This is a genomic window from Nonomuraea pusilla, assembly GCF_900109355.1.
GTDB classification, from domain to species: domain Bacteria; phylum Actinomycetota; class Actinomycetes; order Streptosporangiales; family Streptosporangiaceae; genus Nonomuraea; species Nonomuraea pusilla.
Genome location: NZ_FOBF01000001.1, coordinates 538,383 through 596,053, shown reverse-complemented (window position 1 = coordinate 596,053; position 57,671 = coordinate 538,383). Strand labels below are relative to the sequence as shown.

Here is a 57,671-nt window from a genome sequence, read left to right as displayed (position 1 = left end):
CCCGTACGACGTCACGGGCTTCACCTTCTCCGGCGTCCCCGGCGTGATCATCGGGCACACCGACAAGATCGCCTGGGGTTTCACCAACCTGGGCCCCGACGTCGCCGACCTCTTCCTGGAGAAGGTGACGGGCGACACCTACCTGTACAAGGGCGAGCAGGTCAAGCTGGAGACCCGGCAGGAGCAGATCAAGGTCGCCGGGGGCAAGACCGTGACCATCAAGGTCCGCGGCACCAGGCACGGGCCCCTCATCAACGAGGTGATGGAGAACGCCAGGCCGAGCGGCGAGGCGAACGCCGTGGCGCTGCAGTGGACCGCCCTCATGCCCGGCAGGACCGCCGACGCGATCTTCGCGCTGAACCGGGCGGGCGACTGGGACGAGTTCCGCGCCGCCGCCGCGCTCTTCGAGGTCCCCGCGCAGAACCTCGTCTACGCCGACACCAGCGGCAGGATCGGCTACCAGGCCCCCGGCCGCGTCCCGGTGCGCGAGGGCGGCGACGGCACCTGGCCGGTGCCCGGCTGGACCGGCGAGTACGACTGGAAGGCCGCCCCCATCCCGTACGACCAGCTCCCCTCCGTGGAGAACCCGGCCGACGGGTTCATCGTCACCGCGAACAACGCCGTCATCGACCCCGACCGCTACCAGCCGCTGCTCACCAAGGACTGGGCGTACGGCTACCGGTCGCAGCGCATCCGCGAACGTATCGAGGCCGCCGTCAAGAACGGCAAGATCGACGCGGGCACGATGGCCGACATCCAGCGGGACGACCGCAACGAGTTCGCCGACACGCTGATCCCCGCCCTGATGAGGGTGGGGCTGGCCGGGCCGAGCGTCCGCGCCAGGGACCTGCTCAAGGACTGGGACCGCCGCCAGGGCCTCGGCTCCGCGCCGGCCGCGTACTTCAACGCCGTCTGGCGGCACCTGCTCAAGCTGACGTTCGACGACGACCTGCCCGAGGCGGCCCACCCGGCGGGCGGCGACCGCTGGTACGAGGTCGTCCGGCGGCTCCTCGACGCCCCTGACGACCCGTACTGGGACGACACCGCCACCGCGAACGTCACCGAGACCCGCGACGACATCCTGCGCCAGGCCATGGCCTCCGCCTACCAGGAGCTCGCCGAGACGCTGGGCGAGGACGTGAAGGCGTGGCGCTGGGGCGACCTGCACACGCTGGAGCTCACCAACGGCTCGCTCGGCACGTCGGGCATCGCGCCGGTGGAGGCGCTGTTCAACCGCGGCCCGCTCGCGGTGCCCGGCGGCAAGGACGCGGTCAACGCCACCGGCTGGAACGTCCAGAACGGGTACGAGATCACGGCGGTGCCGTCGATGCGGATGGTCGTGGACCTGTCGGACCTGGACAGGTCCCAGTGGATCAACCTGACGGGCGCCTCCGGGCACGCCTTCCACCAGAACTACTGGGACCAGGCCGAGCTGTGGGCCAAGGGCGAGCTGCTGCCGATGCTCTCCAAACCGGAGTCGGTCAGGAAGGCGGCGGCGCACACGCTCAGGCTGACCCCCTGACCGCGGTCGTCCCGCCGGAGGCTCCCGAGGCCCGGATCCGTACCACCTGAAGGACGCTCATGCCGAACATCAGGACGCCCAGGGGGACGTGCACGGCCTTGACATGCGCGATCCCCAGGGCGATCTGCGCCGACGCGACCGCCAGGAACGCGACCGCGTACAGGATGGGCCTCGGCGAGCCGCCGCCGGGCCGCCACACCCCGATCGTGACGGCCAGGTGCAGCAGCGCCACCACGAACAGCGTGTACGCACCGGCGCTGTGCAGCGCCCCGCCACTCGGTGCGGACAGCAGCAGCCCCGCCGTGATGGCCTGGACGAAGACCGTCACGGCCTGCAGAGTGAGCACGGCACGCAGGAGCGTGAGGTGGCCTTGTTTCGTCGTCGTGCGTGTGGGCATGGCGAGGTCTTCCCTTCTCGATCCCGTCCGAGGCGCGCGGCCCGCGTCCGCGGCGGCTCGCGGCCTGGTGTCTCACCGGTCTGACGGCACAGCCGCCGCGGATGTGAGGCGGCGCGCCGGCCTCACACGCCGGCGCGCTGTCTCGTCGGTCCGGTGAGGACGGATACGACCGAGGGAGCCGGCGACGCCATGACCACACCATCCGAGCCGGGACACGGCCGGCCCGACCCGGGCCTGAGCGCGATCATGAGCGAGCGGCGTCAGCTGGTCAATCTCGCGTACCGGCTCCTCGGCTCCCTGGCCGAGGCCGAGGACGTCGTCCAGGAGACCTACGCGCGCTGGTACGCCATGACCCGGGCGCAGCAGGAGGCCATCGAGTCCCCCGGCGCCTGGCTGACGAAGGTGGCCGGTCGCATCTGCCTGGACCTGCTCCGCTCGGCGCGGGTCCGGCGCGAGAGCTACGTGGGCGAATGGGTCCCGGAGCCGCTGCCCGACGGCACGGAGTGGATCAGCGGGCGGCCGGGCGGCACGGTGGACCCGGCCGACCGGGTCACGCTCGACGAGTCGATCAGCATGGCCTTCCTGGTCGTGCTGGAGCAGATGACTCCGGCCGAGCGGGTCGCCTTCGTCCTGCACGACGTCTTCCGGTATCCCTTCGCCGAGGTGGCCGAGATCGTCGGCCGTACGCCGGCGGCCTGCCGCCAGCTCGCCTCGTCGGCCCGCCGGCGCATCCGCGACTCACAGGCTCCGGCGGCTCCCGCGGCCCGGCAGTCCGGCCTCGTCCGCGATTTCAGGCAGGCGTGGGAGGCCAAGGACATCCGGGCCCTCGTCGGCCTCCTCGACCCCGGCGCCACGATGATCGCCGACGGCGGCGGCCTGGTCGGCGCCGCCCTCCGCCCGATCGAGGGCGGCGAGCGGATCGCCCGCTACCTCGTCGCCCTCGCCGACAAGGCGCCCGGCCTGACGATCCTGGAGCGCACGGTCAACGGCCAGCCCGGTCTGGTGGCCCAGCAGGGCGGCGTCACCGTCACGGTGGCGGCGTTCGACGTCCCGGGCGACCGGATCAGGCGCATCTGGGCGGTACGCAACCCCGAGAAGCTCTGGCCCTGGACGCCCGGCGCCTCTGGTCAGCGGGAGGAGCGGCGTCTGCGCCACCACAGGGCGGCGCGCGGGTAGCCGCCGTCGTCCAGTCCGGCCAGCCGTTCGAACACGTTGTACGACGCCTGGTGCCCGCACACCAGCACCGAGGCCAGCATCGCCAGCAGGTAGAGCGGGAGCATGGGGAGCCCCGCGCACCACGCCCACTGGGTGGCGTGGCGGGCCTCGTGCCTGACGAGGCGCTCGTTCAGCGCGGGCGCCCTGGTCAGCACGACGTTGCCGACGGTGAAGGCGCCCGCGACGGGGAAGCGGTAGCGGTAGCCGTACGCGAGGATGAGGCCGTCGGGGCCGGGTCGCCGCGCCGCCCCGCCGACGGCCGCGATCAGCAGGCCGAGGGGGGTGGCGAGGTTGACGTAGTTCACCGCCCGCCGGACGCGGAAGCGTCTGTCCATACGACTCAGCCTTGACCAATCTTGACAACTCGGAATAATGGTCCGAGTCCTGAAATCTCCCCCAAGAGCAGGATTATGAGACTCAGCATCCTGGGCACGCTGCTCGCCACCGCCGCACTGGCAGGAGCCGGAGGAGTCGCGATCACCCAGACCTCCGCATCCGACCCCCTGCGTTCCACCGAGCCGCCACGCGGCGCGCAGGTGGCGTCACCCACCTCGTCCACACCCACACCGACCCCCACCACCGGGAAATACACCGCGAAGACCAAGGTGGTCAAGAAGAAGGGCGTCTCCTACCTGGACGTCTCGGTCACCTACGACAAGGCGGCCCGCTTCACCGTGAAGCAGAAGGTGTGCAAGGGCGGTTCCTGCCGCACCGCCAGCACCCAGCTGCCCGTCACCACCGGAGCGGGCAAGGTCACCAAGAAGCTCGGCAAGGGGACGTACAAGGCGAAGGGCAAGCCGTCGGTCAGCGTGAAGCACCTGCCGTGGCCGACGGCCACGGTTACGGCCTCCCCCACGGCCAAGGTGACCGTGACCGCAACCCCGTCCGCCACGGCCACCGTCACGCAGCAGGCGACGGCGACGGTCACGCAGGCCGGCCCCACGGTGACCCAGGCGGGGCCCACAGTGACCGCCACAGTGACCGCCACTGCGACCGCCACTGCGACCGCCACGGTGACGGCGACGGTGACGTTCACCTGCCAGCCGGCCCCGCCGACGGGCGAGCCTGCCCCTCCGACCACCTCGCCCACCCTCACGCCCACAGCAACGGGCACAGGGACGGGGACAGGCACGCAGACGGGCGACCAGGCGGCCGTCCCGCAGACGGTCACGCCGCCGCCCGTCCCCGTCACCCCTCCCCCCGCGCAGCCGCTCACCCCCGAGCAGGCCGCGCCGACGCCGGGCCTCGTCCCGCAGGAGGTGCCGACCTGCGGCGCCACCCCGGCGCCGCCGGTCACGCCGACCGAGACCCCCACCGGCACCCCCACCGGCACCCCGACCGGCACCCCGACCGACACGACGAGCCCCACTTCCACCGGGTGACGCGGGGCTCCGCGGCCTTGACCTGATCGGCGGCCGTCCCCGCCCTCCGCGGCGGGACGGCCGCCGCTCCGTGCCGGGAGCCGGGTCAGAGGGTGCCGTAGCCGCCGTCGTAGTACAGGAGCGGCGCGTCGTCGGACGGGGCGGCCAGGGCGGTCACCGCGCCGACGACGATCGAGTGGTCGCCGCCGTCGTGGACGTCCTTCGTCGAGCACTCCAGCGTGGCGAGCGCCCCGTCGAAGAGCGCCACGCCCGACGCCCCGCGGTGGTGGCGCCACCGGGCGAGCTGGCCGTCCAGCGGACGTCCGCGGTGGGCGAAGAAGCGTGAGGCGTCCTCCATCGACGCCGGCAGCACCGAGACGCCCCACACGCCCGCCTCCAGCACCGCCGCGTGGAACCGCGCCACCTTCTCGGCGCAGAACAGCACCAGCAGCGGGTCGAGGGAGACGGAGGTGAACGAGTTCACGGTCATGGCGTGATCGACGTCGCCGACCCGGGTGGTGACGACCGCCACACCGGTGGCGAAGCGGCCGACGACTTTGCGATAGGTACGGGAGTCCACCGGCCGCTCTAGAAAACGCACGAACGTTACTTTATGCCGCGTAGGGCTCCAAACAGAATGTTCTTAGGTGTGAGGAAGCGGACCTTCCGCCGCGCACCGCCCTGTCAGGAGTCCTTCGGGACGTAGCCATGCAGGAGCCACGAGCCGCCGCGGTGCGACGACGGGGACATGAGGAACGCCGCCACCAGGGCCACCAACCCCCCGTACAGGTAGACGTAACCCGCGGCCCCCTGGGCGATCACCAGGTCGCCCGAGCCGAGCTGCAGCGTGAACGGCATCGTGACGAGCAGCCACCCGAGCGCCGGGGCGACCACGCCCAGCCGGGTGCGCATGAGCCTGCCCGCGCCGAGACAGACCCCGAACAGCGCCAGCACCCAGCAGACGGCGGCCACCGGCACCGGCCCGGCCTGCCCCACCGGGTGGGTGAAGCCGCCCACGACCCCCATGACGACGCCCAGCACGAAGAGCATGCCGTACGCCGCCCCGCCCAAGGCCGACTCGGCGTGGCTGCGATGTTCCATGTGGACCGAGGTTAGCCGATGCCCGCGAACAGATCGTTCTCGCGGTTGTGGGGCTCGCCGAGCCCGCCCGCCTCGACCGCCGGGCCGGGCACGGCCCGGCCCGGGACCCCGACGGCCAGCACGTAGTGCTCGACGCCCAGCACCTCCTGGCCGACGTTGTTCGACAGCGCGAACCACGGGTCGGCGACGGTGATCTGCGTGGCGTGCGCCCGCATGGCCTCCATCTTGTTCCCGATCCAGGGCCTGGCGTCGATCTCGGTGGTGATGTCCTCGTCCGGGGTGCCGAACGGCAGGTCGTCCACGTCCTCGACGACGAAGCCGTGGTCGGCCTCGCGCAGCGCCTCGACGGTGCGCCGCAGCACCGACCGCGGGTGCGCCGTGTGGTAGAGCTTGGCGACCTGCCACGCCCGGCCCTCGCCGAAGCCGGGCTCGGCGGCCAGCTCGAACGCCCGGTGCGCCACCCGGTGCGCCTGGATGTGGTCGGGGTGGCCGTAGAAGCCGTTGCCGTCGTAGGTGACGAGCACCTGCGGGCGCACCTCGCGGATGATCTTGACGAGCTCGCCCGCCGCCTCGTCCAGGTCGGCCCGCCAGAACGCCTGGGGCCGCTCGTTCGTGGCCGCGCCCATCATGCCGGAGTCGCGCCAGCGCCCCTGCCCGCCGAGGAAGCGGTGGTCCTCGACGCCCAGCGCGGCGCAGGCGGCCGCCAGCTCGCCCACGCGGTACGGGCCGAGCGCGTCGTCACGGTCGGACGCCAGGTGCGCGAGGTCGCCGGGGATGACCTCCCCCTCCTCGCCGAGGGTGCACGTCACCAGCGTGACGTGGGCCCCTTCCGCGACGTACTTGGCCATCGTGGCGCCGGTGCCAATCGACTCGTCGTCCGGGTGGGCGTGCACGAGCAGGAGCCGTCGGTCAGTCATGGCCATGAGCGTAACAATGGCGCGTTCCTGGCAGGATTGGCCCCATGAGTGAGAGCTTCCCGCGTCTGTCTGCCAGGACCCGCCGGTTCACCCTCGGGGTGCCCAGGGGCTTCACCATCTCCCCGGACGGCGGCCGGGTGGTCTTCCTGCGCACGAAGTCCGGCACCGACCCGGTGACGTGCCTGTGGGAGCTCGACACCGAGACCCACGTCGAACGCCTCGTGATCGACCCGCGCACGCTCAGCCAGGACGAGGAGAACCTCCCGCCCGAGGAGCGGGCCAGGCGCGAGCGCAGCCGCGAGCAGGCGGGCGGCGTCGTCGCCTACAGCACCGACAAGGACGTGACCACGGCCGTCTTCGCGCTGTCCGGCGCGCTGCACGTCGCCGACCTGGCGAGCGGCGAGGTGCGCGGGCTCGACACGCCGGGCCCGGTCATCGACCCCCGGCTCTCCCCCGACGGCCGCCACGTCGCCTACGTCACCGGCGGCGCGCTGCGCGTGCAGGACCTCGCCACGGGCGCCGACCTCGCGCTCGCCACGCCCGAGTCGCCCACGGTGACGTACGGGCTGGCGGAGTTCATCGCGGCCGAGGAGATGGACCGCATGCGCGGCCACTGGTGGTCGCCGTCGAGCGACGCGCTGCTGGTCGAGCGGGCCGACGAGGCGCCCGTGCGCACCTGGTACATCGCCGACCCGGCCAACCCCGCACGCCCCGCCACCGAGCAGCGCTACCCGGCGGCGGGCACGCCCAACGCCGACGTCCAGCTCTTCGTGTTCGGCCTCGACGGGTCGCGCGTCGCGGTGCCGTTCGAGGAGGAGTACCTCGCGGCGGCGTCGTGGGACTCCCACGCGCTGTCGATCGTGACGCTCACCCGCGACCAGAAGACGATGCGGCTGTTCGACGTCGATCCGGCGACCGGCGCGTCCACGCTGGTGCGCGAGGACACCGACCCGGCCTGGGTGGACATCGTCTCCGGCGTCCCCGCCCACCTCGACGACGGCTCGCTGGTGTGGGTGGCGGCGTCGGAGGGCGGCCACCGGCTGTTCGTCGGCGACCGCGCGGTCACGCCGCCGACGCTCCAGGTGCGGGCCGTGCTCGACGTCGACCACGACAGCGTGCTGTTCAGCGCCAGCGGCGGCGACCCCGCCGACATCCACCTGTGGACGTGGGACGGCCACTCGCTGCTGCCCGTCTCCACCCGTTCCGGGGTGTTCTCCGGCCGGATGGCCGGGGGCGTCGGCGTGCTGTCGGAGCAGACGCTCGACGCCGAAGGCGTCTCCACGACCGTCGTCCGCCGCGACGGCACGGGCATCCCCGTCCCGTCGTACGCCGAGCGGCCGGGGCTCGACCTGCGCGTCTCGCTGGGCCGCTCCGGCCGCCGCGAGCTGTCCACCGCCGTGGTGCTGCCGTCCTGGCACGAGCAGGGGTCGGCCAGGCTGCCGGTGCTCATGGACCCGTACGGCGGCCCGCACGCGCAGCGCGTGCTGAACCGGCGCGGCGCGTACCTGGAGAGCCAGTGGTTCGCCGAGCAGGGCTTCGCCGTGATCGTGGCCGACGGCCGCGGCACCCCCGGCAGGGGCCCCGACTTCGAGCGGGCGGTGCTGAACGACCTCGCCACCCCCGTCCTGGACGACCAGATCGACGCGCTGCAGGGCGTCGCCGAGCAGTACCCCGACGACATCGACCTGAGCCGGGTCGCCATCCGCGGCTGGTCGTTCGGCGGCTTCCTCGCGGCGCTCGCGGTGCTGCGCAGGCCCGACGTCTTCCACGCCGCCGTCGCGGGCGCGCCCGTCACCGACTGGCGGCTGTACGACACCTGCTACACCGAGCGCTACCTGGGCGACCCCGAGGAGCAGCCCGAGGTGTACGACAAGTCGTCGCTGTTCGCCGACGCCGCCAAGCTGGAGCGCCCGCTCCTGCTGATCCACGGCCTGGCCGACGACAACGTGGTGGCGGCGCACACGCTGCGCCTGTCGTCGGCGCTGCTCGCGGCGGGACGCCCGCACAGCGTGCTGCCGCTGTCGGGCGTCACCCACATGACGCCGCAGGAGGTCGTCGCGGAGAACCTGCTGCTCCTCCAGGTCGACTTCCTCAAGAAGTCCCTGGGCTGAGGCCCACCCGGCCGGGCGCCCGCCGTGGGGCGCCCGGCCAGGTGCCGGTGGAGCCGGCCAGGTGGCGCCTCTGCGCGGGTGGAGCCTGTGCGCGGGTGGAGCCTCTGCGCGGGTGGCGCCGGTTCAGTCAGGTGCGGGTGGAGCTCGCCTTGCCGTGCCAGCTCTCCCACAGCGCCGCGTACGAGCCGCCCCGCGCCACCAGGTCCTCGTGCGACCCCAGCTCGCTGACGCGGCCGTCCTCGACGACCGCCACCCGGTCGGCGTCGTGCGCCGTGTGGAGCCGGTGCGCGATCGCGATCACCGTACGGCCCTCCAGCACCGCGGCCAGCGACCGCTCCAGGCGGCGGGCGGCCCGCGGGTCGATCAGCGAGGTGGCCTCGTCCAGCACGAGCGTGTGCGGGTCGGCCAGCACCAGCCGGGCCAGCGCGAGCTGCTGCGCCTGGGCGGGCGAGACGGCCAGGCCGCCCGAGCCCACCTGGGTGTCGAGCCCCTCCGGCAGGGCGAGCACCCAGTCCAGGGAGTCGACCGCGGCGAGCGCCGACCGCACCTCCTCGTCGCCGGCGTCGGGCCTGGCGATCAGCAGGTTGTCGCGGACGCTGCCCTTGAACACGTGGTGCTCCTGGGTGACCAGGGCGACGTGCCCGCGCAGCTCGTCCAGGGGCAGGTCCACGAGGGGCACCCCGCCCACCGTCACCGCGCCCGTACGCGGGCCGTGGATGCCCGCGAGCAGCCGCCCCAGCGTGGACTTGCCCGCGCCCGACGGCCCCACCATCGCCAGCCGCTCCCCCGGTTTCAGCGTCAGCGACACGCCGTGCAGCACGTCGCGGCCCTCGCGGTAGGCGTAGCGGACGTCGCTCGCCTCCAGCAGCTCGCCCTGCGGCCTGGCGGACGTCGCCACCCGGTCGTCGGGCACGTTCGCCACGCCGAGCAGCCGCGCCATCGCGGCGCCGCCCACCTGCAGCTCGTCGATCCACATGAGGAAACGGTCGAGCGGGTCGATGAGCTGCTGCGCGTACAGGGTGGCGACGGTGACCTGTTCGAGCGACACCCAGCCGCGGATGTAGCACAGGCCGCCCACCAGCAGCGTCGCCACGACCGGGATCACGTAGCCCAGCTCGACCGTGGGGAACCACACGGTGCGCAGGCCCAGCGTGTACCGCTCCGCCGCGAACGAGCGGCGGATGTCGGCGTCGGTGCGCTCCCGCCTGCGGCCCTGGAGCCCCAGCGCCTCCACCGCGCGGGCGCCCTCGACGGTCTCGGCCAGGCCCTCGGTCATGTCGGCGTACGCGGCGTTCTCGCGCAGGTAGCCGTCGCGGGCCCGCTTCAGGTACCAGCGGGTGGACAGCCAGATGAGCGGCGTCGCGATGAGCATGGGCAGCATGAGGAGCGGGCTGACCAGCACCAGCGCGCCCACCGTGATGACGAACGTGACCAGCGCGATCAGCGTCTCCGGCACCGCGTGGCGCACCGTGCGCGACAGCGAGTCGACGTCGCGGGACGTCCTCGTGATCAAATCTCCCGCACCGGCCCGCTCCACCGTGGACAGCGGCAGCGCCAGCACCTGGTCGACGAACTCCTCGCGCAGCTCGGCCAGCACCTGCTCGCCCAGCCGCGCGGAGGCGTACACCGCGTACCTGACGAGCGCGCCCTGCAGCAGCAGGAAGCCGCCGATGGCGAGGGCGACGAGCGCGACGTCGACGGGCGTGCCGTCCTTGACGTCCTGCACCAGGCCGCCGAGCTGCCACGGCACCGCCAGCCCGGCGACGGCCGCGAGGCCGTGCAGGGCGAGGGCGAGCGTGAGCTGACGCGGGTACTTCAGGGTCAGCCGCCTGGCGTAGGCGCGTACCTGCCTGCGGTCGGCGACCGGCAGGATCTCGCGAGCCATCCTCAGTCCTCCCCTCTCGTCACGGTCGCGGCGTAGCGCGGCGAGGAGTCGAGCAGTTCGCGGTGCGCGCCCTCGGCGAGCACCCTGCCGTCCTCGACGTAGATCACGTGGTCGGCCCGGTCGAGCACCAGCGGGCTGGTGGTGCAGACCAGGGTGGTCCTGCCGGCGCGGGCCGCGGCCAGGCGCTCGGCGATGCGCGCCTCGCTGTGGGCGTCGACGGCGCTGGTCGGCTCGACCAGGATGAGCACCTCGGGGTCGGCGAGCAGCGCCCTGGCCAGCCGCAGCCGCTGCTGCTGCCCGCCGGAGAACTCGCGCCCGGCCTCCGCCACGGGCGCGTCGAGCCCGTCGGGCAGGGCCTCGACGATGTCCTCGGCGCAGGCGGCCCGCAGCGCCCGCCACACGCGCTCGTCGTCGCCCGCTTGCGCGCGGTCGTCGGCGCGGACGTCCAGTTCGGCGCGGAGCGCGCCGGTGAACAGGCGGGCCCCGTTGTCGGCGACCAGGATGCGGGAGCGGACCTCGGGCAGCGGCAGCTCGGCCAGGTCGGTCCGGCCGAAGGTGACGTCGCCAGGCGCGTACCGGCCGAGGCGGTCGGCGATGGCGATGGCGTCCTCGGGCGCGCTCGCCGCCAGCGCCGTGAACCAGCCCGGCTGGAGCGTCACCCCGCTGTACGAGTCGCGCAGCACGCCGCCCTCGCTGCGGCCCGTGCCGCCGGTCACCTCGGGCTCCATCTCCAGGATGCGGACGACCCGCCTGGCCGCCACATGGCCCTTGGTGAGCTTGTCGGCCATCTCCGTCAGGGTCCGCAGCGGGCCGATGAGGAAGACGGCGTAGGTGTAGAAGGAGACGAGCTGGCCGACGCTGATCTCGTCGGCGACGGCGAACGACGCGCCGACCGCGGTGACCGCGGCGATCAGCAGGCCGGGCAGCACGATCTGCGCCCCTTCGAGCAGCGACTCGACCCGGGCGACGCGCACCCCGGCGTGCCGCACCCGCTGCGACTCCTCGCGGTAGCGGCCGGCGAACACCTGCTCGCCGCCGATGCCGCGCAGCACGCGCAGGCCCGACACGATGTCGGCGGCCCTGGTGGACAGGTCGCCGGTGATGTCGCGCTGCTCCTTCTGCCGCCGGTGCAGCGGCCTGAGCAGCGGGCCCACCGCCACGGCCATGAGCGGCACTCCGAACAGCACCAGCAGCCCGAGCGGCAGCGACGTCGAGATGAGGTACACGGTGACGACGACGATCGCCACGATCGAGCCGGAGCCGCGCAGCAGGATGTCCATGCTGCTGCCGATGTGGGCGATGTCGGAGTTGCCGACGCTGACCACCTCGCCGGTGGACAGCCGCTTCGGCAGCGTCGCGCCGAGCCGCGCCGCGTGCCGCGCCGTGAGCTGCACCGTGCGGTACGCCGCCGCGAGCCAGTTGTAGACGGCCAGCCGGTGGCGCATGACGCCGGTGGCGGCCTGCACCAGGCCCAGGGCGAACAGGATGCCCGACCAGGTCAGCAGCGCTGCCGCGTCCTTGTCGGTGACGGCGTCGACGCCCTTGCCGAGCACCGCCGGGACGAGCGCCTGCACCAGCCACCAGACCGTCGCGAAGCACATGCCCAGCAGGAGCGCGCCGCGCTGCCGCCCGGCGTTCCACCACAGGTAGCGGAGCGGGCTGCGGATGTCGGGCACGCCGGGATCGGCGTCGGGAAGGGAGCGCATAGCCTCACCAGGGTGGCAAGGCGTGAGCTGACCAGGCAAATGATTTTCGCCCGGCTAACGATCACCTCGGGGCCGGTGCCGCCCGCCCCGGTTCAGTCCCGCTGCGGGAGCTTCGAGAAGGCGCGGTAGGTGTAGAGGAGCGCGGCCAGCGCGGTCAGCGCCAGCAGGCCGTACCCGATCGCGTACGCGCCCGTGGCCGCGTACACGGCGCCCATGACGAGGGGCGGGAAGTAGCCGCCGAGGCCGCCCGCCGCGCCCACCAGCCCCGTCACCGTGCCCACCCGCGAAGGCTCGACGAGCCTGGCCACGAGGGCGAACACGCCGCCGGTGCCGAGGCCCAGGAAGAAGGCCATGAGCACGAAGCTGACCCCGGCCGGCAGCTCGGCGGGCGGCTCGAACGCCAGCACGAGCGCCATGAGCGCGGTGCCCGCGAACGACAGCAGCAGCACCCTGACCGGGCCGACGCGGTCGGACAGGGTCCCGCCGAGCGGCCTGGAGACGACCGCCGCGATCGAGAACCCCGCCGTGCGCAGCCCCGCGTCGGTCTGGGCGAAGTGGTAGACGGCCTGCAGCAGCGTCGGCAGGTACGTGGAGAAGGCGACGAAGCCGCCGAAGGCCACCGCGTACAGGAAGGCGCACTGCCACGTCGCCCTGATCCGCATGGCCTCGCGCATGCGGGGCAGCGCGGGGGTGGTCGCGGGCGTCCACGACGGCGAGTCGCGGCTGGCCAGCAGCATGATCACGCCCATGACGGCGAGCGCCACCGCCATGATGACGTGCGTGACGGGCCGCCCGAACGCCTCGGCCAGGCGCGGCGTGAAGAACGCCGACAGCGCCGTGCCGCCCATGCCCGCGCCGAAGACGCCGGTGGCGAAACCCCTGCGTTCCGGCGTGTACCAGGCGTTGACGAACGGGATGCCGACCGCGAACGACGTGCCGGGGATGCCGAGCAGGAATCCCCACAGCAGCAGCCACCCGTACGAGTCGGAGAACCCGACGAACAGGACGGGCACGATCGACACGAAGCAGATGACGGCGAACATCCTGCGCCCGCCCAGCCGGTCGGCGAGGATCCCGACGGGGATGCGTCCGAGCGCGCCGACCAGCACCGGGATCGCGACCAGCAGCGACGTCTCCGTCGGCGACAGCCCGAGCCGTCTGCTGTAGCTGCCGGACAGCGGGCCGATGAGGTTCCAGGCCCAGAACGTCAGGGCGAAGGCCGCCGTGGCGAGCGCGAGGTTGCGCGCCTGGCCGTTGCGGAGCACCAGCACTCCTCCTGGTCGCGGACGTCAGAGGTCACGACGTCGCGGACGGCGGGCACCGCGGGCCTCCGTCAGATCCGCTCCTGACGTCCCACCATCACCACGTCGCTCTGCTATGTGCCCCGTGACGCATGAGATGCACCTCATGGTGGCTTTACACCATGCATCCCGTGGCCGCCCCGGGGACGGTCGCGGTTGCCCCGTTCACCCCGGACGAGGCGGAGGTTTCGCGGTGAATGCCCCGTTTGCCCAGCTCTTACAGGATGTATCGGACCTGCGGCCGATGGCGCGCCGCCGTGCCGTCCGGGCCGCCCCGTGCGCCAGAATCGATCCCTGTGGAGCACGGGTACACCAACAGCACGGTCGGCGACGGCGCCCTGGTGGTCAAGTGTTACCAGGGCCCCGAGGCCGCGTTCAGGCTGGGCACGGAGAGCAGGTACCTGCGCCGCCTGCGCGGCCGGCTCCCGGTGCCCCGCGTCCACCAGATCACCTCGACCAGCCTGACCACCGCGTACGTCTCCGGCACCCACGGCCAGGACCTCCTGGACGACGGCCGCGCCGTCGAGGTGCTCACCGAGTGCGGCCGGCTCCTCGCCCGCATCCACCGGCTCGGCATCGTGCACGGCGACTACGGCCCGCAGAACCTCCTGCTCGACCCCGACACGTACGAGACCGCCGCCATCCTCGACTGGGAGTGGGCGCACCCCGGCCACCCCGTCGAGGACCTCGCCTGGTGCGAATGGATCGTGCGCAGCCACCACCCCGAGCACGCGCCGCTGCTCGGCCACTTCTTCCGCGCGTACGGCGAGGCGTACGGCGAGCCCCTGCCCGCCTGGCCCGAACGCCACGCCGCCATGCTCGCCCGCTGCCGCGACCTGCTCGACTTCTGCGGCCGGTGGGAGCCGGGCGGCCAGGGCGAGAAGCTGTGGCGCGACCGGCTCGACACCACCGCCTCCTGGGCCGCCGCTACGCCGTGAGGTCGGCGCGCCAGTCGTTGCACCGCATGAAGTGCCCCGGAGGGTACTCGAACTCGACCTCGCCCAGCAGCGTGAAGCCCGCCCTGCGGCACACGGCGTTGGACGGCTCGTTGCCCGCCGACGGGTAGGCGTGCAGGTGCGCGTGCCTGCCCTCGGCCCTCGCCAGCCCCACCACCGCGCGGGCCGCCGCGCCCGCCAGGCCCCTGCCCTGGAACTCCGGCAGGATGCCCCAGCCCGTCTCGTACACCGTCTCGCCGCGCCACTCCCGCTGCCAGTAGCCGACAGAGCCCACGGCCACGCCGTCGTGCGCCACCCGGAACATCCCGCCCGAACCCGCCTCACCGGGCTTCAGATAGCGGGCGTGCCTCGCCTCCACCTGCTCGTCGGTCTCGGGGCCGCCCAGGTGCCCGGTCATCTCCGGCGCGTTCAGCCGCCGCAAGAGGTCGAGGTCGTCAGGCGACCACGGCTCAAGACGTACAGAAGGAGTCTCCATGCGCCGGAGCGTAGCCACCCGGACCGACAGAACCGCCTCAGGCGGGGAGGGAGGCGAGCCAGGCGGTCAGGAGGCGGTTGGTCTCCTCTGGGCGTTCCTGCTGCAGGAAGTGGCCGCAGCCGTCGAGGACGCGCGACACCGTCAGCCCCGGCAACGTCACGGGGTAGGCCGCGATCGCCTCGGACAGCCACGTCGTGGAGGCGTCCAGCGCCCCTCCGAGGAACAGCGACGGCTGGGTGATGGGCGCGCCCTCCCACGCGGCCAGGTCCTCCCAGTCCCTGTCCATGTTCCGGTAGCGGTTCAGCGCCCCGGTCATGCCCGTACGCTCGAACTCCGCCGCGTACACGTCGAGCTCCTGCTCGCTGAGCCAGTCCGGCAGCCGCCCCGACGGGAACCGGTCGCGCAGCCTGCCCCCGGGGCTGACGAAGTGCGGGTCGGGGGCGCCCGGCGGGGGCATCGTGCCGGCCGACAGCGCGGCGTAGAAACCGGCGAGCCAGCCGCGCACGTCGGGCTCGATCTCCGCCTCGGCCCGCCCCGGCTCCTGGAAGTACGACACGTAGAACTCCTCCGCGCCGCCCATGCGGGCGAAGACCTCGCTGGGCCTGGGACCCCCGGGCGGGGTGTACGGCACGCTGAGCAGCCCGACCGCGCGGAACACGTCCGGCCTGACCAGCGCGGACGTGGCGGCGATGGTCGCGCCCCAGTCGTGCCCGACGATCACCGCGGACCGCTCGCCCAGCGCCTCCACCACCGCGACGTTGTCCTCCACCAGGTCGAGCATCCGGTACGCCTCCACCGCCGCCGGCTTGGAGGAACGCCCGTAACCCCGGACGTCCACGGCGACGGCCCGGAAGCCCTGCGCGGCCAGCGCCGGCAACTGGTGACGCCACGAGTACCAGGACTCGGGGAACCCGTGCACCAGCAGGACGAGCGGTCCGCTCCCCTGCTCCACGAGATGGATCCGCCCGGCCGGCGCGGACACCGACCGATGAATGGGCGCGTTTCCCAACGTCTCCGCCATGAGTCCTCCCGAGCAGGCGTGTGCTTACGGTGCCGATCGTGGCGTTCCCGGCCCGTCCCCCACGACTCCTGTTGCCGTTCCGGCAAACCCGCGAACGCGACCGTCCATGCCCACGACGTCGCCGCGGCCGAGTCGCCGAACCACGGAATGCGCCGCATGAGATAAATAAGTGGGATCTCCTTCCTGATCAGGTCACACTGATCACCGACCAGTGAGGAGATTCCAGTCATGCCGCACCAGCCCGCACCGAACCTGCTGTCGTGGGCCAGCGAGATCGACGAAGGCACGATCACGCAGGCCGCGCGTACCGCCCGCCTGCCAGTCGTGGCCGGCCACGTCGCTCTCATGCCGGACGCGCACGTCGGCATCGGCGCGACGGTCGGCTCGGTGATCCCCACCGAGAACGCGATCATCCCGGCCGCCGTGGGCGTGGACATCGGCTGCGGCATGGTGGCCACCGAGACCACGCTGACCGCCGCCGACCTGCCCGACACCCTCGCCGCGCTCATGCCGATGGTGGAGCACCGCATCCCGGCGGGCGTCGGCAAGGGACACAGCGACCCGTCCATCGACAGCGCGCTGGGCGACCTCGGCCTGCCCCACACCGCCCTCGACACGGGGCAGGAGAGGAAGGTCTCGCAGCAGTTCGGGACGCTCGGTTCCGGCAACCACTTCGTCGAGGTCTGCCTGGACGAGCGCGACCGGGTCTGGACGGTCCTGCACTCGGGCTCGCGCGGCATCGGCAACCAGCTCGCCCAGCTGCACATCACGGGCGCCAAGAACCTGATGAAGCAGCAGGACGCGAGCCTGGAGGACCCCGACCTCGCCTACCTGGTGCAGAACACGCCGGAGTTCACGGCGTACGTCGAGGACATGCTCTGGGCGCAGCGTTACGCCATGGCCTCACGCGCCCGCATGGACAGGGTCCTGGTCGACGCCCTGTTCACGGTCGTGGGCAGGGGCGAGCGGGTCCGGACGATCAACTGCCACCACAACTTCACGCAGCGGGAGACGCACTTCGGCAGGTCCCTCTGGATCACCCGCAAGGGCGCGATCAAGGCCGACACGGGCGACGAAGGCGTCATCCCCGGTTCGATGGGCACCCGCTCGTACATCGTGCGCGGCCGGGGGAACCCGGAGTCGTACCACTCCTGCTCCCACGGCGCGGGCCGCCGCATGTCGCGGACGAAGGCCAAGCGGGCGCTGTCGGCGGCCTCCCTGGCCGAGGCGATGCGCGGCCGCACCTGGAACGCGGACCGGGCCGCCGCCCTCGTGGACGAGCACCCGGAGGCGTACAAGCCGATCGACCAGGTCATGGCCGACCAGAGGGACCTGGTGGAGGTGCAGCACACCCTGCACCAGATCTTCAACTACAAGGGCTGAGGAGTTCCGCGTCAGGACGGGCGGCGGGCGGTGAAGGACGCATGGAAGTTCTCCTTCCCGTCCGCCTTGAGCAGCGTCTCGACGACCTCGCCCCTGAGGTCCACGACGCCCACGCCGTCCTTGGTAGAGGCGAGGAGGCGGTTCTCGTCGTACCAGCCGAGCACGGTCCCCCACTTCTCGTTGAAGGCGAGCCTGATCCGGGTCACCGCCTTGCCCGTCGCGGTGTCCCAGACGCACGCCGCCTGCTCCAGTGCGGTGCACGCGGTGACGAACCGGCGTCCGGACGGGGTGAACGTCCCCAGGCCCTGACCGGCGGGCCTGCCGCGGACGTGCCAGGTCCGCCTGACCTGGCCGTCCAGGTCGTACAGGCGGACGGACGAGCTGCCGTTCCTGCCCCACCGGACGACGACGCCCTCGCCGTCGCGCGTCCACTGGAAGCCGCCGACGGTGATCAGCGCCTTCTCGATACGGACGAAGCGCGGTTCGAGCGAGGGCACGTCGATGAGGACGACGCCCTCGGAGCGGGGCTCGGACCCGGGCGCGAAGACGTTCACCAGCAGCCGGCGGCCGTCGGGGGACCAGGTGGGCCACAGCGTGTCGAGGTACTGGTCGCCGTGCTCGGTGTGCTCGACCGGGACGGGCAGCTCGACGTCGGAGGTCCTGCCCGTCTTCCTGTCGCGGAAGCGGACGACGGACGCGGCCCTGGTGTCGCGCCGCAGGATCGCCTCCCAGCGCTCGTCAGGCGAGACGGTGACAGGGTCCTCGCCCCGGACGAAGGCCCGCCTGGCGGGGGCCCAGTTCCACGCGCTGAGGCCGCGGTCGCCCAGCGTGCTGTAAGACGTGAGCTGGACGGGCCGGCCGGCCAGGTTCGCGACGACGCTCGCGGAGGCGCCCGGCAGACGGCCCGGCCGCGGCTGCGGCACGTCGGCGGCGCCCCCGGTAAGGGGCACGGTCAGGGGCACGGTGAGGGTCATGGTCAGTGTCGCGGTCAGCGCGACGGTGAGATGTGCGAGCATGCGGCCTCCTTGATCCCCGGGACCAGCGGATCGTACAAGATCGCGTGGAACCGTGCGGGTGGAACCGCCCGGCCCGTCAGAGCGTGACGTGGTGGCGGTAGAGCCAGCCCAGTGACTTCTGGTCGGCGGCACGCCTCAGGAACGCCGGCATCACGAGGTCGCGGAACACGCGCCCCACCGGCCCTGGCGCCTTGCTGTTGCTGATCCGCCGCGAGTACGCCACCACGCGCTCGGCCCTGCCGCGCCGCTCGGCTTCGTAGCGGGCGAACGCCTGCTGGTGGCCGGGCTCGTCGCGCAGGCACCTGGCGAGCACGACGGCGTCCTCGACGGCGAGTGACGCGCCCTGGCCCGCGCTGGGCGAGGTGGCGTGGGCGGCGTCGCCGATCAGCACGACCCGGCCGCGGTGCCAGCCGGCGAGCGGCGGCAGGTCGTAGACGGGCAGGCCGGATCCGAGGTCGGCGGTGCGGAGCAGGTCGGCCGTGGCGTTGTGGTCGCCGGCGAACGCCTCGACCAGCGCGGGCCTCCAGTCGGCGGGCTCGTCGCCGAGGCGGCGGGGCAGGTTGGCGAACCACCAGGTCTCGCCGGACGCCGCCACCGTGTAGCCGAAGAACGCCTTCTTGCCGAAGATCATGTGGTACGTCCCCGGCTCGCCCGGCAGGCCGGGCACCTTCGTGATGCCGCCGAACCCGTACAGGCCGCTGTAGCGGGGCCGTGGCCCGCGTGGGTCGAGCAGCGCGCGGGTGCGCGAGTGCACCCCTTCCGCGCAGATGAGGACGTCGCCCTCGGCCCACGTCCCGTCCTCGAACCCGGCGACCACGCGGTCGCCGGTCTCCTCGAAGGTGACCAGCCGCTTGCCGTACGAGATGGTGATGCCGCGCGCCACGGCCTCGTCCCGGACGACCCGGTAGAGGTCGGAGCGGAGGATCGTGTGGCTGACGGTGCCGTCGTCCAGGGCGAGGCCGTTGGCCACCTCGCCGAGCCGCTTGCCGGTGCCGCTCCACATGACCATGCGCGGGGTGGGGATGCCGGCGGCCATGACCGTCCGGTGCGCCCCGAGCACGCGTAGCGCGTCGAGCCCGTTGGAGGCGAGGTTGAGGAAGGCGCCGACTCCTTCGGCCCCCTTGCCGTACGCCTCGAAGATCTCCGCCTCGATGCCCGCCTCCCGCAGGGCCATGGCCATGGCCGGGCCCGCGATGCCACATCCTGTGATCAGTGCCTTCATCGCGCTAACCTTTCGTTCGGTCGAACGAAATAATAACCACGGAAGGAGAGGGATGTCCATGGATATTTCGGAGCATCGAAAGAATCTGCTCGAAGCGCTCGTCTGGGCGGGTCGCGAGACCAGCAACGCCGCGGTCATGTACCACACGGCGATGAGCGGGCTGCTCGGCCTCGGCCCCAGCGAATGGAAGACCCTCGACCTCCTGCAGCGGCACGGCCCCCTCACCGCGGGCGAGCTGGCCCAGCACACCGGGCTCGCGCCGGCCTCCGTCAGCGGGCTCGTCGACCGGCTCGAAGCCAAGGAGCTCGTCCGCCGCGTCCGCGACACCAAGGACCGGCGCCGGACCATCGTCGAGTTCGTCCCGGACACGTTCGCCGGGTCCGCCCACGTCTTCGAGCCCCTGCTGAACGGCCTCGCGGAACTCCACGCCGAGTACACCGACGAGCAGCTCGAACTGATCCTCGGCTACCTGACCCGGGCCGCGGCGATCCAGCGCGCCGCCACCGCCGAGCTGGAGAGACTCCGCTGACCCCCCGCACCACCGAGCCCGAAGGACGCCCGCCGAGCTCTCGCACCACCGAGCCCGAAGGACGCCCACCGAGGCACAGCACCGCCGAGCCCGAAGGACGCCCGCCGAGCTCTCGCACCACCGAGCCGGAAGGACGCCCACCGAGGCGCAGCACCGCCGCGACCGCGGTTTCTGTCGGCGGCCTCGGGTTCAATGTCCCGCATGGACACCACGTCGGGTTCAACGTCCCGCATGGACACCACGTCGGGTTCAACGTCCCGCATGGACACCACGCACGCCGACCGGCGCGGACCGTTCTGGGACGTCCTCGCCGGGCGCGCCGCCCCGCCGCCCGCCGCGCAGCTCCTCGGCTGGGAACTCGTCCACGTCGATCCCGCCCAGGGCGCCATCGAGGTGGCGTTCCAGGCCGGTGAGCAGTTCCTCAACCCCGCCGGCGTCGTCCAGGGCGGCTTCCTCGCCGCCATGCTCGACGACACCCTCGGCCCCGCGCTCGTCGCGACCCTGCGCGAAGACCAGTTCGCGCCCACCCTCGATCTGCACGTGCAGTTCCTCCGCCCCGCGCGCCCGGGACGCCTCACCGGCCGGGGCCGCGTCGTCAAACGCGGCAAGGAGATCTGCTTCCTGTCCGGCGAACTCCACAGCGCCGACGACACACTCCTCGCCGTCGCCACGGCGACGGCACGCGTCCAGACCATCAGGTGAACGGCGTCGCGGCCGCCACTGCGCGCGGAAGGCCACCTCGCGGGCGTCCGGCGAGGGGCCGTCGGGCAGCGGCCGCTTCTCGCCCTTCAGGCGCAGGTCGAAGAGGGCTCCCACGGACGTGCGGGTGATCTCCAGCGAGCGCCTCGGGGCAGGCCGCCGGAGTCCGGCAGCACGCGGGGTCCGTGAAGCAAGTTCCCTCCGTACGCGCCACCGTCAGCCAGCGCTTCCAGCCGCTCATCCCGGGCCGGCTCTCGTCCGACGTGCCGTCCTTGCCGGGGACGTGGCCTGCCTCGCTCCCCACCAGCAGGAACGGCCGGTCGCGCCGCACCGCGAGGTGGAAGGTGCCGTCGAGGTTCGCCGCGGCCCGCACCCGGCGGTCCGCGGCCATGAGCACGCCGCGCAGGCGGCGGGCAGGCGGCGGGCAGCGCGACCGCACGACATGGTCGAAGGCGCACGTCGCGAACCTCCTCCCGCACCGAACCGGACGCCCCGCCACCTGGTGCGACTCGTCATCGCGGCCTACGACGCCGACCTGGTCACCCCGTCCCGCTGACGGCGGCCTATGCTGCACTCGCATGAAGGAACACGGCCATCAGCTCGCCTACTGGGACACCGTCGGCGCGACGAAGACCTTCACCCATCCGGTGGACGTCGGTTGGCTGGCAGGGGTGAGTCCTGACGCCCGCGTCCTCGACTACGGCTGCGGATACGGCCGCGTCATGGCCGAACTGAGCGAGCACGGCTTCTCGGACGTGTCCGGCGTGGACCTGTCTCCCGCGCTGATCGAGCGGGGCCGCAGCCTCCGGCCCGACCTGCCCTTCGCCGTCCTGGAGTCCCCGCCGCACCTGCCGCACCCGTCGGCGAGCTTCGACGTCGTCCTGCTGTTCGCGGTGCTGACCTGCGTCCCCGACGACGCCGCCCAGCGAGCGCTGGTCGCCGAGCTGAGCCGCGTCCTGGCGCCCGGCGGGCTCCTCTACATCAGCGACGTGCTCCTGCAGGACGACGAACGCAACCACAGCCGCTACACCGCCCACGCCGAACGCTTCGGCACACCGTACGGGGTCTTCGCCACCGACGACGGCGCCGTGTGCCGGCACCACGACATCGCGGAACTACGCGCCCTGCTGTCGGACTTCGACCTCGTGGACGAGCACCGGATCGAGGTCACCACGATGAACGGCCACCGCTCCCAGGCGATCCAGCTCCTGGCCCGCAAACGCTGACCACCGCCGAGGACCCCAGGACACCCGCCGAACACCGCGCGGCGACTTCTTCACCATGCCGACGGCGACTGCGCGGCCCCCCGTCCAGGTCACGGCCCCGCGTGTGAACGACAAGCCGGTGGACGCGGCCCACCGGAGAGCGGATGCGGTTCTCCTCGGAGATCCTCCGGCCGTGGTGCCGCAAGTCGCCCAAGGTCAGCGAGGCGCCGCCGCTGCCCTACCTGCACGGGCCGTCCTCGGGGAGCTTCGTGCCCGCGCCGGAGTGGTTTCCCGGCTCGGCGGCCGGGCTGTCGACGGCCGCCCTCGACCCGGCGGACGAAGCAGTGGCAGGACGACCGCGCCGCCCTCCAACAGCGCGACCTCACGAGCAGTGACCACCTGTACATGCGGGCGGACGGGGTGCACCCGCCGAAGCGAAGGATGCCTACCAGGACCCCAGTCACGCCGGCCTGCCGCATCACGGCGTGTGAGAGGATCGCCCCGCCACGAGGAGCAGCCAATGGAGGGCGCCAAGTGACGCCGATTCCGGCCCCTGTTCCCGACGCGCTGCGGGTCGGGTTGCTGCACGCCGCGCGTAACGCCTTCACCGACCTCGTAGGCCCTGCCCGGAGCGCGCGGCACTGTGGCTACGCCCTCTACTCCGACGCCGCCGCGACGTCGGTCGGATGCGCCGTCAACACTCGGGCACACCTCGCCCGCGCGCAGGCGACCGACCCCGAGGACGCCGAGTATTACCGCTGGACCCCCGGCGAATGGGCACTGGAAGGCTTCGGCCACGAACACTTCGCCGATCTCAACCGGCGCCTGCTGGATCTCTCGTCAGGCGCCCGGAGCTCGGAGCTCACAACGCGGCGGGGGGACGTGTTCGAAGCGTGCGTGGCGACGTTGGAAGCGCTCCTCGCCGAAGGCGTCCTCGTCCCGGCACCGGACACCGTCGTCGTCTTCGCGGTCTCCGACCATGAGGATCCGGCGCGGGAGTCGGAATGGATCCGCCGCCTCAACCCGCCCTCCCTGGCCCGCCGCTTCGCCCTCTGGCTCCAGGACGCCGAGGCACGGGCCTGACCACTCCCGCGCCGCGTACAGCCCGGCGTCGTCCGCCGCCCTGATCCAGCAGACCGATCCGCAGATGCCGACAATCACTCACGGATCAGAACCGGCCCCATCACTTCAGGCACAAGGCCTCAGACCTGGGCGCATTCCGCAGGGTCCTTCTCTCCATCTTGGCCACCGTCCTCAGCAGCGAGAAGCGCTCGGCGTAGCCTGCGCCGCCAGGCGACGCGCCGCACGCCCAACGCCACCACCACTGCCCAGAAGCCAACAACCACCACAACCCCGGGCAACCACAACCACCACAGCAGGGCGGACTCCCAACGGGCAACCCCTCAGACAGGCAACAAAGCGGGAACCCTAACGGCCGACGCGTCGCCCCAACCCCACGAGCCAAAAACCACGAACCGCCTCCCGCCCACACACCCCCGAAACCACCACGACAGGGCGGGCCCCCGACGGGCAACACCCCAGACAGGCAACGGGCGGGACCCCACCGGCCGACGCCACCACGACCCCCCGAGAGCCGCGCACCACCACGACCACCACGACGGGGCGGGCCCCCGACGGGCAACACCCCAGACAGGCAACGGGCGAGACCCCACCGGCCGACGCCTTGCCCCAAGCCCAAGAGCCAAGCACCACCACGACCACCACAGCAGAACGGGCAACACCCCAGAGGGGCAACGGGTGGGTGTGCTTCCCCGGACATGGCAGCGGCCCACCCACCGCGGGCGCGGGTGGGTGGGCCGGGTAGAGGGGACTACTTGGCGTTCGCCTTCAGGTAGTCGCTGTTCATCTGGGCGATCGTGTCCAGCGAGATGCCCTTCGGGCAGACCGCTGTGCATTCGCCGGTGTTGGTGCAGCCGCCGAAGCCCTCCGCGTCCATCTGCTCGACCATGGCCTTGGCGCGGGTGAGGCGCTCGGGCTGGCCCTGCGGCAGCAGGCTCAGGTGGGTGATCTTGGCGGCGGTGAAGAGCGACGCGGAGCCGTTGGGGCAGGCCGCGACGCAGGCGCCGCAGCCGATGCAGGTGGCGGCGTCGAACGCGTCGTCCGCGTCCTCCTTGCGGACGGGGACGCTGTGCGCGTCGGGCGCGGACCCGGCGGGGACGGAGACGAAGCCGCCCGCCTGGATGATGCGGTCGAACGAGCTCCTGTCGACGACGAGGTCCTTGACCACCGGGAACGGCGCGGCGCGCCACGGCTCGATGGTGATGACGGCGCCGTCCTCGAAGTGCCGCATGTGGAGCTGGCAGGTCGTGGTGGCGCGCTGCTCGCCGTGCGGCACGCCGTTGATGACCATGCCGCACATGCCGCAGATGCCTTCGCGGCAGTCGTGGTCGAACGCGATCGGGTCGTCGCCTTCGACGATGAGCCGCTCGTTGAGGACGTCCAGCATCTCCAGGAAGGACATGTCGGGCGAGACGTCCTCGACCCGGTACGTCACCATCCGCCCGGCGTCCTTGGGGCCGCTCTGACGCCAGACCTTGAGGGTCAGGTTCACTTGTAACTCCGCTGGGTCATCTTGACGTACTCGTACTCGAGCGGTTCCTTGTGCAGCACCGGCCCGTCCGGGCTGTGCTCCCAGGCCGACACGTGGGCGAAGTGCTCGTCGTCGCGCAGCGCCTCGCCGTCGGCGTCCTGGGACTCGGCCCGGAAGTGGCCGCCGCAGGACTCGGAGCGTACGAGCGCGTCGAGGCACATGAGCTCGGCCAGGTCGAAGAAGTCGGCGACGCGGCCGGCCTTCTCCAGCACCTGGTTGAGCTCTTCGGCGGTGCCGCTGACCTTGACGTTCTGCCAGAACTCCTCGCGCAGCTCGGGGATGCGGTCGAGGGCCTTGCGCAGCGACTCCTCGGTGCGCTCCATGCCGCAGAAGTCCCACATGAGCTTGCCCAGCTCGCGGTGGAAGGAGTCGGGCGTGCGGTCGCCGTTGACCGACAGCAGCCGGTCGATCTTCGTCCGGACCTTCACCTCGGCCTCGGCGACGGCCTCCTCGTCGACGTCGCCGTACGGGCCGCTGGCGAGGTAGTCGCCGATGGTGGTCGGCAGCACGAAGTACCCGTCGGCGAGGCCCTGCATGAGCGCGGACGCGCCGAGCCTGTTGGCGCCGTGGTCGGAGAAGTTGGCCTCGCCGATGACGAACAGGCCGGGGACGGTGGACTGCAGGTCGTAGTCCACCCACAGGCCGCCCATCGTGTAGTGGACGGCGGGGTAGATGCGCATCGGCACGTCGTACGGGTTCTCGCCGGTGATGCGCTCGTACATCTCGAAGAGGTTGCCGTACTTCTTCTCGACGGCGTCGCGGCCGAGGCGCGCGATGGCGTCGCGGAAGTCGAGGTAGACGCCGAGGCCGCCGGGGCCGACGCCGCGGCCTTCGTCGCAGACGTTCTTGGCGGCGCGGGAGGCGATGTCGCGCGGCACGAGGTTGCCGAACGACGGGTAGATGCGCTCCAGGTAGTAGTCGCGCTCTTCCTCGGGGATGTCGCCGGGGGCGCGGGTGTCGTTCTTCTTCAGGGGCACCCACACGCGGCCGTCGTTGCGCAGCGACTCCGACATCAGCGTCAGCTTCGACTGGTACTCGCCGGAGACGGGGATGCAGGTCGGGTGGATCTGCGTGTAGCAGGGGTTGGCGAAGTAGGCGCCGCGCTCGTGGGCCCGCCAGATGGCCGTGGTGTTGCAGCCCTTGGCGTTGGTGGACAGGTAGAAGACGTTGCCGTACCCGCCGGTGGCCAGGACGACGGCGTCGGCGAGGTGCCGCTCGATCTCGCCGGTGACCATGTCGCGGACGATGATGCCGCGCGCCCGGCCGTCGGAGACGATCAGGTCGAGCATCTCGTGGCGGGTGTGCATGGTGACGGTGCCGGCGGCGACCTGCCGCTCCAGCGCCTGGTAGGCGCCGAGCAGGAGCTGCTGCCCCGTCTGGCCGCGGGCGTAGAAGGTGCGCGACACCTGGGCGCCGCCGAAGGAGCGGGTGTCGAGCAGGCCGCCGTACTCGCGGGCGAAGGGCACGCCCTGGGCGACGGCCTGGTCGATGATGTTCACGGAGACTTCGGCGAGCCGGTAGACGTTCGACTCGCGGGCGCGGAAGTCGCCGCCCTTCACGGTGTCGTAGAAGAGGCGGTAGACGGAGTCGCCGTCGCCGCGGTAGTTCTTCGCGGCGTTGATGCCGCCCTGCGCGGCGATGGAGTGGGCGCGGCGCGGGGAGTCCTGGTAGCAGAACGACTTGACGTTGTAGCCCAGCTCGCCGAGGGTGGCGGCGGCGGAGCCGCCGGCCAGGCCGGTGCCGACGACGATGACGGTGAGCTTGCGCTTGTTGGCGGGGTTGACCAGTTTGGCGCTGAACTTGCGCTTCTCCCACCGCTCCTCGATGGGGCCCGAGGGCGCCTTGGTGTCCCTGATCTCGGGGCCTTCGGTGTAGTTCACTTGATCACTCCGAACGTGATGGCGAGCGGCGGGATGAGGAACCCGACGACCAGCACCGCGGCCACGAGGCCCGCGAGGGGGCGCAGGGCGCGGTTGCGGGTGTGGTTGGCCCAGCCGAGCGTCTGGAACCCGCTCCAGATGCCGTGCCGCAGGTGCAGGCCGACCATGACGACGGCGACGACGTAGATCAGCGTCACCCACCAGCGGGACGCGTCGAAGCCGGCGACCATGCGGTCGGCCGGGGTGGAGTCGAAGCCCTTGGGGTTGACGACGCCGAAGGTGAGGTCGAGCAGGTGCCAGATCACGAACAGCGCGATCGTGATGCCGCCGAACCGCATGATGTGCGTGGCGTAGCCGTTGGCCTGGGACTTCTTGGCCACGTACTTGACGGGCCTGGCCTGGCGGGCGCGGCGGGCGAGGGAGATGGCGGCCCACATGTGCAGGACGACCGAGACGACCAGGGCGATCTCCACGAGCGTGAGCATCGCCCGGTACGGCACGTACGGTTCGAGCATGGTGCGCAGGGCATGGGCGTACTCGTTGAAGGCGTCCTTACCGAGGACGATCTTGAGGTTGCCCGCCATGTGGCTGAGGAGGAAGATCACCATCACGGCGCCCGTGACGGCCATCACGACTTTCTTACCGTTGGACGAGCCCAGGAACCGTCCGGACTTCTTGGGCGTTCTGGCGGATGGAGCCGCCTTGGGGGAGGCAACGGGCGCGGTGGCGGCGCCGCGCTCAATCGTGGCAGTCACGAATTCAAAAGCTAGGTACGCAGGGATGATCCGTCCAAGTCATGACGGATCTGGTTTCCATAGCCATCAGCTATGATGCTTGGTTTGTACGGCTGACCGCGACGGAGACGGCCGGCCGGTGCGAGGAATATCACATGCAGTTGCAGCAGCTCGCGTACTTCGTCGCGGTCGCGGAGACCAGGCACTTCACCCAGGCGGCGGAGCGGATGCGGGTCGCCCAGCCGTCGCTCAGCAAGCAGATCAAGGCGCTGGAGGCCGACCTCGGCGCGCCCCTGTTCTCCCGCGCGCGCGGCAACGTCACGCTCACGCCCGCCGGTGAGGCGCTGCTGCCGCTGGCCCGCCGCATGCTGGCCGACGCCGACACCGCCAGGCAGGAGGTGGCGCAGCTCGCGGGGCTGCGCAGGGGCAGGGTGCGGCTCGGCGCCACGCCGTCGCTGTGCGCGGGCCTGCTGGCCGACGCGCTGGCCCGCTTCCACGGCGCGTACCCGGGGGTGGAGCTGCTGGTGGAGGAGGGCGGCTCGCGCGACCTGGTGCGGGCGCTCGCGCGCGGCCAGCTCGACCTGTCGCTGATCATCATGCCGCTGCAGAGCGACGACCCCTCGCTGGTGACGGAGGAGATCCTGCGGGAGAACCTGGTGGTCGTCTCGCCGTCGCACGAGCGGGTGCGCCGCCCGTACCTGCGGATCGAGGACCTGCGGGGCCGGCCGATGGTGATGTTCAGGCGCGGGTACGACCTGCGCGAGGCCACGCTGACGGCGTGCCGCAGCGCCGGGTTCGAGCCGCGCTTCTCGGTGCAGGGCGGCGAGATGGACGCCGTGCTGCGCTTCGTCGAGGCGGGCCTGGGTGTGGCGGTCGTGCCGTCGATGGTGCTGGACGGCCGCCCCGGGCTGACCGGCACGCCGCTCGCCCCTCCCGGCCTGAGCCGGACGATCGCGCTGGCCCACCGCAAGGACGTCGAGCCCACGCGCGCGGCGCAGGCGTTCAGGGAGATCCTGCTGGCCTTCGTGGTGGAGGCCGGGCTGGAGGGCACGCTTCCGCAAGGGGTCACGCTCATCGCAGAATGAGCTTCCAAGGAAGCCCGACTCCCCCTAAGAGGCGCGTGTGACGGCACATCTCTCCGAAACGCTGACGCTGCTCCTCATCGAGGACGACGACGGGGACGCCCTCCTGGTGGAGGAGTTGCTGAAGGAGGCGGGCGCGCCGCCGCACGTCCACCGGGCTCGTACGGTCGAGGAGGCCAAGGCCCGGCTGAGCCCCGAGATCCAGTGCGTGCTTGTGGACCTCAACCTCCCGGACGCGCAGGGGTTGGAGGCGCTGGAGCAGGTGCTCGCGCTCGCCCCGTACGCGGCGGTGCTGGTGCTCACCGGGCTCAGGGACATGCACGTCGGCGTCGCCGCGGTGCAGGCCGGCGCGCAGGACTACCTCGTCAAGCAGGACGTCGACGCCCGGCTGCTGGCCCGCGCCATCCGGTACGCGATGGAGCGCAAGCGCGCCGACCTGGCCCAGCTCAGGCTGGTGCAGGCGGAGCTGACGGCCCAGGAGAACGCCAGGCTGGAGAGCGGCCTGCTGCCGGTCGCCCTGCTGCCGAGCACGTCCGTGGAGCACGCCACCCGCTACCTGCCCGGCAGCCGGGGCACGCTGCTCGCGGGCGACTTCCTCGACACCGTGCAGACGCCGGACGGCGCCGTCCACGTCGTGGTGGGCGACGTGTGCGGGCACGGGCCCGACGAGGCGGCGCTCGGCGTGGCGATGCGCATCGCCTGGCGCACGCTCGTGCTGGCCGGGCAGACGGGCGACACGCTGCTGCGCACGCTCGACTCCCTGCTCAGGGCGGAGCGCAAGACGCCCGAGATCTTCACCACGCTGTGCACGGCCACGATCGCGCCCGACCTGGGCGGCGTCCGCATGCGCGTGGTCGGCCACCCGCCGCCGGTGCTGGTGCGCGACGGCGTCGTCACCGTGGTGGAGGGCGCGCCGTCGGGGCCGCCGCTCGGCATCTTCACCGACGCCGCGTGGCCGGAGATCGAGGTCCCGCTCGGCGCGGAGTGGTCGATCATGCTGTACACCGACGGGCTGATCGAGGCGGCGGCGGGCGGCGACGAGGAGCCGCTCGGCGTCGAGGGGCTGGTACGGCTCGTGCGCGAGCACGGCGACGTGGACCTCGACCGGCTCATCGCGCAGGCCGGCGAGCTGAGCGACGACCTCGCCGCGGTGCTGGTCCGCAGGAGGGCGTCCCGGTGAGCATCCATCCCCTTCCTCCCGCCAGGGAGCCGACCGGCGTCGGACGGCTGCCGGTCGCCTGGTGGTTCATGCTGACCGGCGGGGTGGCGGCGGCGGCGATCGTGGCGGGCGGCGCGACGATCCTCGCCATGACCGCCCAGGTGCGCGCGCTGAACCCGAGGCCGGAGGTGGCCGCGCAGCTCCAGACGCTGAACGCGGCCCTGGTCGCGCTCCTGCTGGTGGTCGCCGCGTGCGGCGCCGGGCTGGCGTTCATCGTCCGCTTCGCGGTGCTCAAGCCCGTCGGGGCCCTCACCGAGCAGGTCCGGAAGGTGGCGGCGGGCGACTTCGACCACCGGCTGCGGGTGGACAGGCCGGCCGAGCTGGCCGAGCTGTCGAGCCACGTCGACGCCATGCGGGGGCGGATCGTCTCGGCCTGGCGGGTGGCCGCCGACCAGGCGGAGGAGCTGCGCAGGTCGAACGGCGAGCTGGAGCAGTTCGCCTACGTCGCGAGCCACGACCTGCAGGAGCCGCTGCGCAAGGTGGCGAGCTTCACGCAGATGCTGGAGCAGCGCTACGGCCCGCAGCTCGACGAGCGCGCCAGGCAGTACATCCACTACGCGGTGGACGGCGCCAAGCGCATGCAGCTCCTCATCAACGACCTGCTCGACTTCTCCAGGGTGGGCCGTGCCACGGGCGAGAGGGAGCCGGCCGACGCGGGCGGCGCGCTGGACGCCGCGCTGGAGAACCTGTCGGCGGCGATCGAGGACGCCGGTGCCGTCGTGACCCGCGACCCGCTGCCGGTGGTGCTCGCCGACCCGCGCCGGCTCACGCAGCTCTTCCAGAACCTGGTGGAGAACGCGGTGAAGTTCCGCTCGGAGCGGCCGCCGCGCGTCCACGTCGGGGTGCGGCGGGTGGACGACCTGTGGGAGTTCAGCTGCTCCGACAACGGCATCGGCGTCGAGCCGAAGTACGCCGAGCGCATCTTCCTGATCTTCCAGCGGCTGCATCCGCGCGACGTGTATCCGGGCACCGGCATCGGGCTCGCGCTGTGCAGGAAGATCGTCGAGTTCCACGGCGGCCGGATCTGGCTCGACGGCTCGGCCGGGGGCCAGGGGGCGACGTTCCGCTGGACGCTGCCCGCGGCCGAGGAGGGACAGGAGCCGTCATGACGGACTGGCAGCCGATCGACGTCCTGCTGGTGGAGGACGACCAGGGCGACATCCTGCTCACGCGGGAGGCGTTCGACCTCAACAAGGTCAGGAACCGGCTGAACGTCGTCAACGACGGCGAGCAGGCGATGGCGTACCTGCGGCGCGAGGGCCCGTACGCCGGCGCCTGCAGGCCCGACCTGATCCTGCTCGACCTCAACCTGCCGCGGATGAGCGGGCTGGAGGTGCTGCGCGAGGTCAAGTCGGACGCGGCGCTGCGGGCGATCCCGGTGGTGATCCTGACGACGTCGGAGGCGGAGGAGGACATCGTGCGCAGTTACCGGTTGCACGCCAACGCGTACGTGTCCAAACCGGTGGATTTCGAGCAATTTATCCGAGTTGTCCGGCAAATCGATGATTTCTTCGTGACCGTGGTTAAGTTGCCGAGTAAGGGGCAACGACTCTGACGGGGCTACGTGACAGGAATCACAGTGGGTCATCGAAAAAGGTGAGTGACCCTGCTCACAATTTCCGGCGCGCTGGGCGTAACGTATCCCCACCAACGCGCGCCTGAGCGGAAGCCGCCGTACGCGCGCCCAGCGAACGACCCGGACCCCCTGCGTGCGAGGGTCCGCGGGAGGTGGAGAGGTCCCCGATGACCCAGACGACGCCCGACGCCCCCGTCAGAAGGCAGCGTGCGCAAGTCAAGGTGCGCACCCTGCGCACCGACCGATGGTGGGTGGTGCCGCTCCTGACATTCCTCGCCCTCAGCGCGTTCCTCATCTACGGCTTCTGGGCGATTTTCGACGACAGCATCTTCGTCGATCCCTACATAGCCCCGTTCTCCTCGCCCTGCCTGGCCGAGGCGACCTGCCCCGAGGGAGCGCGCCTGTTCGGGTGGGCCCCCATCGGTGACTGGTACACCCTCCCCGGGGGCCTGCTGATCCTGGGCCTGCCCGGCGGGTTCCGATTCACCTGCTACTACTACCGCAAGTCCTACTACCGCTCGTTCTGGCTGTCGCCGCCCGCCTGCGCCGTGCAGGAGCCGCACGGCAAGTACACCGGCGAGTCCCGCTTCCCGCTCATCATCCAGAACATCCACCGGTACTTCTTCTACGCCGCCATCGTGGTCGGCCTCATCCTGGCCTACGACGCGGTCCTGGCTCTCGTGCACAAGCCGGCGGGCGTCGGCACCTGGGTGCTCATCGCGAACGCCGTCCTGATCAACGCCTACACGCTGTCGTGCCACTCGTGCCGGCACATCACCGCGGGCAGGCTGAACCACTTCTCCCGTCACCCGCTGCGTTACAAGGCGTGGACGTTCGTCTCGAAACTCAACGCCAAGCACCAGCAGCTCGCTTGGGCCTCGATGTTCTCCGTCATGGGCGCCGACCTCTACGTCCGCCTCGTCGCCAAGGGCATCATCGCCTTCCCGTTCGCGTAAGGATCTGTCTCAAGTGGAAATCGAGCGTCACGAATACGACGTCGTCGTCATCGGCGCGGGCGGCGCCGGGCTCCGGGCCGCGATCGAGGCCCGCCAGCAGGGCAAGAGGACCGCGATCGTCTGCAAGTCCCTCTTCGGCAAGGCCCACACGGTCATGGCCGAGGGCGGGGCCGCCGCCGCGATGGGCAACGTCAACCCCGACGACAACTGGATGGTGCACTTCCGCGACACCATGCGCGGCGGCAAGTTCCTGAACAACTGGCGCATGGCCGAACTGCACGCCAAGGAGGCCCCCGACCGGGTGTGGGAGCTGGAGGCGTGGGGCGCGCTGTTCGACCGCACCAAGGACGGCAAGATCAGCCAGCGCAACTTCGGCGGCCACGAGTACCCCCGCCTGGCGCACGTCGGCGACCGCACCGGCCTGGAGCTGATCCGCACCCTGCAGCAGCGCGTGGTCGCCCTCCAGCAGGAGGACTACGAGACCCACGGCGACCACGAGGCGTACATCAAGGTCTTCGCCGAGTGCACCGTGACCCGCCTGCTCAAGGACGGCGACCGGATCTCCGGCGCGTTCGGCTACTGGCGCGAGTCCGGCAGCTTCGTGCTCTTCGACGCGCCGGCCGTCGTCCTCGCCACCGGCGGCATCGGCAAGTCGTACGTCGTCACCTCGAACTCGTGGGAGTACACCGGCGACGGCCACGCCCTCGCGCTGCTGGCCGGGGCGAAGCTCATCAACATGGAGTTCATCCAGTTCCACCCCACCGGGATGGTCTGGCCGCCGTCCGTGCGCGGCATCCTCGTCACCGAGTCCGTACGCGGCGACGGCGGCGTGCTGCGCAACTCCGACGGCGAGCGCTTCATGTTCAACTACATCCCCGAGGTGTTCAAGGACAAGTACGCCACCACCGAGGAGGAGGGCGACCGCTGGTACACCGACCAGGCCAACAACCGGCGCCCGCCGGAGCTGCTGCCGCGTGACGAGGTGGCCCGCGCCATCAACGCCGAGGTCAAGGCCGGGCGCGGCTCACCCCAGGGCGGCGTCTTCCTCGACGTCTCCACCCGCCTGCCCGCCGAGGAGATCAGGCGGCGGCTGCCGTCGATGTACCACCAGTTCAAGGAGCTGGCCGACGTCGACATCACCGCCGAGCCCATGCAGGTCGGCCCGACCTGCCACTACATCATGGGCGGCGTCGAGGTCGACGCCGACACCGGCGCGTCGGCCGTGCCCGGCCTGTTCGCGGCGGGCGAGGTGTCGGGCGGCATGCACGGCTCCAACCGGCTCGGCGGCAACTCGCTGTCCGACCTGCTGGTGTTCGGCCGCAGGGCCGGAGCCGGCGCGGCGGCGTACGTCGACGGGCTCGCGGCCCGTCCCAAGCTGCCGCAGGACCAGGTCGACGCCGCCCGCGAGGAGGCGCTCGCCCCGCTCGGCCGCGACGGCGAGAACCCGTACGAGGTGCACCACGAGCTCCAGCGCACGATGAACGACCTCGTCGGCATCATCCGCAAGGCCGAGGAGGTCTCCGAGGCCCTGGAGGTCGTCGAGAAGCTGAAGGAGCGGGTGCGGCTGGTCGGCGCGGGCGGCTCCCGCATCTACAACCCCGGCTGGCACCTCGCCATCGACCTGCGCAACATGGTCCTGGTCTCCGAGTGCGTGGCCCGCGCCGCGCTCATGCGGGAGGAGAGCCGCGGCGGCCACACCCGCGACGACTTCCCCGGCATGAACCCCGAGTGGCGCCGCAAGCTCCTCGTCTGCTCCGCATCCGACGGCTCGTCGGTGCAGGTCGAGGAGCGGCTCCAGCCCAGGATGCGCGACGACCTCATCACCCTGTTCGACAGGGACGAGCTGAAGAAGTACCTCACCGACGAAGAGATGGCCGAGTTCGACGGGATAGCGAAGTCATGAGCTACAAGGCAAAGTTCAAGGTCTGGCGCGGTGAGGGCGGCGAGGGCAGGCTCGAGGACTTCACCGTCGAGGTGAACGAGGGCGAGGTCGTCCTCGACATCATCCACAGGCTCCAGGCCACGCAGGCGCCCGACCTGGCCGTGCGCTGGAACTGCAAGGCCGGCAAGTGCGGCTCGTGCAGCATGGAGATCAACGGCAAGCCGCGGCTCGGCTGCATGACCCGCATGAGCACGTTCGCCGAGGACGAGACCATCACCGTCACGCCCATGCGGACCTTCCCTGTCATCAAGGACCTCGTCACCGACGTGTCCTTCAACTACCAGAAGGCCCGCGAGATCCCCTCGTTCACCCCGCCGGCGGACGTGCGCCCCGGCGAGTACCGCATGCAGCAGGTCGACGTCGAGCGGTCCCAGGAGTTCCGCAAGTGCATCGAGTGCTTCATGTGCAACAACGTCTGCCACGTCATCCGCGACCATGAGGAGAACAAGGCCGCGTTCGCCGGCCCCCGCTACCTCATGCGCATCGCCGAGCTGGACATGCACCCGTACGACGTGGCCGACCGCAAGGAGGCCGCGCAGCAGGAGCACGGGCTCGGCTACTGCAACATCACCAAGTGCTGCACCGAGGTCTGCCCCGAGCACATCAAGATCACCGACAACGCGCTGATCCCGATGAAGGAACGCGTCGTCGACCGCAGGTACGACCCGCTGGTCTGGCTGGGCAACAAGATCTTCAAGCGCTCGAAGTGAGCTGACCGCGACGGCGGAGGGCCGGGCACCCGCCCGGCCCTCCTCGCGTGTCCAGGGCTCCCGTCCCGCCCTCCTCGCGTGTCCGGAGCGCCGTTCTACTTGCGGCGGCGACGGCGGCGGGACGACGAGGGGCCGGGCATGTCCTGCGTGCTCGGCAGCGGCTCCACCCGCGTCACCTCGCCAGGCCCTGCCGGGGCGGCCTGCTGCCACGGCTCCGAGTCTCCGGGCTCCGCCGCGGCCGCCGGAGGCATCGGGTGCTTCGGCTCCTCCTCGTACGGGCGGGCGCCGCCGGGCGGGATGTCAGCCGCAGGCACGAGCGGCTCGAACAGGTCCCGGTACGGCTTCTCCTGCCGTCCCGGCTGCTGGGGCTGCTGAGTCTGAGAGGGCTCCGTCTGAGAGGGCTCCGGCGCCTGCGGGGGCTGGGGCGCGACCGGGGGCTGGTGACCGTACGACTGGAACTCCTCCGGCGGCAGCACCACCGGGCCGGGCGCCGCCGGGTTGTGCCCCTCGGGCGCGTACGCGGGCGGCTGGCCCGCGTACGCGGCCGAGGGATCCTGATAGACCGGACCGTACTGGACGGGCCCGCCCGGATACGTCTGGACGGGCACGAAGCTGATGATCGGCGCGTACGCCGTGCCGCCCGGGTAGCCGGGCGCGGGGAAGGCCGCGGTCGCGTAACCCGGGGCCGCCGGGGGGTAGCCGGGCGGAACCGCGTCCGGGCGGGCCGCCTGCGGCCCCGCCTTGCGCACCGCCGCCGCGTGGGCCATCCTGCGCAGCCGCCCCTCGAAGATCAGGACGGCGAACAGCGCCAGCAGCACCAGGATCAGCGCCGGGATGCTGAGCTTCTGCGTGAGGGTGCGCTGGTCGTACTCGGGGGCGGCGTTGCGCAGCTCCAGCGGCACCTCCTCCTCCCCGGCGGCCGGGGTCTCCACCGGAGCGGCCGGCGGGGAGGGCGTGTCGGACGCGACCTGCGGCATCTCGACGCCCGTGTCGGTGGGCGTGGACTCGGGGGTGCTCACCGGCGGGACCGGCAGGTTCTGGCTGGGCAGGGGCTGCGGGTTCTGCGTGGCCGGATTCTGCTGCGGCGGCTGCTGCGTCTGCGCGGGAGGGGTGGTGCTCTTCTTCGGGGTCGGCGTCGGGGACGCCTTCGTGCGCGTCGGACTCGCGGTGACCGTCTTCGTGACGGTCGTCTCCGGCGCCTCTTGGGTCGGGGAACCCAACGTCGTGGTGACCGTGACCGTGGTCTCCGGATCGCAGGTCTGGCCCGCGTCACAGGGCTCGACGGCCGGGTCGAACACCGACACGGAGGCGCTCGCGCTCTGCCCCACGAAGGGGGCGACGCCCACCGCCGTCAGCCCCACCGCCAGGACGACAGCGGACACGGCTGTCGCTCGGGTGCGTGCCACCAGTGCCCTCCGCGTAGTCCCGGAACCATGGTCAAGGGAATACTAGTCGGGTCAAAGTAACAGTAAAGACTGATCTAGCTGACTTTACGCCTTATTCGTGACCGCTGCCAGTTCGACACGGCCCACTGGGTCAAGAGCAGCACCGCGATCCCGCCCGCGACCAGGGGAAACCCCTGCGGGCCCGCCAGCGGTTCGACGTCCGCGACCGCCCGCACCCTCTCACCACGCCCCGCCGCCACTTCCAACGGCAACGGCGCCCCGCCCCCGACATCATCCGGAACGCCACCGGCGCCGCCGGAAACGCCGTCGCCACCGGGGACGCCACCCATGGCCACTCCAGGGCCCGGATCCGCGCCGAAGGCCCCCGCCTCGGAACCAGCCGCCCCGGCACCGGGAGCCAAGCCCACCCCACCGGCCCCCTGACCAGGAGCACCACTCCCAGCCCCAGACCCCGGCCCGAGAGCCGCCCCACCCGCGCCCTGACCAGGAGCAGTCGCAGGGCCATCGGCCGCCTGGTTCGGGGCCATGACGCCAGGCATGCTCGGCCCGGCGGCCAGGCCGCCGGTGGCAAGCCCTCCAGCTCCCCCGCCACCGAATCCGTCCTGTCCGCCGAAGCCCAGGCCACCGGCCCGGCCGCCCTCCGCGGCGTCTCCCCGGACTCCGCCCGACATGCCGCTCCAGGGGACGCCGGCGCCGCCGCCCGTACGGGCACCACTTCCCGCCTGCCCGAGACCGCCTCGCTGCGGCTGCGCGACCGGCAACCGCAACACCTCAGCCCCTTCGACGGCCCCGGGGTAACCGGACCCGGTGTAACCAGATCCGGCGCCTACGGCGCCCCCCGCGGCTTCCCAAGCACCGCCTCCGTCGGCACCGCCACCCTCAGCGGCCCGCCAGTCGCCACCTGGACGCCCGACAGCCAGCCCATCATCAGCCCGGCTTCCGACAGCCCGCCCATCATCAGCCCTGCTCCAGGCGACCCGCCCGTCACCATCCCGGCGCCAACCGACGCGCCCGCCATCATGCCGGACCCACGCAGGCCGCAGGTTCCCGGCCCACGCAGGCCGCGGGTTCCGGGCCCAACCGTCGATCCCGGACGTGCTCCCCTCCGAGCGGCCCGTCGCGGACCGAGGGCTCCCGCCGGCCGGCCGCGACCAGGCTTCGGCGCCTGCCCAGGAGTCGGCCCCGACGCCCGGCCGCCCGTTCCCCAGCCCCTGAGCCCGTCCGCCGGCGCCGGAAGCAGCCCCTAGGGCGTCGGCGCGGACGCCGCGCTGCCCGCGGACGGCCTGAGCCCTCCAGCCGATCTGAGCGTCTCCGACGGCCCTCCGCGAACGCATCTCCCGCACCACCGGACCACCGCCCGGCTCACCGGACCCTTCACCGGTCGCGCGCGCACCCGCGCCTGCCACGGCGGAAGGGCCGACGCCGACACCGGGACCGCCTGCCTGCGGCCCCTCCACAGGCGCTGCCTCCGGACGCGGGTCGCCTCCGAGAGGCAAGGCCCCGCCGGACCCGCCCGCCACCATTCCACCGGCCCGTGTCCTGCCGGCCCGCGCCGTGGCCTGCGTCGTCCAGGCCCCTGTGGTGCCGGTCTGCGTCGTCCCGGCTCCTGTGGTGCCGGTCTGCGTCGTCCCGGCTCCTGTGGTGCCGGTCTGCGGCGTGCCGGTCTGTGTCGTGGTGGTTCCGCTCGGGTCGGTGACCACGGTGGTGGTCGTCTTGCTGATCGTGGTGGGGTCGCCTCCCGGCGCCGCCCGCAGCCGGGCGACCGCCGCCAGCGTCACCTCCGACGCGCCCTCGGGAGCGGTGACGGTCACGTCCACGGCCCTCCTGCCGGAGACGTCCCTGAGGGAGCACACCTGGGCCCCGGGCAGGGTGACCGCGCCCAGCGCGCCCCGGCCCGCCACGTCGAGCGCCCGCGCCGCCAGCTCGCGCGCAGCCCGAGCCCCTGCGCTCACCACCGCCATCCGGGCACCTGCCACCGCCACATCCGCCGGGGCCGCCGTCGAACGGGTCGCCCCAGCGCCCGGCGCGGCAGCCGAGGCGACCGCCGGTCCCGCGGCGGCCGGCGGCGGCGCCGCCGGGCCCGTCAGCGGCGCACCCGGCGGCACAGACCCGGGCGGCACGAGCGCGGGCTGTGCCGGGCGGCGGCGGGGTGTGCAGGCCACCGCGAGCAGCGCCTCCGCCGGAGCGGCGGCCACCGCCACCTTGGCCCCCCGTACGCTCCCGTGCAACCGCACCCGGAACCGCTGGACGTCGCCCGTCCTGATCCACTTGCCGACGCCCTCGGGCACGCCCACCCGGTGGAGGACCAGCGACACCCCGGTCGCCGCCACCGGTACGGACGGCACGGCCACCAGGACGAGGGTCCCCGCCACGACCCAGCCACGACGCATCGCCCATCTCCCCCGCTGCGACGATTCACACCCCGTAAGCGTTATGTCACGGAGGGCGACGGCCTAACCCTGGGCGAGCAGGTTCTCCACGGACTTCATGACGGGCAGGTCGGCCCCCAGCCACTCCACGTCGTAGTACTCGCCGGGCCCGAGCCACCGCAGCGCCAGGTGCTCTCGCGGTTCGGGCGTGCCGGAGGCCAGGGCGGCGAGCCACACCCGCAGCACGTACCCCTCCGACAGCGGCCAGTCGCCGCCGACGCGCTCCCCCACGCTGATCTCCACGCCGAGTTCCTCGCGGCATTCCCGCACGAGGGCCTCCCGCTCGCCCTCGCCGGGATCGACCTTGCCGCCGGGGAACTCCCAGCCGCCCGCCAGCGCGGGCGGGTCGGCGCGCTGCGCGGCGAGCACCCGCCCGCCAGGCGCGACGATCACGGCGGCCACCACGACCGTCGGCACGGGCTCCTCGCGATCAACCGTCATAGCGTCGCATTCTGCAGCCTCTTGAGCTGGTCGAGGACGTCGGGGTTCTGGAGGGGGCGGGTGAAGCCGACCCGGTTGCCACGCGCCTGGTAGCTGGTGACCTTGATCGGCCCGCACAGCCGGCAGCGCGCCTCCAGCATCTTGCCCTTGGAGACGACCAGGCCGACGTGCCCTGGACGGTCGGGTCCTGTGCCGGGGCCGGCGTTGAAGAACACCAGGTCGCCGGGCTGTTCGTCCCCGCCCGCGACCTTCACCCCGAACGGCCACTGCTCGAAGGTGGTGCGGGGGATGGTCAGCCCGGCGGCCCGGTAGGCGGCGTAGATGACGCCGGAGCAGTCGAAGGCGTCGGGCCCGGTGCCGCCCCACAGGTACGGCTTGCCGCGCTGGGCGAGCGCGAACTGGAGGATCTTGGCGACGACCTCGCTGGGCGCGGCGGCGACGAGCGGGTCGTCGCACTCCTCCGACGCCTGAGGCGGCACCCGCACGTCGCCCGACTCGGCGTACTTCTTGGCGATCTCCACCACCTGGTCCACGTACCACCAGGCCCGGTTGTACGTGAACAGCGCCCGGCGGACGTTCTCCGGTGCGCCGTTGCGCTTGAGCATCTTGGCCGCGCCGAGGATGGCGTCGGCCGGGTTGTAGACGTCGCCCACGCCGTCGCCGTCGCCGTCGGAGGCGTAGCCGTTGAACTCGGACGACATCGAGACCCTGGCCTTGCCGCCCCACGTGCTGATGAGGAACTGCATGGGGCCCGCCGCGCCGGCGTAGTTGGTGCCGCTCTTGACCCCGGGCAGGTTGGAGCGGCCGTGGTCGGTCTCGCGCTTGCCCACGGCGGCCAGGATGTTCCACTGCACGCCGATCTCCTTGCCGTACTTCTTGTACAGCTCCAGGTAGTCGGCGGGGATGTCGGAGGCGGCGGAGTCGGACACCCCCTCGACCTGGACGTCGTCGGTGCAGTCGGTCGAGGTGCCTCCGCCGTCGCTGATGAACGACGGCACGCTGATTAACAGCATCGGCGACACGACGACGAGCACGAGGAGCAGCGCGCCGGCGAGCCCGAGCAGCAGGAAGAGCCGGAACTTGGAGGTCGTCACGTCAGCTGTCCCCGTCCTGGCCCTCGTCGGCGGGCTGGATGTCGAAGATCCGCCAGTCGGCGCCGTTCTGGCTCACCGTGACCGCGTAGTCGTTCACCGCCTGCCTGGCCCCGCTCCTGGCGGCGATCTGCTGGCTGCCGGTGACGACGAACACGATGGACGTCCTCTCGACCTGCCTGATCTCCTTCAGTTTGGCGGTGGTCGTGGAGACGACCTGGTCGTCGCGGTTCTGCTGCACGGTGCCGGCCGAGGTGAGCGTCCTGGTCAGGACGGTGCCCAGCTCGGCGGTGGTGAACGCCTTGATCCGGTCGGCGTACGCGGCGGGGTCCTCGTCGTACCTGAAGGTGCCGTACGCGGCGGTGAACCTCTCGGCGAGGTCCGCCGCCGCGGCGAGCTGCTCCTTCTTCATCGGCAGGTACGCGTAGATGTCGAAGGGCGCGTTGCTCGCCGTGGCGAGGGGCCTGCTCGTCGCGGCCGGCGTCGCGGCGGCCTGGGGCGTGGACGACTCGGCGGGTTCGCCGGGGTCGGGCCCCATGGTCAGGTAGATGCCGACCGCGGCGATGACGATCACGATGACGACGAAGACGACGCCTCGCTTGTCGCCCGGCTGAACCATGCTCAGTCCTTGTCGGGGTTATTCGGTTTCAACCAGAAGGGCCCGGACGTCCCGCCCGCGCCCGAGCCGCTGCCGTTGCGGCTGCTCTGCAGGAACAGCGGGGGCGCCTCGGAGGAGCGGGCGCGCGGCTCGTCGGAGCCGCCGAAGATGCGCGATCCCGACCCGCCGAACATCCCGCCGCCGGACGACCCGGACCCGCTCGACCCTCCCGACGTACGGGACGAGCCGCCGTTCCTGGACCCCCCGGACCTGCCGGACCCGCCGAACAGGCCGCCACCCGAGCCTCCGCCGGAGCCGCCGCCGAACAGGCCGCCGCCGGAGCCGCCGCGCGCCCGCGACGGGGCCGGCCGGGAGCCCGACCCGGCGAACCTGGAGCCGCGCGAGCCACCGGACCCGCCGGACCCGCCCGAGGACCCCGACGAGCCGGAGGAGCCGCGCGAGGCCCAGCCGCCGCCGGACCGCCCGCCGAACCAGCCGCCACCGGACCCGGACCCGCCGCCGGAGACGGAACCCGACGAGCCACCGGACGCTCCGCGGCCCGAGGCCGTCGACGCCGCCGAGGCCGCCGCGCCCAGCCCGCCGGACGCGCCGGACGCGCCGCCCGCCGCGCCTCCGGCTCCGGCCGCGCCCACCGTGCGGGGCCCGCCCGCCGCGCCGCGGTTACGCGGGGCCGCGCCGCCCAGGTTGAGCGGCGGCGCCGTGCCCCTGCGGGGCTGCAGCGGCGTCCTGCCGGTCGCCTTGCCGCCCTGCTGGTCGGTGTCGAGCGGCGCCGCCGTGGCCGGGACGCGGGTGCCCGACGCGGCCGCGCCGCCCTCGCCCTCCTCGCCCCTGACCCTGGCCTGGGCGGTGGCCGCCGTGGCCGCCGCGCCCGCCGGGTTGGCGACGGCCGCCGCCCGCAGGACGGGTTCGGCCTTGCGCAGCCCCCAGCGGCCGATCCTGGCCGACGCCACCGGCGGCAGGACGTTCGCCGCCCGCTCCAGCACCGGCGAGGAGGCCGCGTCGCCCAGCATGCGGGTGGCGACGGTGTGCCCGTTGATCGAGGAGAACAGGTGCTGGAACGGCCGCCGGTAGAAGAACACCGCGATCGTCAGCAGGGCCATGAACAGCACCTGCATGCCCCACGGCAGGGCCATCGAGATGATGAGCGCGTAGCCGTACACGAGGACGCTGAGCACGAGCGTGAGCACGGCCTGCCTGAGCAGCGTGCCGATCAGCATCTCCACCCAGCGCATCGCGACGATCCGCCCGCTGCCCGGATGGACGCCGATCAGCAGGAACACCGGCCCGAGTATCAGCAGCAGCAGGAAGCCCACCTTGAGCACCAGCAGCGACACCGCCACCAGGAAGATCAGGACGCCTGCCACGAGGGCCGCGATGAACGCCCCGACGGCGACCCCGAGCCGGCTCGACCAGTCGCGCCCGGAGAAGATCGTGTAGCGCGAGTCGTTCTTCAGCAGCTCCGCGACCTTGGTGTACTCGGCCTGGTGCGCGGCCACGTCGGGGGAGGGCTGAGCCGCCGTGGCGGGCGCGATGGACTGCGTCTCCAGCATCTTGCGGCCGAAGTCGCGCACGATCGGCTGCTGCGGGTCGGACGTGCCGAACATGCCGACCAGCCACGGCTTGCAGACCAGGGTGGACCACAGGGCGTCGGCGTTCTGGTCCACGCCGGCGGTGCCGACCTGGCCGTACCCGCCCTGCTTGGGCTCGACGCCGGTCTGTCCGGGCGGCGGCAGGCAGGACGCGCCGCCCGCGCCCGGCAGCCCGGAGAACGCCGAGTTGATGACCTCGCCCGTCTTGTCCGTGACGACCTTGCCGAGGCCGGTGAAGTCGCCGGGGCGGCTGAAGAACCAGACGGCGGCCGTGACCGCCACCACCATCCAGACGACGCCCTCCAGCGTCGTCGTGGCCCGCTTGCGGATCAGGCCGTACCACGCGAGCCAGATCGCGCCCAGGATCACGATCGGCTGCAGGAACTTCCAGTACATGGCGTCGGCGAGCTTGGTGACGATGTCGTCGACGACGTCCTTGATGCTCTGGAGCGGTCCTTCGGTGGCCGCCGCCTGGTACGTCGTGATGGTGACCCGGTCGATGGCCTTGGCCGCCGTGAAGACGCCGTTGGCCCACATGTTGCCCAGCACCGCGACGTAGTCGGAGCAGCCGAGGTCGTGCGTGTGCCAGAACTGGCCCGCCATGCCGAACTGCGCGTAGTTCGTGGCCGGCGCGCCGGTCGAGGCGGCCGGCGCGGGCGGCTGGATCATGCCGTCCATGCCGCCGCCGATCACCTCGGGCGCGAGCGGCCCCGACAGGTCACACGGCGCCGCCGCCGCCGGTGACAACCCGCCGATGGCGACGGGCACCACGAGGATGCCGACGACCAGCGCGAGAGCGAGCGCCAGCCGTCTGGGTAGCCGGATCTTCATGACCGAACCTCCTGCGCCGCCCTGCCCACGCCCCCATGAAGATCATGCACGTCTCCGACCGGTTTGTCGTGTGTCGGATTCGTGTCGAGCCACTGCAGCAGTTCCTCCGAGATGAGGTCCACGGCGATGCGTCCCGCCCGGCCGTCGAGATCACGGAAGATGCACTCGCCGTTGCCGAGGGAGCGCAGCACGGCCTTGTGCTCCTCCGACGGCTCCACGCCGAGCAGCGACATGACGTGGTCCACCTCCACCCGTTCGGTGGACCTGAAGGCGAACACGGACGACAGGCAGTTCGTCACCTGCTCGTTCAGCAGGTCACCCGCGTTCTGCGAGACCAGCACCAGCGCCGTGTTGCGTGAGCGGCCCATGCGGCTGACCTCGGGCACCAGCTTGGCACCCTCCGGCGTGGACGTGATCGCCCACGCCTCGTCCAAGAAGATCGCCTTGGGGGCGCGCCGGTCGAGGCCGTTCATGAGCCTGCGGGCGAACTGGGAGACCAGGTAGAGCAGCGCCACCGACAGCCGCTGCTCGTACGAGTAGTCGTCCCTCGGCGTCGCCACGTCGGGCAGGGTCAGCCCGCCCAGCGTGAACACCGTCGTCCAGCCCTCGCTGTCGATCTGCTCGCCGCCCGACGGGTCGAAGCAGAGCCTCGCCAGGTGCATCTCCGACATCGAGCGCAGCACCGCGCCCAGGTTCTTCGACGCCGGGTCGCCCGCCTGCTCCAGGTAGTCGACCACCTTGCCGAGCGACGGGTCGGCCCCGTTCGACACGGCCGCGACCGCCTGGATCATCGCCGACTCCCGCTCCTCCGACATGCGGGGCAGCAGCAGCCGCAGCGTCTCCGTGGCCATCGTCTTCTTGGCCGCGATGTCGTCGCCGAAGGAGAACGGGTCGAGCAGCCCAGGAGCCGCCGACCCCAGCGGGATCACCCTCGCCCTGCGCCCGCGCTTCTCCAGGAGACGGATCAGGGATTCGGCGTCGCCCTTCGGGTCGATCGCCGCGACCGTGACGCCGCGCAACGCCATCTGGTAGATCATCAGCAGCGCGAGCGTCGTCTTGCCGCCGCCCGGCTCGCCGGTGATCGCGATGGCCGTGGGACGGTTCCTCGTCGCCGCCACCAGCGGGTCGAAGTGCACGATGCTGCGCGCCCTGCCGATGGTCTCCCCGATGTACGGCCCCAGCCAGCCCTCGGTGCCGTCGCCCGGCCGGTCGCCCAGGTCCACGGTGGCCGTGGCCATGCCGCCCGCGATCGTCCGCAGGGGCTGCCGCTGCGCGTACGCGTTGACGCCCACCTTCTCGCCCGGCAGCGACTCGCGGAACAGCGAGAACTGGTCGCCCGTCGAGTTCACCACGTCGATGCCCATGTCACGGTAGTGCTCGACGACCGCCTCCACCCGCTGCACGCAGATGTCCTCGGTCGGGGCCGCCACGATCAGCCGGTGCCAGCCGTACACGAAGGGCAGCCGCTCCTTCGTGATGCCGTGCTCCAGCATGCGGGCCGCGTCGATCTGCTCCGCCAGCGCCAGCGGCGCCTCCGCGCCCGCCTCCCTGATGTGGATGTCCATGTCGCGGGCGTGCGCCAGCTTGCGCGCCACGTCCTTGGACGCCTTCACCGGCGGGATCAGCCGCATCCGCGACGAGATCTCCAGCGGGAACGGCAACTGGTCGGCGAAGTGCATCCACGGCTCGCCGTCGGGGAACGGCATGAGGTCGGGGAACCGCGCGAACGACAGGTACGCGACGTACGACTCGCCCTGCGGCTGCACGATCCGCAGCAGCGACCTGCCGTTGTGGATCTCGCCCTCGACGAGCGACTCGATCTCGCCCCTCCCCCAGCGCCGCTTCGGGCTCGCCGACGGCGGCGGGTCGCCCAGCGCGCCCGCCGCCGCGTGCTGGAACAACCACGCCACCTCGACCGAGGTGGCGTGACGGGCGTAGAGGGCGCTCGACGCGAGGGCTCTCCCCAGCCGTTCGGCCTGCTCCGTCCACCTGGCGATCTCGCCGTCGGGGACGTGGTCGTCCTCCATGCCGAGCGCCTTCTCGGTCTTCTGGTAGAAGCCGAGGAGCTGCGCCAGGACACCGCTGCCGAGCTGCCTGCCGCGCGCCCCCAGGCGCACCCCGAGGTAGACCTCCTTCGTCCAGAAGTCCTTCGCCCAGACGTGGCGGTACATCTCCTCCAGGTAGTCGCGCCAGCCCGGCCCCTCGTCGGACGTGGCGTTCAACGCCATCGCCCACTCGGCCGCCGGGTACGTACGATGCGCCACCCGCAGGTGCACCTCGGCGTCCGGCATCCTGATCGCCGCCAGCGCGATCGTGATGTTCGTCGCCAGCGCCTCCCGCTCCTCCGGCGTCACGAACTCGTAGCTGACCGTGGGAAGGCGGAAGTACGCCCATGCGCTTGAGTCTGTGAGCAGGATGCGGTCGTCGAAGTAGCGGACCGCGAGGCGCTGGTGCGCTCGGGACGCCCTGCTCATGCCGCCCCCTCGGCGCATGAACGGGCCAGACCTGCTCGCTTGTTCACTTATCGCTCACCGATTCTCGTGCCCGGGGGGTCACTCGCCAACTCCTCTTCGCTCGGACGGACGGTCTGTGCCGCAAAGCCCGCGACCACGACGCCGGCGAGAGCGAGGTAGGCCCGCCGCCCGGCCGCGCGCAACTGCCCCGGATCGACGACGTCCGCGCCCTCAGGCGCGAGGCTGTCCTCCCAGGGCACCCTGACGATGGCCCGGCACCTGCCCCGGGCCACCGACTCCGCCTGCTCGACGTCGGCCATCGAACGCCTGCTGACGCCGTTGACCACCATCACCGCGCGCCTGCGCAGCTCCGCGCAGCCGTGCCCGTCGAGCCACTCGTAGGTCATGGCCACCGCGTCGGACGCCTCCTCGCTCGCCGGCACCACCAGCACCAGCTGGTCGGCGTACGGCAGGACCCGGGCCGCCAGCGCGGCGGCCGGGTCGATGACGGCCAGCTTGTAGAAGCGGTCCAGCAGGCCGAGCGACTCGCCCAGGCGGTGGTCGGAGAAGAGCGTCCGGTCGGCGAGGCGCTGCTCGGCGCCCGCGTCGGTGTCGGCGCCGATCACCTCCAGGCCGGAAGAGGTGCGGGTCGTGTACCCGCGCATGCCGAGGTACCCGCTGACCCTGTCGAGCCGCGACAGCAGCGACGTGAAGGTCTCGGGCGTCTCCGGTTCGATCTTGCTGGTGAGGGTGTCGCGGCCGGTGCTCGCGTCGACGGCCACCACGCGGTCGTCGCGGTATCTCGCCAGGGTGTGGCCGAGCATCAGCGCCGTCGTGCTCTGGCCGGCGCCGCCGGTGCAGCCCAGCACCACGATCCTGCGGCTGCCGCCGAACACCGCCCTGGCGCGGGTCTCGTCGATCTCCGACCCGTCGGACCGCACCCCGCCGCCGCCCACGACGACCTGCGCGATACGCCGCCACCCGCCGGAGTCGCGCCCGACGACCGACTCGACCCGCCGCACCCGCGCCTCACCGGGCCGCGCACCGCTCGCAGGCCCGATCGGCATCCCGGCGGCCTTGATCGGCTCACCGGTCTGCGCACGCTGACCGGTTTGCCTAGGCTCGGTGGCCTCCGCCCGCTCTGCGGCCTTCCTGGTCGCAGCGCTCGGCATCGGCCCGCTCGCTTCCTGAGCCGCCTGCTCGACGGATTCGGCCGGCCCTGAACCCTCGGCAGCCCCGGAGGCGGCGCTCACGGCCTTGCCGTCATGGGCACCGGCCCGGTCCGCTGCCACCTCAGCGGCGGCCCGGACCTCCGGCTCGCGGGACGCGGCGCGCACCACGGCACCGGAGAAGCCGACGTCGCCCGTCGTGTCCCCGGCGGCCGCCTGGCCGACACCCCCACGTCCAGCAGCCTGGTCAACGGCCCCACGTCCAGCAGCCTGGCCGACGCCCCCACGTCCAGCGGCCTGGCCGACGGCCCCACGTCCAGCGGCCTGGCCGACGGCCCCGCGTCCGGCGGCCTGGCCGACGGCCCCGCGTCCGGCGGCCTGGCCGACGGCCCCGCGTCGGGCGGCCTGCTCGGTCGCCTCCGTACGCCTGGCCGGAGGCTCGGGTTCGAGGCCCGTAGGCGCCGGATCGGCCACCGGGCCGCCGGAAGCCTCGCCCTCGGGCTTGCTCGGCCCCTGGGCGGTCACCGTCAGGGGCTCAGGCGTGTGGGGCTCGGGCGCGGTCGCCGCCGAGGGCTCGGGCGTACTGGCCTCCGTCGCAGTCACCGCCAAGGCCCCAGGCGTACCGACCTCCGGCACGGTCGCCGCCGGGAGCTCGGGGGTGCTGCGCTCCAGAGCGGTCGCCGCCGAGGCGCCGGGCGTGCTGGCCTCCGGCACGGTCGCCGCCGAGGGCTCGGGGAGCGCGGCGGGGCCGGGCTCATGTACCTCCGGAGCCGCCGGCGCGGCTGCCCACGCGGTCTCCTGCCGGACGTCCTCCTGGGACACCGGACGGTCCGCCGCGGGGGCGGTGGGCGGCCAGACACGCTGAACGCCCGCCGGCGTCACGGCCGGGCCGATCCTGGGCGGCTGGCCCTTCCTGTGCTGGTTCCTGGCGACGTCGTCGTCACGCCGCGCGCCGCCGCGCGACTGCCCGCTCTCGGCCCCGCGCCCCAGGCCCTCGGCCCGGCGTCCCGAGGTCTCGGGACCAGGTCCCACAGGCTCTGCGCCACGTCCCCCTGGCTCGGCACCATGTCCCAGCGGCTCCGCCGGGCGTCCCAGCGGGTCTGCGGGGCGTCCCAGCGGGTCTGCGGGGCGTCCCAGCGGGTCTGCGGGGCGTCCCAGCGGGTCTGCGGGGCGTCCCAGCGGGTCTGCGGGGCGTCCCAGCGGGTCTGCGGGGCGTCCCAGGGGCTCGGACGGCGCGTCAGCGCTCGCGGCGAGCTTGCGCAGCCGCCGCAGCGCCTCGGTGTCGATCGGCTTCCCGCCGGCGGACCGCCCAGCCGCCGCACCGGCCGCGCCCTGCTCGCCGCCCACCCCGGCAGCTCCGGTGCCCGTACGCCCTTGCTCCGTGCCGGTCTCGGCCTGCTCCGTGCCAGCCCCGGCCTGCTCCGTGCCGGTCCCGGCCTGCTCCGTGCCAGCCCCGGCCTGCTTCGTGCCCGTACGTCGCCCTTGCTCCTCGGCGGGGCCGCCGTCAACGGACGGCCCCGCAGGCGCGGAGACCGCCGGGCCAGGCTCGGCTCCGGGCACGGCAGGCCCAGCGACGGCCGCCCCGGACTCCGGCTCCCGGATGCCCGCGTCACGGCCGCTCCCCTCGGAACCGTCCGTCCCCGACGGCTGCGGCGCGGACGGCTCCGGGAGGTCGTGCCCGCGCTGGGGCGGCGCCGCGGGTCGTGCGGGCGGCCGGCCCAGGGCCGGGGCGGTGCCGCGGCGCAGCACGGTGCCCCAGACGGACCTGAGGCTCCGCGGCTCGGACCCGGAGCGCTGCCGGGGCTCCGTCCCCCGGAGCTCCGCGGCCTCGGCCCCCGGAAGCCCGATGGCCTCGGCCCCCTGCCCGGTCTTCCCGCTCGCCTGCCCAGGCGCACCGGCTGCCTGCCCGGCGCTTCCGTCGGGGCGGCCGGGCGACCCGGGAGCGTGCCCGCTCGCCGCCGAGGACGGCGCGGGCGCGCCGGTCGCCGCCCCCGGAGCACCGAAAGCCTGTGCAGCGTGGCCGGACGCCTGCGACCCCGGAGCGCCGAAAGCCTGTGCGGCCTGGCCGGGCGCCCCGGTGGCCTGCCCCGTGTGGTGGGTGGCGCCGCTGACGGGCGGTTCCGGCACGGCGGCGGTGACCGGTGCCTGCGCGGCGGCGGCAGCGGCGGCCGCCACGGCGGGGCGGATCCGGCGCGGCGTCGCACCGGGCTCGCCCGCCGTGCCTCTGCCGCCGTTCGAGCCGGGGACGTCCCTGCGGGCCGGCGGTTCTGCGCGCACGGCGGCCCCCCGCGGGGAGGTGGTCGCGTCGCGGACGATGCTCTCCGTGCGGCCCGCCGCCTCCGCCGCGTCGACGACGCGCTCCGGGCGGCGGGGCAGCGGCTTGGGTACCCTGCCGCGCGTCCGCCGCGGCTCCGGGGCCGTCTCGGTGGCGTCGGCGGCGGCCCGGGCCTGGGCGGCCTTGCGGGACGGCCTGGCCTTCACCTGGCCGGGCGTTGTCCGCCACACCCGCCCCGCGAACGTGACCGTCTCGGGTTCGGACGCGGGCGCGAGCCGGTACCAGGCCTTCGGCTGCCCCAGATAGCGGAGCTGGGACTCCAGGAGCTCGGTGAGCCGCTTGCCCTCGATGACGGGCCGGGTGGACAGCCAGGTGACGATGCCGGGCGGCACCAGGAACAGGACGTGCCACGGCATCTCCACGGGCACGCCGACGAGCACGAGCAGGAGCGACCACGGCACGAACACACCGACGAACACCCCGATCCAGACGATGGGCAGCGGCGTCGGCAGCCGTAGGTCGTACAGCTTGTAGAGCCGCTTCTCGATTCGCCAGATGTTGGTATACGTGGGCAGGTCCACCCGGTCCTCCTCTCCACCCGCTCGTTCATGACCGCCGTGGAGCGGTCTCAACCCTCATCTGATGCCCAAGGCGCCCGCGATCGCCTTCGCGGTCACCTCGATGATGTTGGGCACGTAGAAGATCACCCCGATCGCGACGGCCAGGATCAGGAACTGCACGAAGCGGGTGATCTCACGGGTGAAGAGGAAGAACAGCGCCACCACGGACACCACGACCAGGAACAACGGCGCGAAGAACGCGCGAAGGAAGTTCGCGAGCCCCTCGGTGTTGACCCCGGTGGGCGCCGGTGAGGGCGACATCTCGATCAAGGTGAGCAGTACGGTCTTCAAGGTCACTTCTCGTCCTCCCGGGGGGTACCGATCAGCAGTGCGGCACAGGGTCTATCCAACTCGCCGACCCGCGCCGCGGATGTCGGCGACATACCACTTGTCGCCCTGCTTTTCGACGGTCAACCGGTAGGCCTGCTCCAACCGGCCGCCGACCGCGCCGGGGTCGGTGGTGTTCGGAGCGGCCGAGGCCGACGCCGTCGGCACGAGCCACTCCACGACCGCCTGTATCTCTCTGGTGGCACCCCCCACGGGCACCACGACTTCCTTGAGCTCCGCGAAGGTGAAGGAGCCTCCGAAGCTCGGCAGGCTCTTGCCGGCGGCGACGTAGCGCTGCAGCCCGGCGGCGTCGCCGGAGGCGTAGTCCTTGAAGAAGCCTTCGAGCTGCGGCTTCAGCTCGGCCGCCGCGGCGTCGTCGGTCTCGGGCTTGGCGAGCTGCGGCAGGTCGGCCGGGGCCGGGGCGGGCAGGATCGCGGGCCTGCCCGAGACGACGAAGCGCTTGCCCGCCTCGTCGCCCGAGTAGTAGACGGGCACCGACAGCAGGAACCTGCGGGGCCCGCTCTGGAAGGCCACCGTGACCACGGCGTTCTGGGCGTCGGTGGTCTCGATGTCGTACGGCTGGACGGCCACGGCGGAGTACTTGCCGTAACCGTCCCATCCGGCCTGCTGGTCCATGCCCTCGGGCAGGAACGCGGCGAGCTTTCCTGACCTGCTCGCGGCGTCTTCCGGGCTGAAATTCAGATACACCCCCGCGAACTGGGCGGCGAAGGCCATGCCCCGGTCGGCGGGAAATCCGTGATGTGCCTGGTTAACGGGGTCGGCGGCAGGCGCCGCCTGCTGCGTAAACCGCTCAAATGGGGCACGGATCCCATTCACCACGATTACTACAATAAGCGCCCAAAGAATGACACGGCCGGTCCACACCAGCCAGCGGCCTCCGCCGCCCGACCACCCGCCGCGCCGCGGCTTGCGGGGCGGCGGCGCCTCGAAGTCGTCGATCTCCGGATGTCCGGAAAGCCCGGGATCGCCAGCGATCCGAGGACCGTGCTGGACGGTAGACCTACGAGCCATCACGCCTCCGCTCGCGCCGATCCCCCCGGCTGGCGCGGTGTCGTCCGTTGCCGATCCCCATCATCCGCGGTGAAGCAGTCACCCTATCCGGTCCCCGCCATTGTTCCAGGAAAGCCACGCCTATGCTGCAGGCATCGCCGCCCTGACGGCAAACCGGCCACGGAACGCGCGTCCCTGTGTCCGTTCCTGATGGTTCGCGGTGAATTAGGCTTTTGACCAGGCACGATGCCTTAAGCCCGGTAGCGTGACAGCCACGGATTCCTGTCCAAAAAAGGGATGGACTCTAACGACCTGCCTATTCGGTATGACGGCGGGCAGGAGGGGGTGTCAGGCGGGCTCGGGATCCTGGGCGGGACGCGCCTGCCGCCTGCTCTGCAGATCGACGACAGTGGGGCGGACGGCACGCTCCAGCGACCCGCGCAGGCTCGCCAGCATGGCGGCCGCGTCCTGCTCGCGCATGCGGCTCGCCAGTTCGTCGCGCTCCTCGGCCTTCCTCCGCAGGTACGCCTCACGGTTGACGCGCAGGCCGTACATGAGCTCGACCCTGATCAGGGCGAGCTCCTCCTCCAGGCTGATGCCCGCGAGCGTGGGCGCGGGGCGTCGCTTCCGGATGATGCGTCGGATCATGAGGGCCTCCCGAGTCAGCGTGAACGCCGTGACGATTCGACGCGTGGGCCCTCGAACTGGTTGACGCGGCAGTGGTCCAGGAATCAAACGTTGAATCTGAACTCGACCACGTCGCCGTCGCGCATCACGTAGTCCTTGCCCTCGATGCGCGCCTTGCCGGCGGAGCGCGCGGCGGCGATGGACCCGGCGGCCACCAGGTCGTCGAACGAGACGACCTCGGCCTTGATGAAGCCGCGCTGGAAGTCGGTGTGGATGACCCCGGCGGCCTCGGGGGCGGTGGCGCCCCTGCGGATCGTCCAGGCCCTGGTCTCCTTGGGGCCCGCCGTGAGGTATGTCTGCAGGCCGAGCGTCTCGAACCCGACCCGGGCGAGCTGCCGCAGACCGGACTCCTCCTGGCCGACCGACTGCAGGAGCTCCAGCGCCTCCTCCTCGTCGAGCTCGACCAGCTCGGACTCGATCTTCGCGTCGAGGAAGACGGCCTCGGCCGGCGCCACCAGCGCGGACAGCTGCTCCCGCAGCGCGGTGTCGGTCAGCTCGTCGGCGTCGAGGTTGAAGACGTACAGGAAGGGCTTGGCGGTGAGCAGGTGGAGGTCGCGCAGCCCCTCGCGGTCGAGGCCGCTCTCGAAGATGGTCTTGCCGGTCTCCAGGACGGCCAGCGCGGCCTCGGCGGCCTCGAGCGCGGACTTCTTGTCCTTGTTGTTGCGCGCCTCCTTCTGCAGGCGCGGGACGGCCTTCTCGACCGTCTGCAGGTCGGCCATGATCAGCTCGGTGTTGATCGTCTCGATGTCGCGCTTGGGCGAGATCTCACCGTCGACGTGCGTGACGTCGGGGTCGCCGAAGACCCGGATGACCTGGCAGATGGCGTCGGTGTCGCGGATGTTGGCCAGGAACTGGTTGCCCCGGCCCTGCCCTTCCGAGGCGCCCTTGACCAGGCCCGCGATGTCGACGAACTCCACCTTCGCGGGCAGGATGCGGGCCGAGCCGAAGATCTCGGCCAGCTTGGGCAGGCGGTCGTCGGGCACGCCCACGATGCCCACATTGGGCTCGATGGTGGCGAACGGGTAGTTCGCGGCCAGGGCGTTGCCTGTCTTGGTCAGCGCGTTGAAGAGCGTGGACTTGCCGACGTTGGGCAGGCCGACGATGCCGATGGAAAGGCTCACGGACAGTGAGTTTACTTGCTGGCAAGGTGCGCACCGTGCGCCGGGACGGCCGCCGGGCCCACTCCGGCGGGCGTCCGCGTGCCGTGCCGGCCCGCGTGTTCGCCCACCGCGATGGCCGGGCGTGTCGGTGCGGAGGGCCGCGCGGTGCTTTGCCATCATCGGTGGGGTGGACCTCGTCTCGCTCCTCCTCGGCCTCGCGATCGGGCTGCTCGTCGGATTCCTGGTGGCCAGGACCCGCGCGGCCGTGCGGGTGGCCGAGGCGGGGGCTCGGGCCAAGGCCGCGGAGGAGAAGCTGGTCTACGTCGAGGGGCAGCTCGCCGAGCGCTTCCAGGCGCTGTCCACGCGCGCGCTCGACGTCAACAACGTCCGCTTCCTGGAGCTCGCGGAGACCCGGCTCGCCGCCTCCCGCGCCGAGGCCGCGGGAGACCTCGACCAGCGCAGGCAGGCCGTCGAGCACCTCGTCGAACCGCTGAAGGACGCGCTCGCCAGGGTCGAGGCCCAGCTGCGCGACACCGAGGCGGGCCAGCGGGCGGCCCGCGCCGAGCTGTCCAAGCAGATGGAGTTCGTACGGCAGAGCAACGAGAGCCTGCGCTCGCAGACCACGGCCCTGGTGCGGGCGCTGCAGCGGCCCGAGGCACGCGGCCGGTGGGGCGAGCTCCAGCTCAGGCGCGTCGCCGAGATCGCCGGCATGCAGCGCCACTGCGACTTCGACGAGCAGGTCACCGAGGGCTCCATGCGGCCCGACATGGTGGTGCGGCTGGCCGGAGGCAAGAACGTCGTCGTCGACTCGAAGGTCTCGCTGGCGGCGTACCTGGAGGCGGCGGAGGCGTCCGACGAGTCGCTGGCCTCCGTGCGGCTCGACGCGCACGCAAGGCACCTGCGCGAGCACGTCGACCGGCTGGCGGCCAAGTCGTACTGGCAGGGGTTCAACCCGTCGCCCGAGTTCGTGGTGCTGTTCATCCCCGGCGAGGCGTTCCTCGCGCCCGCGCTGGAGCGCGACCCCGGGCTGCTGGAGTACGCCATGCACCGGCGGGTGCACATCGCCACGCCGACCACGCTGATCACGATGCTGCGCACCGCGCACTACGCCTGGCAGCAGGCGGCGCTGAGCGAGAACGCCCGCGCGGTGTTCGAGCTGGGCAAGGAGCTGTACGAGCGGCTGTCGTCGCTGGGCAGGAACGTCGAGTCGCTGGGCAGGGCGCTGACGAGGACCGTCGAGGCGTACAACAAGTCGGTGGGTTCCCTTGAGAGCCGCGTCCTGGTCACCGCGCGCAAGCTGCACGATCTGGGCGTCGTCGACGGCGAGCTCGACACGCCGGCGATGCTCGACACCCTGCCGCGGCCGCTGTCCTCGCCCGAACTGCTCGAAACCACATCTCTGATTTCGCACGCGAACGGTAAGTTGGCCAACGGGTCGCAGTGAACGGGGGTGGGCCAGTGGGTGAGAAGGGCAGGCGTTCGACGGTCAGGCTGACCGCGCGCGGCGCCATCGCGCTCGCCCTCGTCGGCACCCTCGCGGGCTACGTGCTGTCGGCGCTGGTCGGCCGGACGTTCGTGGTGGGCGTGGCGTTCGTGGGCGCGAGCCTGCTCGGCGTGGTGCTGGTCAACCGGCGCGAGCTGCTGTCGCTGGTGGTGACGCCGCCCCTGGTGTTCTTCTGCGCGACGCTCTTCGTCGAGCTCGGGCGGGCGTTCGGCTCGGTGTCGATCGTGCAGTCGCTGGCGCTCGGGCTCTACACGTCGCTCACCGGCGGGGCGCCCTGGCTGTTCGCGGGCTCGGCCCTCGTGCTGGCCGTCGCCTGGCGGCGCGGCCTGCGCGACAACGTCCGCGACCTGCGCGAGGAGCTGCGGGCGGGCGCGGAGACGTCGCGCCCGCGACAGTCGTTCGTGCCCGAGCCCGAGGGCTACTTCGAGCCGAGGGTGTACGGCACCCCACGCGGCGAGGACTGACCGGCCGCCACGCGAAGCGTGTCGCGGGGCGGCCCGGAAACGTGAGACGTACCGGCGGCCGGGCGAGAGACCCGCCCTGGGCGGCCGGGAGACGTGAGGCGTACCGGCCGCCAGGCGAGAGACGCTGGGCGGCCGGGAGGCGGGAGCCTAGGAGACGACCCGGAGGTCCTTGCGCAGCTCGTGGGGCAGCGCGAAGCGCATGCTCTCCTCCACCGCCTCGACCTCCTGCACGTCGGCGAAGCCACGCTCGGCCAGGTAGGCGAGCACGCCCTGCACCAGCTCGTCCGGCACGGACGCGCCGCTCGTCAGGCCGACCGTGGTGACGCCGTCGAGCCACTCCTCCCGGATGAAGGAGGCGTCGTCGACCAGGTACGCGGCGTCGGCCCCGTAGTCCTTGGCCACCTCGACCAGCCGCTTCGAGTTGGACGAGTTCTCCGAGCCGACCACGATCACGAGCTGCGACTCGCGGGCGATCTCCTTGACGGCCGTCTGGCGGTTCTGGGTGGCGTAGCAGATGTCGTCGCTCGGCGGGTCGAGCAGGGTGGGGAAGCGCTCCTTGAGCCGGGCGACCGTCTCGGTGGTCTCGTCGACCGACAGCGTGGTCTGCGACAGCCACACGAGCTTGCCGGGGTCCTTGACCTGCACCTTGTCGACGGAGTCGAGCCCGTCGACGAGCTGGATGTGGTCGGGCGCCTCGCCCGACGTGCCCTCGACCTCCTCGTGCCCCTCGTGGCCGATGAGCAGGATGTCGTAGTCCTGGGCGGCGAACCGCTTGGCCTCGTTGTGGACCTTCGTCACCAGCGGGCAGGTGGCGTCGATCGTGCGCAGGCCGCGCTGCCTGGCCTCCTCGTGCACCGCGGGCGACACGCCGTGGGCGGAGAACACCACGATCTCGCCCTCGGGCACCTCCTCGGTCTCGTCGACGAAGATGGCTCCCCTGGCCTCCAGGGTCCTGACGACGTGCGTGTTGTGCACGATCTGCTTGCGGACGTAGATCGGCGCGCCGTACTGCTCCAGAGCCTTCTCGACCGCCACCACGGCTCGATCGACTCCGGCACAGTAGCCACGAGGCCTGGCTACGAGGACTCGGCGGGAAGTAGAGGTCTGGGGCTCCATACTTCTTATGCTACGTGGAGCGGCCATCAGATCCCGCGCGTGCGCGAGCTACGTGCCGTTTGCGAGACTGGCTGTCCAATACTGACCTCCCAGGGAGACGTCATGTCCCTCAGCGACGTGATACGCAACATCGCCAAGACCGTCACCGACAAGGACCAGCTCAAGGAGAAGGCCAAGGACCTCCCGCTCTTCGTGGTCCAGACCACGCTCAGCGCCGCGGGCCAGGCGCTGCTGGTGGTCGACCGGATCAAGAACTCGGTCAAGGGCTTCGGCAAGGAGGACCGCGAGGAGGAGCAGGAGCCCGCCGCAGGGGCTGCGGCCGCGCAGCTCGCCGAGGCCGAGGCCGAGGAGGAGAAGCCGGCCCGCAAGGAGCCGGTCATCTTCGCGCCGCGGCCGAAGGCCGGGGCCGAGGCGGACGCCGGCCAGCCCGGCCCCGACCAGGCCGAAGCCGAGCAGGCCAAGGCCGAGCAGGTCAAGGCCGACCAGGTCAGGGCCGAGTCGAACGGCTCCGCCCCGGCCAAGCCCGAGCCGGTCATCTTCAAGCCTGCGAAGAAGAAGACGGAGGAGAAGGCGGAGGAGCCCGCGCCGGCGAAGCAGGAGGCGAAGGTCCAGGAGGCGCCGGTCCAGGAGGCGCCCGCCCAGGAGACCGTCGCTCAGGAGGCGCCCGCCCAGAAGCCGGCCGCGCAGGTGACGCCTGTCCAGGAGCCGGCCGCGCAGGTGACGCCTGTCCAGGACAAGGCCGTGCAGGAGACCCCTGCTCAGGGCGAGGCCGTGCTGGAGAAGGCGGTCGAGCCCGTCGCCGAGGCGCCCGCCGTCGCTGAGGAGCCCGCTCCCGCCGCCGCCGAGGAACCCGCGCCCGCCGCCGAGAAGCCCGGCGCCGGTGAGGGGGCGCCGGCGGAGCCGCTGCCCGGGTACGCCGGGCTGTCCGTCGCCTCCCTGAGGGCCAGGATGCGCGGCAAGGACGCCGCGCAGATCGCCGCCCTCCTGGAGTACGAGCGCGCCACGCAGGCCCGCGCGGACGTCGTCCGCATGTACGAGAACCGCCTGGCCAAGCTCCAGGCCGAGGCGTAGGCGCGGGCGGCGCGTAGTCTTCCGCCATGACGTCGAAGACCTCGCCCGAGTCTCCCCTGCCGATCCGTACCGTGCTGCAGATGGTCGGCGGCTGGATCGGCAGGCTCGGCACGGTCTGGGTCGAAGGTCAGATCACGGAGCTGAGCGCGCGCGGCGGCACCGTCTTCATGACGCTGCGCGACCCGGTGGCGAACGTGTCGGCCCGGGTCACCGCGCCCCGCGGCGTGTACGAGGCGGCGGTGCCGCGCCCGGCCGACGGCGCGCGCGTGGTGCTGCACGTCAAACCGGACTTCTGGGTCAACAAGGGCTCGTTCGCGTTCACGGCGCTGGAGATCCGGCCTGTCGGCGTGGGCGAGCTGCTGGCCAGGCTCGAACGGCTGCGCCGGCTGCTCGCCGCCGAGGGCCTGTTCAACGCCGACAGGAAGCGCCGCCTGCCGTTCCTGCCCGGGACGGTGGGCCTGGTCTGCGGCCGCGAGTCGGCCGCCGAGCGGGACGTGCTGGAGAACGCGCGCCGCCGCTGGCCGGCGGTGCGGTTCAAGGTGGAGCAGGTGGCGGTCCAGGGTCCGTACGCGGTGGGCGAGGTGACCGAGGCGCTGCGCAAGCTGGACGCCGACGGCGACGTGGACGTGATCGTGGTGGCCAGGGGCGGCGGTTCGCTGGAGGACCTGCTGCCGTTCTCGGACGAGACGCTGGTGCGGGCGGTGGCGGCGTGCCGTACGCCGGTGGTGAGCGCGAT

General features: G+C 72.3%; 49 protein-coding genes (2 of these 49 cut by a window edge). 22 read left to right on the top strand and 27 right to left on the bottom strand.

The features are described from left to right. On the top strand, positions 1-1,522 hold the 3' portion of the coding sequence (locus tag BMX74_RS02640; RefSeq protein WP_091097933.1) for a penicillin acylase family protein. Its footprint begins 968 nt before the window's first position; 1,522 of the gene's 2,490 nt are visible here — the last part of the coding sequence; its start codon lies off the left edge, out of view; it ends in the stop codon at positions 1,520-1,522. Here BMX74_RS02640 and BMX74_RS02635 read toward each other — a convergent pair. Beyond that, the gene (locus tag BMX74_RS02635) at positions 1,506-1,919 is read right to left on the bottom strand and encodes a hypothetical protein (RefSeq protein WP_091097931.1); all 414 of its coding nucleotides are present in this window, start codon (positions 1,917-1,919) and stop codon (positions 1,506-1,508) included. The two genes, BMX74_RS02640 and BMX74_RS02635, sit on opposite strands and share 17 nt — an antisense overlap. Positions 1,920-2,108: 189 nt before the next feature. On the opposite strand from BMX74_RS02635, the gene sigJ reads away from it, so the two are divergent. Further along, positions 2,109-3,095, top strand: a complete 987-nt coding sequence (sigJ, locus tag BMX74_RS02630) for an RNA polymerase sigma factor SigJ (RefSeq protein ID WP_091097929.1) — start codon at positions 2,109-2,111, stop codon at positions 3,093-3,095. Here sigJ and BMX74_RS02625 read toward each other — a convergent pair. Beyond that, positions 3,047-3,469, bottom strand: coding sequence for a hypothetical protein (locus tag BMX74_RS02625; protein WP_055508390.1), 423 nt, complete (start codon positions 3,467-3,469; stop codon positions 3,047-3,049). The genes sigJ and BMX74_RS02625 overlap by 49 nt on opposite strands. 75 nt (positions 3,470-3,544) lie before the next feature. Between BMX74_RS02625 and BMX74_RS02620 the strand changes: the two genes are divergently transcribed. Next, positions 3,545-4,516 (top strand): hypothetical protein, encoded by a 972-nt coding sequence (locus BMX74_RS02620; RefSeq protein ID WP_091097926.1) that lies wholly within the window; start codon positions 3,545-3,547, stop codon positions 4,514-4,516. An 85-nt stretch (positions 4,517-4,601) separates the two neighbouring features. Here the strand turns inward: BMX74_RS02620 and BMX74_RS02615 are convergent, their stop codons facing one another. The 3 genes from BMX74_RS02615 to mshB all read right to left on the bottom strand — a co-directional run bounded on the left by BMX74_RS02615 (position 4,602) and on the right by mshB (position 6,513). After that, on the bottom strand, positions 4,602-5,096 hold the full coding sequence (locus tag BMX74_RS02615) for a flavin reductase family protein (protein WP_236715091.1): 495 nt from the start codon (positions 5,094-5,096) through the stop codon (positions 4,602-4,604). An 83-nt stretch (positions 5,097-5,179) separates the two neighbouring features. After that, entirely contained in the window at positions 5,180-5,596 is a 417-nt protein-coding gene (locus BMX74_RS02610; protein ID WP_055508383.1) for a DUF6113 family protein, read from the bottom strand. An 11-nt stretch (positions 5,597-5,607) separates the two neighbouring features. Next, the gene (mshB, locus tag BMX74_RS02605; RefSeq protein WP_055508653.1) at positions 5,608-6,513 is read right to left on the bottom strand and encodes an N-acetyl-1-D-myo-inositol-2-amino-2-deoxy-alpha-D-glucopyranoside deacetylase; all 906 of its coding nucleotides are present in this window, start codon (positions 6,511-6,513) and stop codon (positions 5,608-5,610) included. A 44-nt stretch (positions 6,514-6,557) separates the two neighbouring features. Here mshB and BMX74_RS02600 point away from each other — a divergent pair, with 44 nt between their 5' ends. Next, on the top strand, positions 6,558-8,624 hold the full coding sequence (locus BMX74_RS02600; RefSeq protein WP_091097922.1) for a S9 family peptidase: 2,067 nt from the start codon (positions 6,558-6,560) through the stop codon (positions 8,622-8,624). Between the two features lie 127 nt (positions 8,625-8,751). Here BMX74_RS02600 and BMX74_RS02595 read toward each other — a convergent pair whose 3' ends face one another. The 3 genes from BMX74_RS02595 to BMX74_RS02585 all read right to left on the bottom strand — a co-directional run bounded on the left by BMX74_RS02595 (position 8,752) and on the right by BMX74_RS02585 (position 13,480). Then, positions 8,752-10,509 carry an ABC transporter ATP-binding protein gene (locus BMX74_RS02595; RefSeq protein ID WP_055508379.1) on the bottom strand — a complete coding sequence of 586 codons (1,758 nt, stop codon included), beginning with the start codon at positions 10,507-10,509 and terminating at the stop codon, positions 8,752-8,754. Between the two features lie 2 nt (positions 10,510-10,511). Then, positions 10,512-12,215, bottom strand: a complete 1,704-nt coding sequence (locus BMX74_RS02590) for an ABC transporter ATP-binding protein (protein ID WP_091097920.1) — start codon at positions 12,213-12,215, stop codon at positions 10,512-10,514. Positions 12,216-12,307: 92 nt separating this feature from the next. Further along, positions 12,308-13,480 (bottom strand): MFS transporter, encoded by a 1,173-nt coding sequence (locus BMX74_RS02585; protein WP_176573559.1) that lies wholly within the window; start codon positions 13,478-13,480, stop codon positions 12,308-12,310. Positions 13,481-13,812: 332 nt separating this feature from the next. On the opposite strand from BMX74_RS02585, the gene BMX74_RS02580 reads away from it, so the two are divergent. After that, positions 13,813-14,454 (top strand): phosphotransferase, encoded by a 642-nt coding sequence (locus tag BMX74_RS02580; RefSeq protein ID WP_091097918.1) that lies wholly within the window; start codon positions 13,813-13,815, stop codon positions 14,452-14,454. Here the strand turns inward: BMX74_RS02580 and BMX74_RS02575 are convergent. Next, a complete protein-coding gene (locus BMX74_RS02575; protein WP_055508371.1) occupies positions 14,444-14,947 on the bottom strand; it encodes a GNAT family N-acetyltransferase in 504 nt (167 codons plus the stop codon). The two genes, BMX74_RS02580 and BMX74_RS02575, sit on opposite strands and share 11 nt — an antisense overlap. Before the next feature lie 37 nt (positions 14,948-14,984). After that, positions 14,985-15,968, bottom strand: a complete 984-nt coding sequence (locus BMX74_RS02570; RefSeq protein ID WP_091097916.1) for an alpha/beta fold hydrolase — start codon at positions 15,966-15,968, stop codon at positions 14,985-14,987. 228 nt (positions 15,969-16,196) lie between these two features. On the opposite strand from BMX74_RS02570, the gene BMX74_RS02565 reads away from it, so the two are divergent. Beyond that, a complete protein-coding gene (locus tag BMX74_RS02565; protein WP_055508367.1) occupies positions 16,197-17,351 on the top strand; it encodes an RtcB family protein in 1,155 nt (384 codons plus the stop codon). 11 nt (positions 17,352-17,362) lie between these two features. On the opposite strand, the gene BMX74_RS02560 is transcribed toward BMX74_RS02565, so the two are convergent. Next, positions 17,363-18,367 (bottom strand): hypothetical protein, encoded by a 1,005-nt coding sequence (locus BMX74_RS02560; RefSeq protein ID WP_055508362.1) that lies wholly within the window; start codon positions 18,365-18,367, stop codon positions 17,363-17,365. Positions 18,368-18,443: 76 nt separating this feature from the next. Further along, positions 18,444-19,589, bottom strand: coding sequence for an FAD-dependent oxidoreductase (locus BMX74_RS02555; RefSeq protein ID WP_091097913.1), 1,146 nt, complete (start codon positions 19,587-19,589; stop codon positions 18,444-18,446). A 58-nt stretch (positions 19,590-19,647) separates the two neighbouring features. On the opposite strand from BMX74_RS02555, the gene BMX74_RS02550 reads away from it, so the two are divergent. The 5 genes from BMX74_RS02550 to BMX74_RS43740 all read left to right on the top strand — a co-directional run bounded on the left by BMX74_RS02550 (position 19,648) and on the right by BMX74_RS43740 (position 23,105). Then, a complete protein-coding gene (locus BMX74_RS02550; RefSeq protein ID WP_201784762.1) occupies positions 19,648-20,118 on the top strand; it encodes a MarR family winged helix-turn-helix transcriptional regulator in 471 nt (156 codons plus the stop codon). A 261-nt stretch (positions 20,119-20,379) separates the two neighbouring features. Next, positions 20,380-20,820: a PaaI family thioesterase gene (locus BMX74_RS02545; protein ID WP_055508356.1), complete on the top strand. Its 441-nt coding sequence runs from the start codon at positions 20,380-20,382 to the stop codon at positions 20,818-20,820. A gap of 575 nt (positions 20,821-21,395) precedes the next feature. Then, on the top strand, positions 21,396-22,043 hold the full coding sequence (locus tag BMX74_RS02540; RefSeq protein WP_091097911.1) for a class I SAM-dependent methyltransferase: 648 nt from the start codon (positions 21,396-21,398) through the stop codon (positions 22,041-22,043). Between the two features lie 143 nt (positions 22,044-22,186). Further along, a complete protein-coding gene (locus BMX74_RS02535) occupies positions 22,187-22,417 on the top strand; it encodes a hypothetical protein (protein WP_176573557.1) in 231 nt (76 codons plus the stop codon). A 139-nt stretch (positions 22,418-22,556) separates the two neighbouring features. After that, positions 22,557-23,105: a DUF4303 domain-containing protein gene (locus BMX74_RS43740; protein ID WP_055508350.1), complete on the top strand. Its 549-nt coding sequence runs from the start codon at positions 22,557-22,559 to the stop codon at positions 23,103-23,105. A 748-nt stretch (positions 23,106-23,853) separates the two neighbouring features. Here the strand turns inward: BMX74_RS43740 and BMX74_RS02530 are convergent. From BMX74_RS02530 to BMX74_RS02520, 3 genes are read right to left on the bottom strand one after another with little or no spacing between them, the layout of a single operon-like run. Continuing rightward, the gene (locus BMX74_RS02530) at positions 23,854-24,594 is read right to left on the bottom strand and encodes a succinate dehydrogenase/fumarate reductase iron-sulfur subunit (protein ID WP_055508348.1); all 741 of its coding nucleotides are present in this window, start codon (positions 24,592-24,594) and stop codon (positions 23,854-23,856) included. Further along, on the bottom strand, positions 24,591-26,513 hold the full coding sequence (locus BMX74_RS02525; protein ID WP_091097908.1) for a fumarate reductase/succinate dehydrogenase flavoprotein subunit: 1,923 nt from the start codon (positions 26,511-26,513) through the stop codon (positions 24,591-24,593). The genes BMX74_RS02530 and BMX74_RS02525 overlap by 4 nt, the downstream gene beginning before the upstream one ends. Further along, positions 26,510-27,268, bottom strand: coding sequence for a succinate dehydrogenase cytochrome b subunit (locus BMX74_RS02520; RefSeq protein WP_082535540.1), 759 nt, complete (start codon positions 27,266-27,268; stop codon positions 26,510-26,512). Before BMX74_RS02520 ends, BMX74_RS02525 begins: the two co-directional genes overlap by 4 nt. Positions 27,269-27,402: 134 nt before the next feature. On the opposite strand from BMX74_RS02520, the gene BMX74_RS02515 reads away from it, so the two are divergent. The 7 genes from BMX74_RS02515 to BMX74_RS02485 all read left to right on the top strand — a co-directional run bounded on the left by BMX74_RS02515 (position 27,403) and on the right by BMX74_RS02485 (position 34,732). Next, positions 27,403-28,332 carry a LysR family transcriptional regulator gene (locus tag BMX74_RS02515; RefSeq protein WP_055508342.1) on the top strand — a complete coding sequence of 310 codons (930 nt, stop codon included), beginning with the start codon at positions 27,403-27,405 and terminating at the stop codon, positions 28,330-28,332. A gap of 37 nt (positions 28,333-28,369) precedes the next feature. Beyond that, on the top strand, positions 28,370-29,509 hold the full coding sequence (locus BMX74_RS02510; protein WP_091097906.1) for a PP2C family protein-serine/threonine phosphatase: 1,140 nt from the start codon (positions 28,370-28,372) through the stop codon (positions 29,507-29,509). After that, on the top strand, positions 29,506-30,657 hold the full coding sequence (locus tag BMX74_RS02505) for a sensor histidine kinase (protein ID WP_055508337.1): 1,152 nt from the start codon (positions 29,506-29,508) through the stop codon (positions 30,655-30,657). Before BMX74_RS02510 ends, BMX74_RS02505 begins: the two co-directional genes overlap by 4 nt. Further along, on the top strand, positions 30,654-31,103 hold the full coding sequence (locus BMX74_RS02500; protein WP_055508335.1) for a response regulator: 450 nt from the start codon (positions 30,654-30,656) through the stop codon (positions 31,101-31,103). Before BMX74_RS02505 ends, BMX74_RS02500 begins: the two co-directional genes overlap by 4 nt. Before the next feature lie 188 nt (positions 31,104-31,291). Then, positions 31,292-32,080, top strand: coding sequence for a hypothetical protein (locus BMX74_RS02495; protein WP_055508333.1), 789 nt, complete (start codon positions 31,292-31,294; stop codon positions 32,078-32,080). Between the two features lie 13 nt (positions 32,081-32,093). After that, positions 32,094-33,983 (top strand): fumarate reductase/succinate dehydrogenase flavoprotein subunit, encoded by a 1,890-nt coding sequence (locus tag BMX74_RS02490; RefSeq protein ID WP_055508331.1) that lies wholly within the window; start codon positions 32,094-32,096, stop codon positions 33,981-33,983. Then, entirely contained in the window at positions 33,980-34,732 is a 753-nt protein-coding gene (locus tag BMX74_RS02485) for a succinate dehydrogenase/fumarate reductase iron-sulfur subunit (protein WP_055508329.1), read from the top strand. Before BMX74_RS02490 ends, BMX74_RS02485 begins: the two co-directional genes overlap by 4 nt. Before the next feature lie 95 nt (positions 34,733-34,827). Here BMX74_RS02485 and BMX74_RS02480 read toward each other — a convergent pair whose 3' ends face one another. The 11 genes from BMX74_RS02480 to ychF all read right to left on the bottom strand — a co-directional run bounded on the left by BMX74_RS02480 (position 34,828) and on the right by ychF (position 52,801). Further along, positions 34,828-36,114 carry a superantigen-like protein SSL4 gene (locus tag BMX74_RS02480; protein ID WP_091097904.1) on the bottom strand — a complete coding sequence of 429 codons (1,287 nt, stop codon included), beginning with the start codon at positions 36,112-36,114 and terminating at the stop codon, positions 34,828-34,830. A 2,477-nt stretch (positions 36,115-38,591) separates the two neighbouring features. Then, positions 38,592-39,008, bottom strand: coding sequence for a (deoxy)nucleoside triphosphate pyrophosphohydrolase (locus BMX74_RS02460; RefSeq protein WP_055508319.1), 417 nt, complete (start codon positions 39,006-39,008; stop codon positions 38,592-38,594). Then, the gene (locus BMX74_RS02455; protein WP_091097898.1) at positions 39,005-40,102 is read right to left on the bottom strand and encodes a C40 family peptidase; all 1,098 of its coding nucleotides are present in this window, start codon (positions 40,100-40,102) and stop codon (positions 39,005-39,007) included. The genes BMX74_RS02460 and BMX74_RS02455 overlap by 4 nt, the downstream gene beginning before the upstream one ends. Before the next feature lies 1 nt (position 40,103). Continuing rightward, positions 40,104-40,718: a hypothetical protein gene (locus BMX74_RS02450; RefSeq protein WP_055508315.1), complete on the bottom strand. Its 615-nt coding sequence runs from the start codon at positions 40,716-40,718 to the stop codon at positions 40,104-40,106. Positions 40,719-40,720: 2 nt separating this feature from the next. Beyond that, positions 40,721-43,138, bottom strand: a complete 2,418-nt coding sequence (locus BMX74_RS02445) for a type IV secretion system protein (protein ID WP_055508313.1) — start codon at positions 43,136-43,138, stop codon at positions 40,721-40,723. Beyond that, complete coding sequence (locus BMX74_RS02440) at positions 43,135-45,612, bottom strand: ATP-binding protein (protein WP_055508311.1); 2,478 nt, start codon at positions 45,610-45,612, stop codon at positions 43,135-43,137. Before BMX74_RS02440 ends, BMX74_RS02445 begins: the two co-directional genes overlap by 4 nt. A 47-nt stretch (positions 45,613-45,659) precedes the next feature. Beyond that, positions 45,660-49,616, bottom strand: coding sequence for a TcpE family conjugal transfer membrane protein (locus BMX74_RS02435; protein ID WP_177227163.1), 3,957 nt, complete (start codon positions 49,614-49,616; stop codon positions 45,660-45,662). Between the two features lie 54 nt (positions 49,617-49,670). After that, positions 49,671-49,916 carry a hypothetical protein gene (locus BMX74_RS02430; protein ID WP_201784776.1) on the bottom strand — a complete coding sequence of 82 codons (246 nt, stop codon included), beginning with the start codon at positions 49,914-49,916 and terminating at the stop codon, positions 49,671-49,673. A gap of 81 nt (positions 49,917-49,997) precedes the next feature. Next, positions 49,998-50,717: a conjugal transfer protein gene (locus BMX74_RS02425; RefSeq protein ID WP_236715089.1), complete on the bottom strand. Its 720-nt coding sequence runs from the start codon at positions 50,715-50,717 to the stop codon at positions 49,998-50,000. A gap of 624 nt (positions 50,718-51,341) precedes the next feature. Next, positions 51,342-51,641 (bottom strand): hypothetical protein, encoded by a 300-nt coding sequence (locus BMX74_RS02420; RefSeq protein ID WP_091097891.1) that lies wholly within the window; start codon positions 51,639-51,641, stop codon positions 51,342-51,344. Between the two features lie 83 nt (positions 51,642-51,724). Next, positions 51,725-52,801, bottom strand: a complete 1,077-nt coding sequence (gene ychF / locus BMX74_RS02415; RefSeq protein ID WP_055508303.1) for a redox-regulated ATPase YchF — start codon at positions 52,799-52,801, stop codon at positions 51,725-51,727. A gap of 166 nt (positions 52,802-52,967) precedes the next feature. Here ychF and BMX74_RS02410 point away from each other — a divergent pair, with 166 nt between their 5' ends. Both BMX74_RS02410 and BMX74_RS02405 read left to right on the top strand, forming a co-directional pair. Then, entirely contained in the window at positions 52,968-54,224 is a 1,257-nt protein-coding gene (locus tag BMX74_RS02410) for a DNA recombination protein RmuC (RefSeq protein ID WP_055508301.1), read from the top strand. A gap of 14 nt (positions 54,225-54,238) precedes the next feature. Further along, the gene (locus tag BMX74_RS02405; protein WP_055508299.1) at positions 54,239-54,748 is read left to right on the top strand and encodes a DUF6542 domain-containing protein; all 510 of its coding nucleotides are present in this window, start codon (positions 54,239-54,241) and stop codon (positions 54,746-54,748) included. Between the two features lie 147 nt (positions 54,749-54,895). Here the strand turns inward: BMX74_RS02405 and BMX74_RS02400 are convergent, their stop codons facing one another. Then, complete coding sequence (locus BMX74_RS02400) at positions 54,896-55,864, bottom strand: 4-hydroxy-3-methylbut-2-enyl diphosphate reductase (RefSeq protein WP_055508297.1); 969 nt, start codon at positions 55,862-55,864, stop codon at positions 54,896-54,898. Between the two features lie 102 nt (positions 55,865-55,966). Here BMX74_RS02400 and BMX74_RS02395 point away from each other — a divergent pair, with 102 nt between their 5' ends. Both BMX74_RS02395 and xseA read left to right on the top strand, forming a co-directional pair. After that, positions 55,967-56,935 (top strand): hypothetical protein, encoded by a 969-nt coding sequence (locus BMX74_RS02395; RefSeq protein WP_091097888.1) that lies wholly within the window; start codon positions 55,967-55,969, stop codon positions 56,933-56,935. Positions 56,936-56,961: 26 nt separating this feature from the next. Then, positions 56,962-57,671, top strand: the 5' portion of a protein-coding gene (gene xseA, locus BMX74_RS02390; RefSeq protein WP_055508293.1) for an exodeoxyribonuclease VII large subunit. 532 nt of this gene lie beyond the right edge of the window; 710 of the gene's 1,242 nt are visible here — the first part of the coding sequence; its start codon is at positions 56,962-56,964; its stop codon lies off the right edge, out of view.

Bases quoted from the DNA above. Each gene is read 5' to 3' on its own strand.
- BMX74_RS02635 (WP_091097931.1), bottom strand. From the start codon at position 1,919: ATGCCCACACGCACGACGACGAAACAAGGCCACCTCACGCTCCTGCGT.
- sigJ (WP_091097929.1), top strand. From the start codon at position 2,109: ATGACCACACCATCCGAGCCGGGACACGGCCGGCCCGACCCGGGCCTG.
- BMX74_RS02625 (WP_055508390.1), bottom strand. From the start codon at position 3,469: ATGGACAGACGCTTCCGCGTCCGGCGGGCGGTGAACTACGTCAACCTC.
- BMX74_RS02620 (WP_091097926.1), top strand. From the start codon at position 3,545: ATGAGACTCAGCATCCTGGGCACGCTGCTCGCCACCGCCGCACTGGCA.
- BMX74_RS02610 (WP_055508383.1), bottom strand. From the start codon at position 5,596: ATGGAACATCGCAGCCACGCCGAGTCGGCCTTGGGCGGGGCGGCGTAC.
- mshB (WP_055508653.1), bottom strand. From the start codon at position 6,513: ATGACTGACCGACGGCTCCTGCTCGTGCACGCCCACCCGGACGACGAG.
- BMX74_RS02600 (WP_091097922.1), top strand. From the start codon at position 6,558: ATGAGTGAGAGCTTCCCGCGTCTGTCTGCCAGGACCCGCCGGTTCACC.
- BMX74_RS02595 (WP_055508379.1), bottom strand. From the start codon at position 10,509: ATGGCTCGCGAGATCCTGCCGGTCGCCGACCGCAGGCAGGTACGCGCC.
- BMX74_RS02590 (WP_091097920.1), bottom strand. From the start codon at position 12,215: ATGCGCTCCCTTCCCGACGCCGATCCCGGCGTGCCCGACATCCGCAGC.
- BMX74_RS02575 (WP_055508371.1), bottom strand. From the start codon at position 14,947: ATGGAGACTCCTTCTGTACGTCTTGAGCCGTGGTCGCCTGACGACCTC.
- BMX74_RS02570 (WP_091097916.1), bottom strand. From the start codon at position 15,968: ATGGCGGAGACGTTGGGAAACGCGCCCATTCATCGGTCGGTGTCCGCG.
- BMX74_RS02565 (WP_055508367.1), top strand. From the start codon at position 16,197: ATGCCGCACCAGCCCGCACCGAACCTGCTGTCGTGGGCCAGCGAGATC.
- BMX74_RS02560 (WP_055508362.1), bottom strand. From the start codon at position 18,367: ATGCTCGCACATCTCACCGTCGCGCTGACCGCGACACTGACCATGACC.
- BMX74_RS02555 (WP_091097913.1), bottom strand. From the start codon at position 19,589: ATGAAGGCACTGATCACAGGATGTGGCATCGCGGGCCCGGCCATGGCC.
- BMX74_RS02550 (WP_201784762.1), top strand. From the start codon at position 19,648: ATGGATATTTCGGAGCATCGAAAGAATCTGCTCGAAGCGCTCGTCTGG.
- BMX74_RS02545 (WP_055508356.1), top strand. From the start codon at position 20,380: ATGGACACCACGCACGCCGACCGGCGCGGACCGTTCTGGGACGTCCTC.
- BMX74_RS02540 (WP_091097911.1), top strand. From the start codon at position 21,396: ATGAAGGAACACGGCCATCAGCTCGCCTACTGGGACACCGTCGGCGCG.
- BMX74_RS02535 (WP_176573557.1), top strand. From the start codon at position 22,187: ATGCGGTTCTCCTCGGAGATCCTCCGGCCGTGGTGCCGCAAGTCGCCC.
- BMX74_RS02515 (WP_055508342.1), top strand. From the start codon at position 27,403: ATGCAGTTGCAGCAGCTCGCGTACTTCGTCGCGGTCGCGGAGACCAGG.
- BMX74_RS02500 (WP_055508335.1), top strand. From the start codon at position 30,654: ATGACGGACTGGCAGCCGATCGACGTCCTGCTGGTGGAGGACGACCAG.
- BMX74_RS02495 (WP_055508333.1), top strand. From the start codon at position 31,292: ATGACCCAGACGACGCCCGACGCCCCCGTCAGAAGGCAGCGTGCGCAA.
- BMX74_RS02485 (WP_055508329.1), top strand. From the start codon at position 33,980: ATGAGCTACAAGGCAAAGTTCAAGGTCTGGCGCGGTGAGGGCGGCGAG.
- BMX74_RS02460 (WP_055508319.1), bottom strand. From the start codon at position 39,008: ATGACGGTTGATCGCGAGGAGCCCGTGCCGACGGTCGTGGTGGCCGCC.
- BMX74_RS02450 (WP_055508315.1), bottom strand. From the start codon at position 40,718: ATGGTTCAGCCGGGCGACAAGCGAGGCGTCGTCTTCGTCGTCATCGTG.
- BMX74_RS02445 (WP_055508313.1), bottom strand. From the start codon at position 43,138: ATGAAGATCCGGCTACCCAGACGGCTGGCGCTCGCTCTCGCGCTGGTC.
- BMX74_RS02440 (WP_055508311.1), bottom strand. From the start codon at position 45,612: ATGAGCAGGGCGTCCCGAGCGCACCAGCGCCTCGCGGTCCGCTACTTC.
- BMX74_RS02430 (WP_201784776.1), bottom strand. From the start codon at position 49,916: ATGTCGCCCTCACCGGCGCCCACCGGGGTCAACACCGAGGGGCTCGCG.
- BMX74_RS02425 (WP_236715089.1), bottom strand. From the start codon at position 50,717: ATGGCCTTCGCCGCCCAGTTCGCGGGGGTGTATCTGAATTTCAGCCCG.
- BMX74_RS02420 (WP_091097891.1), bottom strand. From the start codon at position 51,641: ATGATCCGACGCATCATCCGGAAGCGACGCCCCGCGCCCACGCTCGCG.
- BMX74_RS02400 (WP_055508297.1), bottom strand. From the start codon at position 55,864: ATGGAGCCCCAGACCTCTACTTCCCGCCGAGTCCTCGTAGCCAGGCCT.
- BMX74_RS02395 (WP_091097888.1), top strand. From the start codon at position 55,967: ATGTCCCTCAGCGACGTGATACGCAACATCGCCAAGACCGTCACCGAC.